We start from the raw sequence: 52,723 nt of genomic DNA, 5'->3' as shown, positions 1-52,723 counted from the left end.
GTCTGCATTGCCGGCATTTCCAATTCGAAAACGCCCCATGGCATCCGTCGGGTCGCGCTGCGGGGATTCCCCCTGCTATACGGCAGCGCAAAAGTCGCCTGACGCCACGAACAATAGACCAGGATGGCTGGGTGGTCCACGCGTGGTTGCCGGCCCGGGGATCTTCGATGACAGGGTCGGCGCTGGCACCAGCGCGTCGATTCTCGCGCAAAGGCGATATCGGTCAAGGGTTTCCGCCCACGCCGCCGGCAAGCGGACTGGCAGCCGCCCCGCTAGGGACGACGACGTGGCGGCGGCAACCGCATGCGTCAAGCCGGAACTGACGGTGGGCCGCTGCGCAGCGCGCGCCGCAGGTAGCGCGACAGCTCCATCGGCGCCAGGTTTTTCAGAAAAATCTGACCCGCCGCCGCACTCCAGGCACGCTAGAATCTCCAACGCCCCTTACCGACGAGAACTTCCATGCTGGATCTGGATGCCCTGCTGGCGCCGATTTCCGACCATCAGCCGGCCGGCGAAGATCTGTCTTTCTCCATCGAGTTCGATCGCATCCAGGAAGCCAGGCGCTCGGACGATCCGACACTGGACCAGGGCGCGTGGCAGACCGATATCAAGTATGCGGACTGGTCCAGCGTGGCCCGCCAGTGCGGCGATCTGCTGCAGACGCGCACCAAGGACCTACGCCTGGCCGGCTGGATGACCGAGGCGACCACCCAGATCGACGGTTTCTCCGGGCTGGCCCTGGGTTACCGGCTGATCGCCGGGTTGTGCGACCGGTACTGGGACGAGGTGCACCCGCTGGTCGTCGACGGCGACCACGAAGAGCGCATCGGCAACCTGAGTTGGCTGCTGACCAATTCGCTGCATTGGTTGCGCGCGGTGCCGATCGCCTCGGGGCCGCAGGGCCGTTTCGGTCTCAACGATTTCGAGGCCGCGCATACCCGCAGCGCCAATGCCGGATCCGGCGACGACGAAGGCCAGCCCAGCCTGGACCTGCTCGAGGCCGCACGGCGCGATACGCCTCACGATGTCTACCGGCAGTTGGTCGATGCGCTACTCGATTGCGCCGAAGCGCTGCAGTCGCTGCAGGCGGCGGTGGACGATCGCCTAGGCATCGACGGACCCAGCTTCAGCGCGGTGCGCGAGCAGGTGGAACACCTGCAGCGCACCGTGGCGCGGTTCGCCCGCGATGCCGGGCTGCTGCTGGATGGCGAGGCCGATGCCGGCCAGCACGACATGCCGGGCATCGGGTTCGTCGGCCCGGCCGCGGACAAGGACGCGCCGTCGGCACCTTCGGCGACCTCGGCGCCACCCGGGCCGGGCGGTGCACCGACCACCCGCAAGGAGGCGTTGGCGCAACTGCGTCAGGTCGCCGAATTCTTCCGGCGTACCGAACCGCACAGCCCCGTCGCCTACCTGGCCGAAAAAGCCGCGCGCTGGGGCGAGATGCCGCTGCACGTGTGGCTGAAGCGGGTGATCAAAGACGGCAGCGTCCTCAACCAGATGGAAGAGATGCTGGACGTCAACCAGAGTCTGGAGCAGTAGGTGACGAACCCGCGCCGTCCCCGCGCGTCGCGGGGGACGGCCGCACAGGCGCCTACTGGATCTTGAACTGGATACGCCGGTTGCGCGCACGCCCGTCCGGGCTGGCGTTATCGGCCACCGGTTGGTCGGGACCCTTGCCCTGCACGTTCATGCGCGCACCGTCGATGCCCTTCTGCACCATGTAGTCCTTCACCGCCTGCGCGCGCTCCTGGCTCAGCGCGAGGTTGCTCTCGCGTTGGCCGACATTGTCGGTGTGGCCGACGATCAGGAAGCGCGCGTCGTTCATCTGCGACATCTTTTCCACCATGTCGTCGAGGACGCTCATGCCCAGCGGCGTCAGCCGCGCGCTGCCGCTCTGGAACTCGATGATGCGGTTGCCCAGCGTCTGGTCCAGCACGCCCTGTTCCGAGCCGCCGAGCTTGAGGCTGTTGGTCACCGTGTAGGAGGTGTTGCTGGCCAGGCTCAGGTCGCTGGCGACCTGTTGCCGCTGCGCTTCGTTGACCACCTGCCCGCTGATCCGCACCGCCTGGCCGTTGACTTCGAGCTTGCCGGCGGACACGCGCTTGAGTCCTGGCGACACCATCTTGGCGACGTACTCGCCCCAGTTCGGCGGCGAGGGAATCGACTCGACCTGCACCCGATCGACGATGCGGGCACTGCCGTAGGTGTCCTGCAGGTTCTTCAGGATGCGGGCCTTGGTGGCCTGATCCGGCACCACGCCCTCCACGATCACCGGACGTTCGCCGACACCGCCCGTGGCAGGCGCGGCGACCTGGGCGGAGGCGGCGAACGCGGTCATCAGGCCACTCAGGGCGAGGGTTTTGGCACTCAGGTGTCGCATGTTCATGTCCCCAGGAAAGTCTCGCCGAACAACTTGCGGGCCGTCTTCAATGCCAGGTCGTCCCGATCCAGGTAGCTGGCTAGCTTGTTGAGGTTGTAATCGCTGTGCAGGTAGTCATCGACCCAATCGGCGTCCTGCACGCGGATCAGGAAATCGCCGGCCTCGCGTGGGTCCAGCGCTGCGCGCAGCGCCTGGTGGTCGGCACCGTTGAAGCCGATCAGCATGCGCGGTGCGGCATCGTTGCGAATCAGCACCGCCAGTTCGAAATCGCCACGCGCAATGAAGCAGGCGACGATGTCCAGCCAGAACGCGGCCAGCAGCGGCCGGTACAGCGCGTCCTGCACCAGCGGAAGCTCCAGCGCCTTGTCCACCGACACGTTGCCGCCGGCGAGGATCGGCTGCAGCAGCAGGCCCAGTGCCGGCAGCAGTTTCTTCAACGACACGTCGGGATGGCCGGCCGCGCGCAGCAGGGCCTCGATCGAGCCGACCGTCTGGATATCGAGGAAGTCGTTGAAGGTGGCGTTGTACGCCGACGCGTCGGTGCTCAGCGTGTAGCGGGTGTCGGCGAGCGCGGCGAGCGCCGGGCCGGCCTCGTCGGCGACCACCGCCTGCTTGGCCATGCGCGACAGCCCGGACCAGACCTTGGACATCGCCAGCGGACTGCGGGCGATGAACGACAGCGGCTCGCTGGCCTCAAGACGGACCGCCGACAGCAACGGGAAGCGGCGCTGCGACGCATCGCGACTGGGCTGGAAATGCCCGCACAGCACCATCTTGCTGCGCGAGCCGAGGAACGCGTAGTGGATGTCGGGCGCTTCGTCGTAGAGCCGCTTCCAGTCCGGGTTCTGGCTCAGCAGATCCACGCTCAGGCCCGCCCAGCGGTCGAGCCAGCCGAGCAGTTGATGGTTGTCGGCCGCGCGCACGAAATCGCCGCGGGAAGGTACCTTGCCGAAATAGGAGACGCCTACACTGACTTCGCGACTCATTGGCCACCTTCTTGTGCGGGCGCACCCGCCGGAACCGAACCGCTAGGCGCAGCGGCACCCGCAGTGGTCGGGCTACCGGCCACCGTCGCCGGAAGTTGCAGGCCACGCTGCCAGTCGCCGCCGCCGGTCGCCTTGCCGGCGCGCTGCACGACGCGCATCTGCACGCTGATCGACACGCCCTGGTCGCTCCAGGTGAGGCGACTGTTGACATCGTCCACACGCTCCTTGGCGGCAACTTGAAGCAAGCGGCTGAGGCCATTGGCGCCAGGCGCATGGAACACCTCGACGTTGCGCCCGTCGCTGGTGACCGCGGTGATCTTGGCACCGGGCGCGGCACCGCTGTTGGGCCACTGCATGGTCATCCACTGCGGCGGAGTATTGCGGTAGCGCAGCGTCTGGCCATCGATTTCGACGGTGTATTCGATCGCGCCCACCGCCGGCGTCGGCAGGAGTTCGAAGATGGTGACGTCCTTGGCCACCGCGCCGGACTGGCCGCTGACCCAGTTGCCGTAGTTGGCCACCAGTTCGCTGGACAAGGTGATGCCGATGCCTGCCCAACGCCGCGATTCGAGCAGGTTGCCGCGCTGGATCACCAAGGTGCCGAGCGCGTCCTTGTTGAACGCGGCGATCGCGCCGCTGGCGCCGAAGATCGCGGCCACGTCGCCGGGGGCGGCATCCACGTCCGTGTTGACATTGAACGGATAGCGCTGGCCGATGCCGTTACGGAACGGTTCGTAGACCTGCGCCGCCCATACCCGGTTGATCTCGTTCTCGGTCGGCGGCACCAGCGCGGCGAAGGTCTGGGTCAACGGACGCAGCAACAGCGGACGCATCGCGTCGCGCTGGGTTTCGTCCAGCCCGGTCAGCATCTGCTCGTCCACCAGGGTCAGCGCGGCGCTGAGTTCGGAGCCTTCGTTGCTGAAGGTGTCCTGCATCAGCTTGCGCGCGCCGACGCCGATCTGGCCCTGGTTCTTGATCGCGTTCATCCGTGTGCGCAACTTGGCCAACTTGTCGAAGTAGGCATCGATGACCGCCGGCTCGTCCTTGCGCTTGGTCATCAGCCGCGCCAGGCCCTCGAAGGTCTTGCCGATCGGGCCGACCGGCTGCTGCTCGGCCTTGCCGGCGTCGGCCGGATCGCGGCGCAGGATCACCCGCTGGAACCAGGCGACGACCCCGCCGGATGCCTTCTTGGACAAGGCGTCGGCCATCGGGTTGTCCCAGATGGTCTGCTCGTTGATCTTTTCCAGCAGCTTGCGCAACGGCGAGTTGGCCGGATCGCCGATGCGGTTCATCCGCGACAGCGCCTGGTCGAAGCCCTGGAAGGGCGCCACGCTGACGCCCTGGATGAACTTGCGCCACTCCTTCGCGTATTCCTGCTTGTACGCCGTCACCAGCTCGCGCGCGATGTGCTCCGGGCTGCCGGCCAGCGACAGGTCGCTCTGCTCAGTCGTGTCCAGGACCCAGTCGGTGGTGCTGAGCTGCGTGTTGGCCGCTTCCTTGATTGCGTCCTTGACGTATTCTTCCCATGCCTCGCGCGAGAACGCGCCGGAAATGGCGTAGCTGCCGGTGATCGCGCCGCTGTTGGCTTCCTCGCCGATCAGCGCGTTGACCGTCACCGTGGGGAAGCGCGCCGCCGCACGCGCCTTGATCTGCGCGAACACACGCTGCATCGCCGGCTGGCCCTTCATCACCCGGGTCAGCGCCTCGCGGCTGTCGTTGACCAGAGTGACCTTGGTCTGCACCTGCGGCCACTGCGCATCTTCGGCTTGGGCAACGTAGAACGTCATCAGCTTCTCGGCCGCGCGGGTCATCTCCTCGCGAGTCATCTGGCCGCGATTGGCATCCAGCCAGCCGCGCCAGAACAGGGTCAGCTGCTGCGTCAGGTGCGCGCTCTCCACGTGCTTGCGATTGCCCAGCATCAGGTAGGTCTTCAGCGCGTTGTAGGCATCGTTGGTATCGGTCGGCGACGCATCCTGATACAGCACGCCGTCCTGCTTCGCGGCCTGCTGCGGGCCGGCCGACTTGCCTAGCTTGTCGCGCTCGCTGACCACTTGCCCCAGGAACGACTCCAGATTGGCGGTGGTCGGCTCGAGCATCACCTGGCGCATGCCGTTGTAGTACTCGGCCAGCAACTTCTTGCGGATGTTGTCGCCCTGGTACAGGCCCAGCCCGGAGGTGATGCCGCCCTTTTGCTTGTAGCGGTCCAGCTGCTCGAGCCGATCCTGCAACAGCAGCAGCGCGTCGATGCGCGATTGCAAGTCGACCCGGTTGGCCTGCACGCGCACGGCCTGGTCCAGATCCTTGGTGGCGTTGTTCACCAGTTGCACGTTGGTGGTGTACGACCAGGTCCACAGACCCAGCGCCAACGCCAGCACGGCGACGCCACCGAGGAAGACACCATAGCGCAGGCGGTTCTGGTGCGGGCTGGAGTACTGCCGGACAAGCTGTTTGTCGGCGAAGATGACCTTGCGGAACAGGTCTTTCAGGAAGTAGGCGGTCTGTCCCGACGGCACCGCTTCGCCCGGCTGCGCACGCGCCTGCAGCGCGAACTGGCGGCTCACCCGCTCGGAGGCGTGGTGCACGGAATGGCCTTCCTGCAGCGCGCTGCTGAAGTAGAAACCGCGGAACACCGGCTTGAACTGATAGGGGTTTTCTTCGAACAGCGTGGCGATGAAGGTGCGCAGCGCCGGCTTGATGCCGACGAACTCCAGCGGCAGTGTCAGCAGCCCGGGCGACACCTGACGCCCACGCTGCATCGCCATGTGCGCCAGGCTCATTTCCTTGAGGCCTTCGGCCAGTTCGTCGAAATGGGTGTCGAACGCGGCCAGCGCATCGGTCTTGGCGGTCGGATCGTAGGGCAGGGTCGCACCCCACACGTTCTCGCGCTCGGACGGATCCAGATTATGGAAGAACTCGGAGAAGCCGGCGATCAGGTCGGCCTTGGTGAACACCACGTACACCGGCGCGAACACTTCCAGGCGCTCGGTGATTTCCTGCACGCGCTGGCGCAGGTTCTTGGCCAGCTCGATCGCGAACTCGGGCTTGCTACCGGACAGTTCGGCGATGCTGGCGGCGATGATGACGCCGTTGATCGGCGCGCGCGGCCGGTGCTTTTTCAGCAGCGCGAGAAAGGTGAGCCATTCCAGGCGGTCTTCGACGCTGACCGAATACCGACCGGCGGTATCGAGCACGATGCCGGTCGTGGTGAAGTACCAATCGCAATTGCGCGTGCCGCCGATGCCCTGGATCACATTGCCGCGATTGTCCTCGAACGGGAACTGCAACCCGGAATTGAGGATCGCGGTGCTCTTGCCGGCCGCCGGATTGCCAATGATCACGTACCACGGCAGTTCGTACAGCGCCGCCTTGCCTTTGAGCACGCCCAGGCGCGAGGACTTGATCGCCTTGACCGCCTCCAACATGCGCGAGCGCAGCGCTTCGGTGTCGGCGCGGGTGGCCGGCTGCGCGGCGGCGACCGCGCGATCGGCTTCGCCTTGCACCATCGCATCCAGGCTGCGCGCGGCGCGGCGCGCCATGATCCGGCGCACGATCCACACCAGCAGCCATATCAGCAGACAGACCGCCAGTACCGCGGCCACCCACAGGCCGATTTCGCGCAAGCCCTCGGCGCCGAAGTAGGCGACTGCGGCAGCGAAAAGCAAGCCGAGAACCATCCAGAGGCGGTAATCGCGAAGGTAATACCTGAGATTGCTAAACATCGAGCGCTGTTCCGGTTAGGCGGCGGACGCCGGCACGGCGCCGACGTCGGTATCTGGCTGGGGGAAAACACGGGGACTGACGAGTGTGGCGATGCGCAGGCCTGCCTGATCCACGCCCAGCATCAGTGCCGCATGTTGCCCGGCGGCGACATGGGCATGGGCAAGCGCGAGCATCGCCAGCGGTTGCACCGCGGCCAGATCGCCGGTGGCGATGGCCAGCGGCAGGCACTGCACGGCGGTATCCAGATCGGGGCAGGCCAGCGCGGCAGCGGCCGCGACCTCGGCCGCCAGGCCGGCGCGGTGGTCGGCGTCGCTGAGCACCAGATCCACTTGGGTGGGCGCGAGCGCGGCGCGCTGCAGGGTCTGCGCCGCCAGTTCGCCGCTCAGCCGCGCACTGGCCTTGGCGCTGCTGTCCAGCGGCACCCGGGCGCGCTGCAGCGGATGCAGCACCACATCGCTGGAAGCGCCGGGCCCGCTGGCCAGCAAGACCCCGCTGGCGCCCTCGCCAGGTACGCGTCCGTCGGGCGAACGGCGCGTCATCAGCCACCCGCTTTCGAGCATCTGCTCCACCTGTGTCTGGTCGATCGCCGAATGGCAGGCCATGACCAGCTGCCAGCCGTCCACCGGCGACTCCGCGCCGCGCGCCAGTTGTTGCAGCCGCGACCATGCATCGTCGGCACCCGCCATCGGGATCACCTCCACGCCGAAACGGCGTGGATCCAGGCCGTGTTCGCTGGCGGACGCCAGCACCCAGTCGCCCAACGCCGCGTGCAGCGACGCGGGCCAGTCCGCGGGCAGCCACAGCTCGATGCGCAGCACGTTCTGCACCTGCGCCTCGACCCGGTGGCGCAGCCCGGCCACCACACGATCCTGGGCCTCGGGCAGCGGCGGCAGCGCCTGCGCAGCCTCCAGCAACAGCGCCTCGGCGACCGGTTCGAGCAGTGCGATGGCACGCTTGTGATGCTCCAACGGGCGCTCGTTGGCGTCGGCGCCCGCTGCGGCCGAGGCGAGCATGGCCTCGGCCGCAGCGGGCGCATCCAGTTCCGGCACCTGCACGACGAAGACCGGCAGCCCGTCACGGTCGCGGAACTGCTTGTGCAGCCCAGGCCGCGGCAGATTGCCGCGCAGCGCGAGAATGGCCTGCGGTTGCTGGCCCAAGGCCAGGTTCAGCGCACCGGCAAGCAATGCCGGCGCGGCGCAGGCGGTCGGCGCCAGCGCCTCCGGCGCCGAAGATGAACTTGCCACGGCCGCCTTGGAATCGTTGCGTTCGGTGGCCTTGGCCGCAGCGCTGTCGGCGGCGTCGGTGGCGCGCGCAAAGGCGCGCCGCCCAAAATCGCGCAGCAGCCAGCTGCCGCCCAGCAGGCCGGCGGGCAGGATGCCCAGATACGTCAGCATCTCCATGCCGTTAGGCGTGGTGCCGCTGCTGCGCCAATAGAAGATCGAACCGCCCCACGCCACACCGAAAAACGCGGCGGCCGACAACACGTTCCGAAGAATTCCGGACATTAGCATCCTCGCTCCATGAGTGGATTAGGCATCGACGGGAGCCGAACTACCTTGACTCGTCATCCGATGCCAGTCGTTCCCTGAGAAGAGATAAGTGTACCTCCACAGGCGGCCTTGTCCCCATGCCGGGCCACCGGCTTGCCATCAATCATCACCGTGGCGTCACCGCTGGCGATCTCGGTCTGACCATGCACCCTGCACACCACCTTGTCGCCGATACGCGCCACCGGCTTGCCGTCCACATCGGTTTCGGCCGAACCTGTGACCACGCTGCCGCCATGATCGAGCTGATCGCCAACAAGAATAAAAGGTCGTGACATCAATATTGCTCCCTGGTCGTTGCGCCGAGGCCGGTCCGTCGCCGCCATTCGCCCCCGTGGGGCGCGATCGCCGCCACGGGGGGAGAAGATAGCAGGAGTTCAGCCCCGGCTCACCCTCGGGCCAATTCGGCACGCTTGGCGGCGCGAGCGCTGCGGCAGAACTCCAGCTTCTCCACATGCACGTAGTCCTTGATGCTGCGCCAGCTGCCGCCCCACTCCAACCCGGCCTGCTGCGCCAGCTCGCCGTACAGGAAGTAGGCGCGTCTGGTCCACGGATCGCCCATGTCCCACTGCAGCTTGCCGTCGCGCAACGGCGCGCTATCCACCGCCAGGCCGTATTGGTGGCAGCTCTGCCAAGCGCTGGCACGGGTGGCGCGGCCGCCGCCCATCAACTCGGCCTGGCGCTCCGGGCTGCGATAGCCCTCCACCAGCACCATTTCGTAGCCGTACTGGCGACGCATGACCTCGTAGATCGCGAGCACGCGCTGTTGCAGGTCGGCGTCGATGCTTTCCCAACGCCGGTCCGCGGTGACGATCTCCGGGCGGGTGCGGCGGATCTCCTCGGTGGTGAATACCTCCGGAGGCGGCGTCGGCGGCGGCACCAAGCGTTCGCCACGCAGCAGCTGCGCCACCATGCTGCTGGATTCATTCATGTCCTCGGCACGGAAGTCCTCCAGCGCCACGTTCTGCCGGACCAGCAGGATCACGCTAGGCGGCACCAGCAACAGCAGGGTCGCGCACAGGATGACCCAGCGATGACGCCGAAAGAAATCCGTTACCCCGCCGATCCCGCCGCGCACCCCCTCGCCGACTCCGCCAGCGCTGCGGCCCACGCGCTGGCCGACCCGCCCGGCGCCTTGCCGAAGGCCGCGCAGGCGCTCGCCCAACCAGGCTTGCACCCCCTCCAGCGCCTCCGGAAACAACAGCAGCCAGCAGGCGATAGACACCAGCAGCAGGAAGATCACCACACCCGCAACGACGACTGCCACTACATCCCCCTGATGATGCTGTTGCTTGCTGTGCGGTTGACGGGCCGGCGCCAAGCACTAGAATTGAAGATAGACAAATCCCCGGCGCTCGCCGAACAAGGGTTGGATTGCAGTTGAATAATGGCGGATTAAATCGCCCGAGTCTTCTTTCGGGGCAAGGACAGACCCAGCCAGCCGGCTCCGGGCGCATTTTGGCCGATATGGAAGGCCGCGCAACCAGCGCGCCGTCCAGCGTCCGTGCCAAAGCGCCGCGGCGGCGCCCCACCCGCTTGGTGCTGATCGCCGTCCTCGGAGTCGCGCTGCTGGGCGCGGTGTTCATGGCGCTGCGCTGGAATGCCGGACGTGCCGAGGCCGACGCCGAGTTCGACGCATACACCACCGTGCCGGCGACCGACACCATCTCTCCGGCCAATCCCACACAGGCGCCGGGCGGCGCAATGATCGTAGACGACAACACCGTCAGCGATCCGCCTCCCGCCGTCGACCGCTTGCCCAGCGCCTCATCCGCCAGCACCGCGACTGCGCCGGCCAAGCCGGCTGCTGCCCCCTCGCCGCAGCGCAAACCACGCGCTGCGCTGGCCAACGGCAAGCACGTACAGGACGACAGCAACGACCTGCTGGCCACGCTGATGGGCATCATCAAGCGCGACGAAAAGCCGGCGGCAAAACAAGACTCGTTGGATTCGCTGATCGCCAAGATCCAGGCCGAGGACAGCAAGAACGCGACCGAGACCGACGCGGCATTCGATGCGATCGACTCGCACTCGGCGTCGACCAGCTCCAACGTGCAGACCCAATTGCGCAAATGTCCCGACGCCAACACGATGGCGGGCCTGGAGTGCCGCAAGCAGATCTGCGCAGCGCTCACCGGCAAAGATCCGGCCTGTCCGGCGCACTGAGACGGCGCATCGCAAGCGCTTCCTCCCCACTGAGGACAGGAGCACCACGTCGCTGCGCTATTTTGCCCCCGCCACGAGAATGAAATGTCCACTCCAGTTACTTGAAGAGGTGACTCTTGCCAAGGACAAAAACGTTGCTTCTTTGCCATCTTAATGGCTGAAGAAAATCGAAAACTGGCTGATGATCAGTTTCTTGATTACGATTCTCGCGATTCTATCGTTTTGCAGCTTGCTATCACTATGGGCCAGATGCGCCAGTCGTGAAGATGATCGGTGCAATGCAGGTTATCAATTGGGTTCTGCTCTTTAGAGCGGCTAACAAGACTACTGCGCAGCCGCCAGGCGGGCGCGGCCGGTGCTCGGAATCGGCATGTACTACCACTTGTGCACTGCGGTTCTGAGCGCGCCGTCCACACCCGCCTGACGACTGCTCGCTACGTTTTGGTAGCCGCTCTTAGAGTCCGGGCCTGATGATATCGGTGTTTGCCAGGTGTTGGGCATAAGCAGCCAGCGTCATGCCGCCAATTGCCTTCTTGGGTCGTTCCTCGTTGCATTCGCGTCGCCAGCATTCGATCTCTGCACGGGCATGCAGCAACGTCGGGAACCAGTGCTCGTTGCGGCTTCGTCGCGTAGCCGGCCGTTGAAGGATTAGACGTAGGCGTTTTGGTTCGGTTTGCCCGGCTGGATCAGCCGCAATTGCACGCCACGGGCATGCGCCCAGGCCACCATGGCCTGGGCGCAAAACTCCTTGCCGTTATCGGTGCGGATCACCTGCGGCAGGCCACGACTGTGCGCCAGTCGGTCCAGCACGCGGATCACACCGTGGCCCGAGATTGCGCGTTCCACGTCGATGGTGACCGCTTCGTGTGTCGCATCGTCCACGATCATCAGGCACTTGATCGCCCGGCCCTCGGCAGTGCGATCGAACACGAAGTCTAGCGACCACACCTGGTCGACCTGTCGCTGCCATCTGCCCGGGTGATCCGATCGTTGGAGCAGGTCATCGAGTGGCGCGGCAAGGCACACATCATTCGCTGCGATAACGGGCCCCAATACATCAGCGGAGCACTGCTGGCGTGGGCGGAACGCAACGGCATCGGCATCGAGCACATCCAGCCGGGCAAGCCACAACACAACGCCTACGTTGAACGTTACAACCGCACGGTCCGCCACGCCTGGCTGGCCCGCACCCTGTTCGACACCATCGAGCAGGTGCAGGCCAAGGCCACCCGCTGGCTATGGACGTACAACCATGAGCGCCCCAACATGGCGCTAGGCGGCATCATGCCAGCGATGAAACTGGCGATGGCTGCATAACTCCACTTCTGGAGTCCGCTAAAAGCGGGGGGATTACCGCGCCTCCAGTGCCCGATCTCGCCACCAGCGGTCCGCAGGCGCCTCCGGATGCGCCTGCCGGGCCGCGTGGCTGTAGTACGTCGACGCAGCGATCTCCAGCACTCGGCAGATCGGCTCGACTCCGTGGGCATCGCGATGCTCTGCAACGAACCCGGTCATGGCTTGAAGCGGCGGTCTAGCTCCGCCTGGGCGAAATACGCCGACGCCTTGCGCAGGATCTCGTTGGCCTGCCGCAGCTCGCGCACCTCACGCTCCAGCGCCTTCATCCGCACCCGCTCGTCCGTCGTCAAGCCCGGACGCAGCCCCTGGTCACGCTCGGCACGACCTACCCAGTTGCGCAGCGTCTCGGCTGTGCACCCGATCTTCCAGGCAATCGACTCGATCGCCGCCCACTGCGAACTGTGCCTGTCCTGGTGCTCCAGCACCATCCGCACCGCGCGCTCCCGGACTTCCGGGGAATACTTCACTGGCTTGCTCATCACTCCATCCTCTCAAGAGTTGGAGCCTCCAGGAATCCCGGGGCGGTTCAGCGTACGCTGCCGGCCGGTTTTCGGACTCAATGCCTTGAAATCCCGCCACGACTGGAACACCACTTGGAAGGCATGTGTCGCGGCTGCCCGCGCCTTCTCTTCAGCCTGGCGAAGATAGACCCGCGGATCGACACCATTGGCAAGCTGCGCCCGGAGTTCATCACGGCGGGCTCTCGCCTCCTTGAGGCTGATCTCTTGGTACGGGCCGATGGCGATGCGAGGCTGCTGGCCCAGCCATGAGAAACGGAAGTGCCACTTCTTCTTGCCTTTGGCACTCCCGAAGAGCAGCAAGCCCTGCGCGTCGTTAAGGGTGTAGTCCTTGCCAGTTGTCTTGGCCTGCCGCACGGCGGTATCTGTCAAAGCCATCGACCTCTCCTTCAGGATGAGGAGAGGTGTACCGAGGTCGATGGAAGCAGCACAGCCGAAAACCATACAACCCAACACCCGGATTTCCAGTACTAATTTATGCACTAAAAATGCGTGGCTGGGAGTGGATTTCAGCAGACTTCGCTGGATGCTCCACAGACGAAAACCACTGTTGGATCAAGACCCTATGGACTTCAGTGGAAGTTCACAGCATAAGACTTGGAGCGGGAAACGAGACTCGAACTCGCGACCTCAACCTTGGCAAGGTTGCGCTCTACCAACTGAGCTATTCCCGCTTGGGAGGCGAGATTCTACAGCGAACAGGATAGCTGTCAACTGTTGCTTTCGATTTTTTTCGACTTGTTGTTGATCGCTGCTTTTTCGTCGGCGCGCAGGCTTGGCCAGGCGGCCTGCAGATACTGGAAACCCGACCACAATGTCAGCAATGCAGCAATGGCCAGCGTCCAGTAGCCGGCGCGGAAAATCAGGTTGCCCAGCCAGATTTCATGGGTCGGCATCTGTCCTGGGGTTACCGAATACAGCAGAAAAAGCAGTGCGACCATTTGTGCGGTGGTCTTGATCTTGCCAATCGCCGCAACGCGCACCTTGGCACGCTGACCGATCTCGGCCATCCATTCGCGCAATGCGGAGACGGCAATTTCGCGCCCCACGATGACGGCAGCCCAGAACGCCATCCACGGCGTGGGGTGGCCCTGCACGATCAGGAACAGTGCCACTGCGACCATCAACTTGTCGGCGACCGGGTCCAGGAATGCCCCGAATGCGGAATACTGGTGATAACGCCGCGCAACCCAGCCATCCAGCCAGTCGGTGATGGCGGCAAGCGCGAACACGCCGGCGGACGCGAAATTTGTCCACGTGTACGGCAGGTAGAACACCACGACCAACACCGGGATCATCAAGATCCTCAGCAGTGTCAGCCACGTGGGGATGGTCAACTTCATTACGGACTCGACTCGCCTGCCGCATCGGGAAGCGCCAGCCCGTGCAGGTTAGCGTAGATTCGCGCGGCAAGTGCGGCATTGACCCCTTCCACGCGGGCAATCTCGGCCTCGCCGGCGGCCTTGAGGCCGACCAGCCCGCCGAAATGCTTGAGCAGGCTGGCCCTGCGCCGTGGCCCGATACCGGGAATATCCTCGAGTTTGCTGGTCATGCGCGCCTTCTGGCGGCGCCCACGGTGGCCGGTGATCGCAAAGCGGTGCGCTTCGTCACGCACTTGCTGGATGAATTGCAGCGCTGGAGATGCGGCGCCTGGCCTCAGCTCGCGGCCGTCGGCCATGATCAGCGCCTCGTGCCCTGCCCGGCGTTCTTCGCCCTTGGCCACGCCGGCCAGCAAGACGTTCTCGACCCCGAGGTCGGCCAGCGCGGCCTGTGCCTGCGCCAGCTGGCCGGCGCCACCGTCGATCAGCAGCACGTCGGGAAGCACGCCGTTCTCTTCCACGGCACGCCGGAAGCGGCGCTCGATCGCCTGTCGCATCGCTGCGTAGTCATCGCCCGGAGTGATGCCGGAAATATTGAAGCGCCGGTACTGGCCCCGCACCGGGCCGCTGGCATCGAATACCACGCACGAAGCGACCGTCGCCTCGCCCATGGTGTGGCTGATGTCGAAACACTCCACGCGTTTGACCGGCTCGGCCAGCCCGAGCATCTCGCGCAAGGCGTCGCTGCGTGCGTGCTGCGCGCTCTGACTGGTGAGTTCGGTGACCAGGGTCAGTTGCGCGTTGCGCGTGGCCAGCAACAGATAACCGGCACGCTCGCCACGCACGTTCCACTTCAGCGACACCTTGTGCTCGGCAGCCGTGCTGAGCGCGGCTTCGATCAGTTCGGCTTCCGGGATTTCGCGGTCGAGCAGGATCTCGCGCGGCGGCGAATGCTCGGCGTAGTACTGCGAGACGAACGCGCCCAGAATTTCGTCTGCGCTATCTTCGCCATTGGTCTTGGGAAAGAACGAACGCGTACCGAGATTGCGACCATCGCGAAAGCTCAGCAGCAACACGCAGGCCTGGCTGGATTGCGTGGCGCATGCGAGCACATCCAGATCGGCTGCGCGGCCGTCGACGTATTGGCGGTTCTGCATGCTGCGCAACGACGACAGCAAATCGCGCAGGCGTGCGGCACGCTCGAATTCAAGCGCTTCGCTGGCCTGCTGCATCGACTGCATGATTTCTTCGCCGAGCTGGTCGCTCTTGCCTTCGAGAAACATCGTCGCGCGGCGCACCGATTCTGCGTAATCGGGGGCCGCCACCAGGTCCACGCACGGGCCGCTGCAACGTCCGATCTGATACTGCAAACACGGCCGCGAACGGTTGCGGAACACGCTGTCTTCGCAGCTGCGCAGCTTGAACAACTTGTGCATCAGGCTCAGCGTTTCGCGTACCCCGGTCACCCCGGTGTAGGGGCCGAAATAGCGTCCCTGCACCGCACGTGGACCGCGGTGCAAGGCGATGCGCGGCCAGTCTTCGCGCGTCAGCAGCACATACGGATAGCTTTTGTCGTCGCGCAACGAAACGTTGTAGCGCGGCGACAACGACTTGATCAGCTGGTTTTCCAGCAGGAGCGCTTCGGCTTCGCTGCGGGTGACGGTGACGTCCATGCGCGCAACCTGCGACAACATCGAGGTCAGCCGGGCATTTTTCGGCGTGCCGTTGAAATAGCTGCCCACGCGTTTGCGCAGCGCGCCCGCCTTGCCGACATACAGCAAGGTGTCGTCGCCCGCATACATGCGGTAGACGCCAGGCGCGGTGCTCAGTTGCGCAGCAAACGCTTTTCCATCGAAATCGCTTTGTGGCCTTGCGCTCATTCGTCTATCGACACATCACTCAGTGCGCCGCTTGCAAGGTCGTAGCGCAAGATGGCGTGTGCATCGGTTTCTGCGATCCAGACCGCACCGGCGGCAACCGCGAGACCGGCCGGGCCGTGCAGACGACGCGGCAGCTCCACGGTGGTCAATTCACCGCCCCCCAGACGCAGGCAGCGCAGGCGGCCGTTGCCGGTATCGGCGATCCACAGCAGCGGCGAGTCGGCAGCCAGTGCAATGGCCTGCGGGAACTGCAGACGCGCAGTGCTGCGTGGGCCGTCCTGCTCTCCGAACTGCCAGGCGCCCTGCCCGCCGACCAAGGTCTGCACCAGATCGCCGCGCAATTGCATGGTGCGGATCGACGAGCCTAGCCCGTCGCAGACATAGGCCACTTGTTGCACCGAGGCCAGGCCTGCCGGCTGCGCGAATGCCGCCAGATGGCCGCTGCCGTCGCGCGTTTCGAGCGCACCGGTGCCTGCGCGCGCAGTCAGCGCGGCTCGGCCCAGGTGATAACTCCAGATGCGGTTATCGCCGGCCATGGCGATCAATACCTGGTTGTCGGCGATGGCCAGCCCTTGCGGATAGTTCAGCGCAGATGCGCTGGCCGATGCCAGCGGGCCTTCGACCGGCTCCCCGGAACGCCCAGTGCCGCATAACGTGTCCACGTGTCCGCTGCGCAGGTTGATGCGGCGCAACGCGTGGTTACCGGTGTCGGCCACGTACAACTGATCGCGTTCCAGTGCCAACCCCTGTGGACGCCGGAACGCCGCTTCACCGACGCCCCCGTCGATGAGGTCGGCGTTGCCGTGCCCGAACTGGCGCAGTACGCGTCCGCTGTGCGTGCATTCGAGTACGCGGTGATGGCCGGTATCGGCGACATACAGCCGGTCTTCGGTCGCGGCCAAGCCGGTTGGAAAGCGCAATGCCAGACGTGGCTCGGGCTCGCGTTCGGGCACGCCCTGCAGATCGGCATCCGATGGCGGCGGCTGGCCTTCGCACAGTGCGGCCAACGCCTTGTCGAGATCGCCGGTGGCGCCCACCAATCTCTGCCGCTCGCGGCCGTAGGCATCCAATAGCACCAGCGTGGGCCAGGATTCGATGCCGAAACGGCGCCAGGTTTCCCAGTCCTTGTCGAGCAGGATCGGCGCACTCACGCCGTGTCCGCGCAGTTGTTTAAGCGCGCGGTGCGGAAGGCGTTCGCTGTCGAAACGCGGCACCTGCACCACGATCACCTGCAGCCGGCCGGGACTGCGCGCCTGCCAATGCGTCAGCTCGGCCAGGCGCTCGGCGCACCACACCGAACTGGCGTTGACGAACGCCAGCACGAGCGCGCGGCCGCGATGCTCCTGCAAGGTCGATGGCCTGGCATTGAGCCAGGTGGGAAATTCCGGCAGTTCCTGGGTGAGCTGGGCGTTCATTCGATGATTATGCCCAAGCGCGATTAGCCGCGGGTGAGTCTGGCCACGGTCCGGCGCGCGGCAGTATCGACAAGCTCCCAAACCTGCTCGAAGTCCTCCATGTTGCCGGTATACGGGTCGGGGATTTCATCGCGCTCGTCGATGCCCGCCCAGGGCAGCCACAAGGCGACTTTTTCGCGTTGCGCCGCCGGGGCCAGCCGCTGCAGATCGCGCAGATTGTTGCCGTCTGCGCACAACAGCCAATCGAAATGCTCGAAATCCGAGCGCACCACCTGACGTGCGCGAAGACCCGAGATATCCACACCATGGCCGCACGCGCAACGGATCGCGCGCGGGTCCGGCGGCTCGCCGGCATGCCAGTCGCCGGTGCCGGCCGAATCGACCTGGATGCGCCGCGACAGCCGCGCCTGGTCCAGTTGCGCATGCAAAGCACCCTCGCCCATCGGTGAGCGGCAGATATTGCCCAGGCAGACGATCAGTACCTTCATGCCGATGCCACCTGCATCTGCGCGCGGGCGAGATCCTCCGGGGTGTCGATACCCGGCGGAAACGGCTCGGGCGTCACCGCCACCGCGATGCGATAACCGGCTTCCATCACGCGCAGTTGTTCCAACGACTCAACGCGCTCCAGCATGCCAGGTGGCATCGCCGCAACGCGCTGCAGGAAACCTGCGCAATAGGCGTAGATCCCGATGTGGCGCAGCCACTGACCTGCTGCAGGCACGCTGTCGCGCTGGCTGGCAAAACTGTCGCGATGCCAGGGAATCGGTGCGCGGCTGAAATACAGTGCATCGCCGCGGGCCGTCCGCACCAGCTTCACCACGTTGGGATCGAACAGGTCGTGCGCGCTCTCCACCGGCGCAGCCAGCGTGGCCATCTCGGCACCGGAGCGCTGCAGCAGATCGGCGACCGCGCGGATGCCGGCGGCCGGCGCGAACGGTTCGTCGCCTTGCAGATTGACCACGCAGGTCTGCTCGTCCCAGCCGGCAATGCGCGCACATTCGGCAAGACGGTCGGTCCCGGAGAGATGCGTTGTGCCGGTCATCGCCACATGCACGCCGGGCAGATGATTGATCGCCTCGGCGATACGCGCATCGTCGGTGGCCACCCAGACCTCGCGCGCACCCGCCATCAACGCACGTTCGGCCACGTGCTGGATCATCGGGCGATCGCCGATCCGTTGCAGCGGTTTGCCGGGCAGCCGCGTGGAGGCGTAACGGGCAGGAATGGCGACGACGAAATCGGCAGGCGGTGTGGGAGTCATACGTGCGCGCTCTGGAATGCAGTCAGGAGTGAAGAACGAGATAACCGAATCGCATGATGTTTCTGTGTGATTGAGCGACGTCGCGGTATTCAGTTGAAGCAGCGATGGGCTACATCGGCACCCAAACGCTGCTCCATGCATGCACTGTTCGCCAACATGCACACGAAAACCCGACTGGTCCTTGCCAGCACACCATCACGTGGGCGCCTACATCGACGTCTTTGCGGCATGTCCCAGGACGGTGAGCGGGAAAAGCCGTGCAAAACCAACCTTGCAGGCGCCGCAGTCACATGCCCTGCCGGCTTGCCAGCGTGTTCAATCGGTCCAGCAGGCTCACCCAGAACGCGGCCGGCAGCTCCGCCTTGAGCGGCACGCTATACAGCCACTCGTCGGCGAACGGACGACATTTCACTGCGTCCTTTTCGGTCATCAGAACCGGTAGGCGGCTTCCGAAGCTGAAATCTGCGGCGCGATAGACGTGATGATCCGGAAAGGCGTGCGGCACCACGCCGATGCCACGCGCGCGCAGCATGGCGAAGAAGCGTTCAGGATGCGCGATACCTGCCACGGCATGCACGCGCTGCCCGACAAGCATGCTCAAAGGCTGGGCACGCTTGCCATCCATCGGCTGCACGCTGTCGATGCTCAAGCGCATCTGCCATTCGCCAAAACCGGCATCGTCCGGGGCCTGCGGTGCTGCGGTCGCACTGGCCTGGCCGAGATTGACCACGCGGAAATCGCAATCGCGCGCGCGCGCGGCCGGCTCGCGCAACGGCCCGGCAGGTAACAGACGTCCATTACCGTAGCGGCGCTGGCCATCGATCACTTCGATTTCGACATCGCGTGCCAGGCGGTAATGCTGCAGGCCGTCATCGCAGACGACGATGTCGCAGCCAGCGTCGACCAGGGCGCGTGCAGCGGCAAGCCGGTCGCTATCGACGCGCACGCGCGCACCGGTTTTCCAGGCGATCAACACCGGCTCGTCGCCACCGAGTGCGACCGGCGTGTCCGCCTCGACCCACCGCGCGGTGCCGGAGTCATCGCGGCCGTAGCCACGGCTGGCCACCCCGGGTGTCCAGCCAGCTTCCTGCAGCCTGGAAACCAGCGCGATGGTCAGCGGTGTCTTGCCGGTGCCGCCGGCAGTGACATTGCCGACCACGATCACAGGGACCGGCACGCCGTGGCGCTTGCGCCAACCGCGGCGATACAGCGCCCGTCGCAATGCGATCGCAGCGCCATACACCGGCGCCAGGATGCGTGCCGGCAAGGGAATCGGCGTGTTGTCGTACCAGTAGCCCGGCGTGCGGGTGCCGCGCTTGCTCATGCCTGGCGTTCGCGGAACTGCATGCCGTGCAGGTGCGAATACAAGCCGCCCTGCGCCAGCAATTGGTGATGCGTACCGCGCTCCACGATCCGGCCCTGGTCCATCACCAGCACCTGATCGGCATGCTCGATGGTGGACAGGCGATGCGCGATCACCAGCGTGGTGCGGTCGGGCATCAGCTTGTGCAAGGCGTCCTGCACCAGCCGTTCGGATTCGTTGTCCAGCGCTGCGGTGGCTTCGTCCAGGATCAGGATCGGTGCGTCCTTGAGCATTGCCCGTGCGATCGCCAGGCGCTGGCGCTGGCCACCGGACAGGCGCCCACCCTTGGTGCCGACATGCGACTGCAAACCGTCGGGCAGTTGCGCGACAAATTCCATCGCATTGGCGCCCAGAATCGCGCGCTCCAGCTGGCCGGCATCGGCGTTGCGCATTTCGCCGAACGCCACGTTATCGGCGATGCTGCCGTCGAACAACATGACCTGCTGGCCGACCAGCGCAATCTGCCGGCGCAGATCCGCCAACGCATACGCCTGCACCGGGTGACCGTCGAGCAGGATTTGCCCGGCCTCGGCTTCGTAAAACCGTGGAATCAACTTGATCAGGCTGGATTTGCCGCTGCCGGAGCGCCCGACGATCGCGGTGACCGTGCCAGGCTGGGCGACGAAGCTGACATCGGCCAGGGCCGGGTTCCCCTGGCCCGGATAGCGCGCGGTCACGCCGCGAAATTCGATCAAGCCCTTGGCGCGAGCCAGCGGCACCGCGCCTTGATCCGGCTCGTCCGGGCTATCGAGCACCGAGAACAAGCGCTCCGCCGACGCCAGACCACGCTGCACCATGTTCTGCACGTTGGTGAGTTGCTTGAGGCCGGGGATGATTGTCAGCATCGAGGTCATCAGCACCACGAAATCGCCAGCGGTCAGGCGCCCGGCCAGTGCCTGTGCACCGGCCACGAACAGCAATGCCGACAGGCCGATCGCACCGATCATCTGCACGGTGGCGGTGGAAATGCCGCGCGTGGATTCGACCTTCATTGCCAGGCGCAAATTTCGGTCGGCCAGCGCACCGTAGCGTTCCATTTCGGTCTGCTGGGCTCCGTAGATCTTGACCTCCTGATGGCTGGACAAGGTCTGATCGGCCGCCTGCAACAAGTGCGCGCCACTCTCCTGGATGCTGTGGCTGATGCGCCGATAGCGCCGCGCCACCTTGTCCATCACCCAGGCCAGCACCGGGGCGAGCACCAGAATGGTCAATGTCACCTGCCAGCTATGCCATAGCATCAGCGCCAGCGCGCCGATCACCTGCAGCGATTGCTGGATCATCACCTTGACCGCATCCACCGCGGCCTGCGCGACCTGATCCGAATCCGAGCCCAGGCGGATCAGCATCGACGGCACCGGCTCCGAATCGAAACGCGACCCGGGCAGGCGCAGATACTTGGCCATTACCTTGACGCGCAGATCGCGCGCAATGCTGCGCGCGGATTTGCCCATCGCCATATCGGTGATGTAGCCGGCGACGCCACGCACCACGAACAGCAGGATGATCTGTACCGGCAGCCAGCGACTGACTTCGGCGTTCTTGTAGATGAAGGTCTCATCGGTGATCGGCTTCATCAACGCCAGAAAGCCGGTGGTACCGGCCGCTTCGATCAATGCCGCGATCAGTGCGGCGACTAGCAGCAAACGATAGGGCTTGGCGAACGCCAACAGGCGACGGTACGTGTGCCAGGACGAGACTGGCGCCGGGCGGTCGGTGGAGATGGTCACTGGCGGGTTCCGTTGCTGCTTGGCTTGCCGGTCGTGCTCGCGGTGCCGGCCGGGGGCGCGGTGGCGATGGCGATACGCCGAAAGCCCAGCTGGCCCAACGCATCTTGCGCAGTGACCACGGCCTGATACGGGGTCCGCGCATCGGCGCGCATCAGCACCGTCTGTTCGCGATCTTCGCCGGCAATCTGGGCGATGGTCTGCTTGAGCGAATCCACGTCCGAGCGCAGCACTTCCTGGTCGTTGATGAAATAACGGCCATCGGCGTTGACCAGCACGCTCAATGAACGCGGCGGTGCGCTGGCGGGTTGGTCGCTGGCGGTCGGCAACTGCAATTGCAGCGTAGAGCGTGCGTCGAAGGTCGTGGTCACCACGAAAAAGATGATGAGGACGAGGATGACGTCAATCAATGGCACCAGGTCGATATGCGGCTCATCCTGGCTTCGGTCCCTGCCGATGCGCATCCCTCAACCCTTTACCGTGACGGGCGTGGCGCCTGCGGCAGCCGGCGCGACGGCTGCCGGCACCTGGCGGCCATCCATGGTGTCCAGCAACAAGGTGGCTTCCTGTTCCATCTCGATGACGTAACCGGCGATGCGCCCCTTGAAGAAGCGATGCGCCATCAAGGCCGGCACGGCGATGATCATGCCGGTGGCGGTGCACACCAACGCCTTGCCGATGCCGCCGGCGAGCTGATTCACATCGCCCACGCCATGATCCAGAATGCCCAAAAACATCTGGATCATGCCGACCACAGTGCCGAGCAGACCCAACAACGGCCCGGCCGATGCGATCGTGCCCAACGCGTTCAGATAACGCTCCATTCGATGCACGATATGCCGGCCGGTGTCTTCGAGACGTTCGCGGATCAATTCACGTGGGCGGCCACGCACGTCCAGCGCGGCGGCCAGCAAGGCGCCCAACGGCGAATTGCGGCGCAACGACTCGATATGGGTGGGATCCAGCTTGCCGCGCGCGGCCCAATTACGGACTTCTTCGCCAAGACCTGGCGGCGTCACTTCATTGCGGCGCAAGCTCCACAAACGCTCCAGCATGATCGCCACGGCCACCACGCCCAGCAACAGCAACGGCACCATCGGCCAACCGCCTGCCTCGACCAGCTCCAACACGATTCGATTCCTCCGGCAACGCGGCCGCCTATTCGCTGGCCGATAGGATAGCAGCCGACCGTCGCCGTTCCGCAGCATCCCATAGCCGTGGCTGCCAGCGCCGTCGCTCACGTAGCCGCAGGCCATCAGCGCCCAGCCAGACCCTGATCGCGCCGGCCTGCGCAGTGTCCAGCACTTCCGCCCCGCCCGCCTGCCAGCGCTGCACCACCTCGGCGCGCGGATGCCCGAATCGGTTGCCGTAGCCGGACGACACCAGCGCCAGGCGTGCGCCGGTCGCCGCGATGAAGCCGGGATGCGAGCCATCGGCGCTGCCATGGTGCGGGACGATCACCAGATCGGCACGCACGTCCGCGGCGTGTCCGCGGAGCAGGCGGCGTTCGACGAGCTCGCCGATGTCACCCGGCAACAGCGCGCTCGCATGTTGCGTTTCGACCCGCAGCACGCAGCTGGATTGATTGCGCAGATACGGAAAGCCGTCGCTGGGATGCAGGAAGCGGAAGCGCACACCGTCCCACTCCCACTGCTGCCCGGCGCGGCAGCGTGTGTTGACGTCCAGCGGCGCATCCGGTGGTGCAGCGGTGAATGCGACCGGCAGCCCCGCGCGCACCGCGGTATAGCCACCGGCATGATCGGCGTCGGCATGGCTGAGTACGATGGCGTCCAGTCGGCGCACGCCGAGCGCACGCAACGCCGGCAGCACCACGCGCTCGCCGGCGTCGAAGCCATCGCGCACCGCGGGGCCGGTATCGAACAACAGCACATGCCGGTACGTGCGCACCAGCACCGCCAAGCCCTGTCCCACATCCAAGACCTGCACGTCAGCCTCACCCGCGGCAGGCAGCTCGCGGTCCGGCCAGAGCAGCGGCAACCACAGCAGCGCCGCCAACCATTTACCCGGCGTGCCGCGCGGCAGCAACAGCCAGAACGCACCGAGCAAGGCCGCGATCAGCGCAACCGCGTCGGACTCGGGCACCCACCACAATGCCACCGTGGTCTGCCCGAGCCAGACGAACACCGGCCAGGTCAGCTCAAAGCACCAGCCCGCAAGTTGCCATGCCCATACGCCGGCGCCTGGGCAGATCGATTCGAGTGCGGTCCCCAACAGGCACAGCGGCACCACCACGCAGGTCCACCACGGAATGGCGACCAGATTGGCGAACGGCCCCACCAGTGATGCCTGCCCGAACAGACTGACCGTCAAGGGCAGCAGGCCGACGGTGGCCACGGTCTGCGCAGACAGGAAGCCGCGCACGATGGCGCGATCGTCCGACGGCAGGCACCACACCAGCCACGCCACGCCGGCGAAGCTGAGCCAGAAGCCAGCGACCAGCACGCTGAGCGGATCCCACAGCAGGACCGCCAACAAGGCGAGCGCGAGGATGTGCGCGGTTGAGGCGCGTCGCCGCAATACTCTGACCAGGGCGACCACGGCAATCATCAACACGGTGCGTACCGTCGGCAGCGCCAGGCCTGCCAATACCGCGTAGGCGGCAGCGCCAAGTAAGGCAGCAATGGATGCCGCGTGCAGACGCGGCATCACTGTGCCAAGTCGCGGCTGCCAACGCCACACGCCGGCGACCAATAATGCGAAGAACGCCGCAACCAGCCCGACGTGAAATCCCGAGATGGCGATCAAATGACTAAGTCCGGTCGCACGCAATGTGGCCCATGCCGCATCGTCGAGCCCGCGCGTATCACCCAGTGCGAGCGCACGCAGGTACGGCGCAGACGGGCCGCTGATGCGCTCGGCGATGCGTTGCGACATTCCTTCACGCCAGGCATCGACGCCTTGCGGTGGTGCAGTCTGGCGTGCGGCGTCAGGCACGCGCACATAGCCGGTTGCGGCGATGCGTTGCGCCAGCGCCTGACGCTCCGCATCGAAGCCACCGGGATTGCGCAAACCGCGTGGCGCGCGCAGCTTGAGCCGCAGCTGCCAGCTTGAACCAGCCTGCAGCGCTGCGCGTGGACCGATGCGCTCGGCGCCGGAATCGTCGTACCAGGCCAGTTGTAGGGGCTTGCCACGCAGTGCTGTGGGCTGCACCGGAGCTTCGTCGACGCGCAACTGAAAGCGGGTACGGCGTTGCTCGGCGATCGGTAACCCGACAATCCGACCGCGCACTGTCACTTCGCGCACCTCGTCCTGCGGCAGTAGTTGCGCTTGCAGGGCGCCGACCACCTGCCATCCCATCATGCCGAATCCGAGCAATGCGGCGGCCAGCAAGACCAGCGCTGCGCTCCAGCGTGGACGCCGCCACAGCGTTATGCCGATGCCTAGCAGCGCCACGCAGACGCAGCTCGCATACAACAGTCGCGGCAGCAGTGCCGGCGACCAGGCGCATGCCGCTACGCCAAGCAACAATGCCGCAGCTATGGCAACGGCCGATACCATCTGCGGTGGGGCTCGCTGCGCTGCCACCTCCATGCTGCCGCTCGCCATCCTGGCCCCTATTACTCGACGCCTTCAGCTTAGGTCGCAACGCGTTCCACACACAGCGGAGGTCTGCCTGAGCACGGGTAGGAAGACCGCTATCCCTGCGGTCGCTGATTGCGACCACACAACAACCGCGTCGCAGCACGCAGTAATCACTCAACGCGATGCATAGAACAGTGCGTGGATGGAGTGCGTGTCCCGCGGCAAATCGACCTATCTGCGATGTTAGTACCCCTTCGCTCGCATTCGCTTCGATTTCATGGTGTCGCCGCTATGGTCACCGTTGTTTTCCAGGAGCCTCCCCCATGCGTAAAGGCATTGCATTGATCGTCGGTGTGACCGGCATTTCCGGTTACAACCTTGCCAACGTGCTACTTGCCGACGGCTGGACCGTGTACGGCCTCGCACGTCGACCACTGCCCCACGACGGCGTCATCCCGGTCGCGGCAGATCTACTTGACGCCGAAAGTACCAGTAATGCACTGAGGGGTTTGCCGATCACGCATGTGTTCTTCTGCACCTGGACGCGTCGCGATACCGAACGCGAGAACGTCGAGGCCAACGGCGCAATGATGCGGCACCTGTGCGATGCGCTCAGCGATGCACCGCTGCAGCACATGGCATTGGTCACGGGAACAAAGCACTATCTGGGCGCGTTCGAAAATTACGGAAGCGGCAAGGCAGAGACGCCGTTTCGCGAGAGTGAGCCACGCCAGCCCGGCGAAAACTTCTACTACACGCTGGAAGACCTGCTGTTCGCCCATGCGCAGCAGCATGGTTTCGGCTGGAGCGTACATCGCTCGCACACCATGATCGGCATGGCCAACGGCAGCAATGCCATGAACATGGGCGTGACGCTGGCCGTCTACGCCTCGCTGTGCAAACACACCGGGCAGCCTTTCGTGTTTCCGGGCTCGCAGGCGCAGTGGAACAGCCTCACCGACCTCACCGATGCCGGCCTGCTTGGCCGCCAACTGGCGTGGGCCGGCCTGAGCCCTGCGGCGCGCAATCAAGCGTTCAATACCGTCAACGGCGATGTGTTCCGCTGGCGCTGGATGTGGGGGGAGATTGCGAAGTTCTTCCAGCTCGATGCCGTCCCCTGCCCCGACACGCCGCAGCCATTGGAAGCGCGCTTGACCGAGACCGCACCGGCGTTGTGGGCCGAGCTGGCCGCGCAGCACAATCTGGTCGAGTCGGACGTCAACCGTCTGGCCTCGTGGTGGCACACCGACGCCGACCTTGGGCGTGAGATCGAATGCGTCAACGACATGACCAAGAGCCGCGAGTTGGGCTTCTTGGACTTCTACGACAGCCGCGCCTCGTTCTTCGAGTTGTTCACCCGCTTGCGGGCACGACGCATCATTCCCTGATCGATGCCACGGCATCGCTGCAGGTCGCAATGGCCTGCAGCGATGTGGATGAACATGGAATCCAGGGCTTTATGTCAGCTCATAAACCCGCAGAGTTCACCACCAGGTGGGCGCGGCCTCTCGGTGCGACATGTACCACCGTGCACACCGGGTCAGAGCGCGCGACGTCAACACCCACCTGAAAACTGCTCTCCACGCGTTGTTAGCTGCTCTTGGAGCTACGCTCTGGGAATTGCATCAAGCGAGCGACGCAGCAAACGACCACGCTGCGGATCCGGCACGCAACGACCTGTCGCGATAGATACGTCCGCTGTATTGCGCGACGCGGCCGGCAACCCGATCGCGTCGCCGGCACTCACACTGCTGAAGGCGCCAATTCGCGCAACTTGCCCTGATGCAGTTCGAGCACACGGTCCAGGCGGCGCGCAAGGCTACGGTCGTGCGTGACCAGCACCAGGCTGGTGCGCTGTGCGCGGTTGAGTTCCAGCATTAGCTCGAAGACAGTGCCCGCGGTCTTGTCGTCGAGATTGCCGGTGGGCTCGTCGCCCAGCACGCAGCCCGGCTTGTTGACCAACGCACGGGCCACCGCACAGCGCTGACGCTCGCCGCCGGACAGTTCGCTGGGCTTGTGTTCGATACGATGCCCAAGGCCGACCGATTCCAGTAGCTGCAATGCCTGCGCTCTGGCAAACGACACGTCCTTGCCGGACAACAACACAGGCATCATCACGTTCTCGAGCGCGGTGAACTCCGGCAGCAGGTGATGAAACTGATAGACGAAGCCGAGCGCCTGGTTGCGCAACTTGCCGCGCTGCCCATCCGAAAGCGCCGACATCCGCTCACCGGCCACATACACCTCGCCCGCAGTCGGAACATCCAGGCCGCCCAGCAGATGCAACAACGTGCTTTTGCCAGCGCCGGATGCGCCGACGATCGCCACGGTTTCGCCGGTCGCCACCGACAGGTCGAGACCATCGAACACCGGTGTGCGCATCTTGCCTTCGGCGTAGGTCTTGCCCAGACCCTCGGCCCGAATCACTGCCTCTGCTTGGTTTGGCTTCTGCACAACCGATTCCCGATTCCCGTTTCCCGATTCCTTGATCTCATTCATAACGCAGCGCCTCCGCCGGCTGGGTACGCGAAGCGCGCCACGCCGGGTACAGGGTCGCCAGGAAACTCATCACCAACGCCACCACGGTGATCACCACCACGTCCTGGGTCTGCATGTCGGTCGGCAGGCCGGTGATGTAGTACACGTCTTCGGGCAACAACTTGACGCTGAAAATCGCTTCGATCACGCCGAGGATGCGCTCCAGGTTGAGCGTCAGCACGATGCCGCCGATCACCCCCATGATCGTGCCCATGAAACCGATCAACGAGCCCTGCACCATGAACACCTGCATCACTCCGCCAGGCGACAAGCCCAGCGTGCGCAGGATGGCGATGTCGGCCTGCTTGTCGGTGACCAGCATCACCTGCGAGGACACCAGATTAAACGCGCCCATCGCCACGATCAGCGACAGCAGGATGCCCATCACGGTCTTTTCCATCTTCAACGAGTGATAGAGATTGGCGTTTTCCTGGGTCCAGTCGCTGACCCGATACGGGCCATGCAACTTCACCGCAAGATCGCGCGCTACCGGCCAGGCCTGATCCATGTCGTGCAGGCGCAGGCGCACGCCGGTGACGCCATCCATGCGCAAGATCCGCCCAAGATCCTGCATATTGACCACGGCAAGCCCACGGTCGATTTCGTTGTAACCGGCCTCAAAAATCCCACTGACGGTGAAGCGCTTGAGCCGTGGCATCGCGCCCAACGGCGTGGCCTGGGTATCGCTGAGCAATACGACGACGCTGTCGCCTACATCCACGCCCAGCCAGAGCGCCAGCTCCTTGCCGATGACGATGTTGTAGGAGCCGGGCGTCAGGCTGTCGACCGAGCCCTGCTGCATCTTTTTGGCCAGTACCGACACCTTGTTCTCTTCGGCCGGAACGATGCCACGCACGATGGCCGGCTGCTTGCGCGGGCCCTGCAGCAGCGATTCGGTTTCGATATACGGTGCGGCGCCGGCAACACGCGGGTCGGCCATGGCGACCTCGACCGCATGCTGCCAGTCGCGCATCGGCGCACCTTCGGCGCTGACGGTGGCGTGTGCGGCCATCTGCAACAGACGGTCGCGAATTTCCTTCTGAAAACCGCTCATGACCGCCAGCGTGGTGATCAGCACGGTGACGCCCAGGGCGATGCCCAGGATCGATGCCATCGAGATAAACGAGATGAAGCCATTGCGCCGCTTGGCACGCAGGTAGCGTAAGCCGATGGCAACCGGGATAGGTTTGAACATGCGGTTCAACCAGGAAAGGGACGCTATGGTGCCACTTGCGGACGCCCGGACGAAATCGCGTGTGCCTGAGCGGCCAGACGCAGTTCACGTCGTTGCGCTGCAGGCAGGGTATCCGGCCAGAAATGCAGGCGTTCGCGACGCGCATCCAGCCCCGTCCATGACACCACCGCAATCGGCCCGCGCCAGGCAACCTGAAGGTTTTGCACCTGGGCGCCGTCAATGCTGGCGGGGCTCTCGCCCCAGGGCACAAGCAGTTGCCGCGGTGGCGAACGCAACAACAGCCAGAGCACTCTTCCGACCGAGGCCGGCACAACGACGGACAGCATCACAGCCAACCAAGCCGGTACGCCGCTGCGCCAGATGGCGCACAGTGCCAGCACCGCGAGAAGGCTCAGTGCGCAAACAAGTCCGCGCGAAGGCCGCCACTCAAGCCGGCAAGGCGCGGATATCGGCGATGAGTGCAGCGTTGGCGACATCCGGGCAAGCCTCGTAACCCATGAACCAGCGCCACAACTTATCGTCTTCGCAATCCAGCAGCTGTAGGAAAACCGCGCGCTCGGCCTCGGAAGCGTGCGTCCAGCGTTGGTCCAGGTAGCGCCCGAACAGCTGATCCAGTTCGCGCATGCCGCGCCGGCAACGCCAGCGCAGCTTTTTCAACAAGGTTTCTTCGTCCATCCCTCTCTCCACCCCGCCCTGCGGCGGGAGCGAAAACGACAGCGGCACCTGACCATCGGGCCGGTGCCGCTGCGAACAACATCCCGCCAATGCGAAACCTCGGTGCCTTGCGATCAGGCGCGACGCGCCATCATCAACTTCTTGATCTCGGCGATCGCCAGCGCCGGATTCAGGCCCTTCGGGCAGGTCCGTGCGCAGTTCATGATGGTGTGGCAGCGATACAGCTTGAACGGGTCTTCCAGATCGTCCAGGCGCGCGCCGGTGTCCTCATCGCGCGAGTCGATGATCCAGCGGTAGGCCTGCAGCAGGATGGCCGGACCCAGATAACGCTCGCCATTCCACCAGTAGCTCGGGCAGCTGGTCGAGCAGCACGCGCACAGGATGCATTCGTACAACCCATCGAGCTTGCGGCGGTCTTCCGGCGACTGCAGGCGTTCGCGATCCGGCGGCGGCGGCGTCTGGGTGCGGATCCACGGCTTGATCGACGCGTACTGCGCATAGAAGTGGGTCAGATCGGGGACCAGATCCTTGATCACATCCATATGCGGCAACGGATAGATCGGGACCTCGGCCTTTCCGCAGGCATCGATGGCCTTGGTGCAGGCCAGCGTGTTGGTGCCGTCGATGTTCATCGCGCACGAGCCGCAGATGCCCTCGCGGCACGAACGGCGGAACGCCAACGTCGGGTCGATCTCGTTCTTGATCTTGATCAGCGCGTCCAACACCATCGGGCCGCACTTGTCGAGATCGATCTCGTAGCTGTCGGTGCGCGGGTTGGCGTCGCCATCCGGATCCCAGCGGTAGACCTTGAAGGTACGCGTGTTCTTGGCGCCCTGCGCAGGGTAATGCTTACCCTTGCCGATCTTTGAATTCTTGGGGAGGGTGAACTCTGCCATAGCTGCTCTCGTTGGCTCAGGCGATGCGCGGTGCGAACGACAGCCGCACCGTGCGCATGAAGGTAAAGACGATGGATCCCGCCACCGAAGCGGCGGTACAGCAACCAGCGTGGTGCCGGCGCTGCCCCTGCGAGATGAAACGCCCGAACCGCTGCAAGCGATTGCCGCCACGCCGGGGCAACCCGGCGACTGGCTTCAATGCAGCGAGGGAGCGTTGCATGCGCATCGATCAGTACACGCGCGGCTTCGGCGGGACGACGTCCACGTCCTTGCTCAGCGTGTACATATGCACCGGACGATATTCGAACGCGCACTTGCCCTTGTCGTCGACGGTGACCAGCGTGTGCTTCTGCCAGTTGACGTCGTCGCGGTCCGGGAAGTCTTCGTGCGAATGCGCGCCACGGCTTTCCTTGCGCTGCTCGGCCGAATTGATCGTCGCCACCGCGTTGAGCAGCAGGTTGTTCAACTCGTAGGTCTCGATCAGATCCGAGTTCCAGACCAGCGAGCGGTCGGACACCTTGACGTCTTCGAAGGTGGCGAAGATCTCGGCCATCTTGTCCACGCCTTCCTTGAGCGTCTTGCTGGTGCGGAACACCGCAGCGTCGGACTGCATGGTGCGCTGCATGTTGTCGCGGATCACCGAGGTCGGCGTGGAGCCGTTGGCGTAGCGCAACTTGTCCAGCAGACCGAGCGCCTTGTCGCAGGCATCGGACGGCAACGTCTTGTGCGGCTGGTTGGGCTTGACCGTCTCGGCGCAGCGGTTTGCCACCGCACGGCCGAACACCACCAGGTCCAGCAACGAGTTGGAACCCAGACGGTTGGCACCGTGCACGGACACGCAGGCGGCTTCGCCGATTGCATACAGACCGGGCACCACCGCATCCGGATCGTCGCCCTGCTTGCGCACGACTTCGCCGTAGAAGTTGGTCGGAATGCCGCCCATGTTGTAGTGCACGGTCGGCAGCACCGGGATCGGCTGCTTGGACACGTCCACACCGGCAAAGATGTGGGCGCTTTCGGCGATACCGGGGAGCTTTTCGTTGATGACTTCCGGGCCGAGGTGGGTCAGGTCGAGCAGGATGTGATCCTTGTGCTCGCCGACGCCGCGGCCTTCGCGGATTTCCACGGTCATCGAACGCGAGACCACGTCGCGCGAGGCCAGATCCTTGTAATGCGGTGCGTAGCGCTCCATGAAACGCTCGCCGTTGCTGTTGCGCAGAATGCCGCCTTCGCCGCGCACGCCTTCGGTGATCAGGCAGCCCGCACCGTAGATACCGGTGGGATGGAACTGCACGAACTCCATGTCCTGCACTGGCAGGCCGGCACGCATCACCAGGCCGCCGCCGTCACCGGTACAGGTGTGCGCGGAGGTGGCGCTAAAGTAAGCACGGCCGTAACCGCCGGTGGCCAGCACCACGCCGTGGGCGCGGAACAGATGCAACGAGCCTTCGGCCATGTCCAGCGCAAGCACGCCACGGCAGACACCTTCTTCGTCGAAGATCAGGTCGAGCGCGAAGTACTCGATCATGAAGCGCGCGTTATGCGCCAGCGACTGCTGATACAGCGTATGCAGCATGGCGTGGCCGGTACGGTCGGCTGCCGCGCAGGTGCGCTGCGCCGACGGGCCTTCGCCGTACTTGGTGGTCATGCCACCGAAGGGGCGCTGGTAGATCTTGCCCTCTTCGGTACGCGAGAACGGCACGCCGTAATGTTCCAGCTCGATGATGGCCGGAATCGCTTCGCGACACATGTACTCGATCGCGTCCTGGTCGCCCAGCCAATCCGAGCCCTTGATGGTGTCGTAGAAGTGGTAGCGCCAATCGTCTTCGCCCATGTTGCCGAGCGCGGCGGAAATACCGCCCTGCGCCGCCACGGTGTGCGAGCGGGTCGGGAAGACCTTTGTCAGGCAAACCGTCTGCAGGCCTTTCTGGGCCAAGCCGAACGTGGCACGCAGGCCGGCGCCGCCGGCACCCACCACGACCATGTCGTACTTGTGTTCAGTGATCTTGTAAGCGGACATCTAATCTGGATTCCTGTTCTGTGTGCCCGATGACTCAGGCACCGCCCAGCGCGATGCGCGCCACTGCGAAAATGCTGACGATCGCGCCAAGCACGGCGATGAACTTCACCGACGTCTGCAACACCAGCGCCAGCAACGAGTTGTGGATGTAGTCCTCGAGCACGACCTGCAGGCCAAGCTGCGCATGCCAGAACATCGCCACCAGGAAACCGACCAGCAACACGGCATTCCACGGCTTGGACACCGCAGTAACCGCAGCGGTGTAGTCGGAACCGAGCAGGCTCAGCACGAACGCCACGAACCAGATCGCCAGCACGGCCAACGCTGCCGCGGTCAGACGCTGCATTACGAAATGTTCGGTCCCGGTCTTGGCCGCGCCCAGACCACGCACATTTTTCAACGGGGTGCGATAGCGGCTCATGCGGAAGCTCCAGTCAGGACATACACCCAGATCGCAGCGGTCAGCACCAGGCTGGCAATCACCGATGTCCAGCTGCTGCGGATAAAGGCCGGAATGCTGAAACCGCGGCCGAAGTCCTGGACGATGTGGCGGATGCCATTGGACAGGTGATAGGTAAAGGCCCATGACCAAGCAAACAGGAACAGCTGGCCGTACCAGGCGCCCAGATGCTGGGTGAGGCACGACCAGTGATCCGGCCCGAGCATCAGCAACAGCAGCGAGACGGCGATGACCAGCGCGCCTCCGGAAAGAATGACGCCGGTGGCTCGATGCAAGATCGAGGTCGCCATCTGAATCTGCCAGCGGTAGACCTGCAGATGTGGAGAAGTGGGACGTTCGCGGATCGCCATTCGCTGGGCTCGTTTTCTCGGCTGGGCGGCACTAGGCCGCTGTGGCTAAAGGCTGCTCAAAAATCGATGCAGCGTCCATTTTTTTCCCAGTCGCCGTAGCGCGTTGGCTCAGGGCCGTCGCGCCCACCAATCTCCTTCGGCAGTGGCTTTTTCTCGGGAATCTGTTCCTGAGAAAAAGGCTGCGTCTCGGAATCCTGCGCTGGGGTGGGGGTTGGATGGCCTATCATAGTGCTCTCACAACTTGGCGATTTTAGTCCTCCCCTTCCGTGGCTGACAACCTGAATCTTATTCCGCAGGGTTTTGGCTCCCTGCACGACATGCAATACGTCCGATTGGTCGGCGCGGATGCAGTGCCGTTCGCGCATGCCCAATTTGCCAATGACGTCCAGGCGCTGGCGATTGGGCAGTGGCAGTGGAATGCGTGGCTGACGGCGAAGGGGCGCGTGATTGCCATCTTCGCACTCCTGCGTGAGGACGACGCGCACTTGCTGATGGTGTTACCCGACGGCAACGCGGCAGAGATCGCCGCGCAACTCGGCCGCTTCGTGTTCCGCCGCAAGCTGAAAATCAACACTACCGCGCTATGTGCCTACGGTGGCCTTGTCGCGCCGGAGCACGCGCACGCCGCGCATGCCGATATCAGAACGCAGCGTATCGAGCTGGATCTGGGCAGCGCCGCGTTGCCGCGAACGCTGCTGTTGTACGCCGAGGATGCATTGGCACAGCCTATCGAACTGTCGAGTGCGCAGGCGCAATGGCGGCGTTCGGACCTCCAGTTGGGGCTCGCCCGCCTGGTCGAGGGCCAGCGCGAACAGTGGACCCCACAGCAGTTGGCACTCGACCGCCTGCAGGCGTACAGCGTCAAAAAAGGCTGCTACCCAGGCCAGGAGATCGTGGCGCGCACGCACTTCCTGGGCAAGGCCAAGCGCGCTTTGCAGTTGCTGGAAACCGATGCTGCGGTCGATGCAGGCGATGCCGTCGCAATCGACGGCACCACGATCGGGACGGTGGTGAGCGTGGCGGGCGAGCTTGCGCTGGCGGTGCTGCCGTTGGAGCTGACGCTGGACGCCGACACCGCTTTGCAAGCCGGCACGCAAGGCGCACGTCCGCTCGCAATCGTGCCGGGGCTGGAACGTTAGGCTGCGTCCAATCGCTGCCCAGTGGCCGGGTCGAAGAAGTGCAAGGAGCCGCTGCGCAGCGCCAGACGCAGTGACTGGCCCACCGCCGGGAGGCCTTGGGGCGGGACGCGGATCACCAGCGGCTGACCGCCACGATCGAGATTGAGGAAGATCTCGTTGCCGACCGGTTCGATCACATCGACCCGCGCATCGAACCCCAGCACCGCATCGTCGGAGGGCTGCAGGTGTTCCGGGCGCACGCCGACGATCACGTCCTGGCCGAACCAACTCGCATCCACTCGCGCCGCGCCCAGCGGCACACGCCAGCCATCGGCCATGAGCAGGTGCAGGCCGTCCTGGGCGTCCAGGCGGCCCTGCAATACGTTCATCGCCGGGCTGCCCAAGAAGCCGGCCACGAAGAGGTTGGCCGGGCGGTCATACAGCGCCATCGGGCTGTCGATCTGCTGGATCACGCCATCTTTGAGGACCACGATGCGCTGGCCGAGCGTCATCGCTTCCACCTGGTCATGGGTCACGTAGATCATGGTGGTGCCGAGCTTGCGATGCAGCTGGGCGATCTCGGTGCGCACGCTATGGCGCAGCTTGGCATCCAGGTTGGACAGCGGCTCGTCGAGCAAGAACACCGACGATTCGCGCACCATCGCCCGACCCAATGCCACACGCTGGCGCTGGCCGCCGGACATCGCCTTGGGCAGCTTGTCCAGCATCGGGGTCAGGCCGAGCAACTCGGCGGCGTTGTTGACGCGCTCGGCAATGACCTGCTTCGGATGGCCGCGCAGCTTGAGCCCGAACGCCAAATTCTCGGCCACGGTCATGTGCGGGTAGAGCGCATAGCTCTGGAACACCATGGCGATGTCCCGGTCCTTCGGCGCCACGTCGTTGACCACGCGCTCACCGATCTTGAGCGTGCCCGCGCTGATGTCCTCGAGCCCGGCGATCATGCGGAGCAAGGTCGATTTACCGCAGCCGGACGGCCCCACCAGCACCATCAACTCGCCGTCAGCCACCTCGAAACTCGCGCCCTGCACTGCCACCTGGCCGTTTTCGTAGACCTTGCGGACACCTTCCAACTGCACTTTCGCCATCGTTCGGCCTCAACGTAAGTTGTGCGCCCTGCCCTCGGCCCTCCCGATGGCGGTGACGCCGCATGCATTTGCGAGGAACTACCTGCAAACGAATGCATTGGTTTATTCTGACATGTAATCGTTTTCACATGGCAACATCGATCTCTGGAGGACCATGCCGCCACGCAAGTTCCAGTGCCTTCCCTGCGGTGCAGCTCGCCGCACACGAGCAGGCCATGCCCTCACCCAGGTGCAGTTATTCCGCCTCGGCGCTAACCGCTGATCGCCAGTTGCTGCAACAATCGGGGATTGGGCGTCAGCGTCCACTCCCCGCTGCGCGCACGCAAGTGTCGCTCAGGAACAGACGTACCGACCGCCGGCCGTCCGGCGCCTTTACCGACAAGCTGCTGATAACGATGTCTCCAGAATCTGAAACGCGGTCCATGCATAACACCCTGATCCTGTTTGGCGCCACCGGCGATCTTGCCCAGCGCTATCTCTTTCCTTCCCTGCTGCGTCTATTCATCGACGGTCTGCTGCCGGAGGACTTCCGCATCCGTGCGCTGGCGCTGTCGCCGCACGACACCGATGCGTTCCGCGAGGTGCTGCGCCCCCGCCTGACCGAAGCGCTGCCGATCGCCGCGCCCGAGCAGATCCAGGCGCTGCTGCAGCGGGTCGACTACCGTTCGGTCGATCTGCGCGACGCCGAATCGGTGGCCAATGCAGTCCGCGAGCTGTCCAGCCGCCGGTGCGTGAGCTATCTGGCGATCCCGCCGGGCCTGTACATCAGCACCTGCCAGGGCCTGGCCCTGGGTGGCGCGCTGGCGGCACCGCATCGTTTGATGCTGGAAAAGCCGATCGGCCACGACTCGGACAGCGCCCGCGAAATCCTGCAGTCGATCGGCGCGCTGATCGACGAAGACCGCGTGTTCCGCCTGGACCACTACCTGGGCAAGGCGGCAGTGCAGAACCTGATCGCGCTGCGCTTCGGCAATACGCTGCTGGAGGCGGTCTGGAACCGGACCTATATCGAGTCGGTGCAGATCCTGGTTGCCGAAAGCGAAGGGGTGGATGGGCGCGATGCCTACTACGCCCGCTCCGGCGCGCTGCGCGATATGGTGCAGAGCCATATCCTGCAGCTGTTGTGCCTGGTGGCGATGGAACCGCCGGCCTCGCTGGAAGCCGACCGCATCCGCGACGAGAAGGTCAAGGTGTTACGTGCGCTGCGTCCGATGACCGCCGACCATGCCGCCCACGACAGTGTGCGCGGCCGCTACACCGCCGGCAGCATCAACGGCCAGCCGGCGCAGGCCTACCACCCGCCGGAAGGCAGCGACGTGGAAACCTTCGTCGCGGTGACCGCGCATATCGACAACTGGCGCTGGGCCGGGGTGCCGTTCCACCTGTGCACCGGCAAGCGCCTGGCCGAGCGCTCCACCCGCATCGTGGTGACGCTCAAGCCGGTGACGCATTGGCTGTTCGAACGTCCGGACCGGCAGAACGCGGAGCCTAACCGCCTGACCTTCCAGTTGCAGCCGCAGGAAAACATCGAACTGGGCCTGATGAGCAGTCTCGCCGGCCCGGAATGGGGCGCGATCGAACTGCAGCCGCTGGAACTGGAATTGTCGGTCCCCACTGGCCTGCACCGTCGCATCGCCTATGAGCGCCTGTTCGCGGACGCCTTCAACGGCAACCCGGCGCTGTTCGTGCGCGATGACGAGGTCAAGGCGGCGTGGTCGTGGATCGACAGCGTCAGCGACGCCTGGAAAGACGCTGCGCTGCCACTGCAGCCCTACCCGGCCGGCAGTTGGGGTCCCGAATCGGCCACCCACTTCCTGCCCCCGGCCACCGACGCACAGGGACACACCGCATGACCGCTCCTTCCAAGCCGGTGCTGGTTGCCGATATCGGCGGAACCAATGCGCGCTTTGCACTGGCCGATGTCGACGCTTCGGTGCCATTGCTGGATGACACCTCGCGCGAATTCGCAGTGGTGGACTTCGGTTCGCTCGGCGAAGCCGCACGCTATTACCTCGACCAGATCGGCGTGCAGGCCACCCAGGGCGTGTTCGCCGTGGCCGGCCGTGTGGATGGCGACGAGGCGCGCATCACCAACCACCCGTGGGTGATCTCGCGTTCGCGCACCGCCAGCATGCTGGGTTTCAGCACCCTGCATCTGATCAACGATTTTGCCGCGCAGGCCATGGCGATCAGCCTGCTGCGTCCGCAGGACGTGGTGCAGGTGGGCGGTGCCAGCTGGCGCCCGGCACCGATCGATCAACCGCGCAACTACGGTGTGATCGGCCCCGGCACCGGCCTGGGCGTGGGTGGCCTGATCATCCGCAACGGGCGCTGCTTTCCGCTGGAAACCGAAGGCGGCCACGTCAGCTTTCCGCCCGGCACGCCGGAAGAAATCCGCATCCTGGAAATCCTCTCCGAACAGTTCGGCCGGGTCTCCAATGAGCGCCTGATATGTGGGCCGGGCCTGGTCAATATCCATCGCGCGCTCAGCGAAATCGCTGGCGTCGATCCGGGGCCGCTGCAACCCAAGGACATCACCGCACGCGCGGCCGCGGGCGATCCGCGCTCATCGCGCACCATCGACCTGTTCTGCGCCATCTTCGGTGCGATCGCCGGCGACATGGTGCTGATGCAGGGCGCCTGGGACGGCGTGTTCCTCACCGGTGGGCTGGTGCCCAAGGTGCTCGATTCGCTGCAGCACTCCGGATTTCGCCAGCGCTTCGAACACAAGGGCCGTTTCTCCGCGATCATGTCGCGCGTGCCATCGCTGGCGGTCATGCACCCGCATGCCGGCCTGCTCGGCGCCGCCGCATATGCGGTGGATGCGCAGCGTCAGCATCCGGGAGAGCAGCGATGAACCTGCAGGACAACCCGCGCATCACCCTGGTGCGCTACGACGACCCGGCCGAGTGGACCGAGGCGGTGGCCAGCGAAATGACCGACCTGCTGGAACAGGAAATCTCGCGTCGCGGCCAGGCACGCATGCTGTTGTCCGGCGGTACCACGCCAGCGCCGGTATACGAGTCCCTCGCCCACCGGCCGTTGGACTGGTCGCGTGTGGAAGTGGGCCTGGTCGATGAGCGCTGGCTGTCGCCGCAAGATCAGGACAGCAATGCCTGGCTGGTGAATCACAGCTTCCTGACCCACGCGCCGGCTGCCACCTTCATTCCGTTGGTGCGTCCTGGCAAGCAACTGCCCGAATGCGTGCACACCGCCAATCTGCAGGCCAAGCATGCCGAACCGGCCTGTCTTGCAGTGCTGGGCATGGGCGGCGACGGGCATACCGCTTCGTTGTTCCCGGGTGCCACCGACCTGCCCAAGGCGCTCACCAGCCCGCAGCCGTATGCGTCGCTGGACGCGACCGGCTGCCCCGGTTCGAATCAATGGCCGCTACGCATCACGCTGACCCCCGTAGGGCTAGCCAGCATCCCGACGCGTTTGCTGCTATTGCGTGGCAAGCAGAAGCTGGAAGTGCTGCAGGCCGCGCTGGCCGGCGACAACATCAACGAATATCCCATCCGCGTCGCGCTGCAGCCGCCTGGGCCGCGACTGCGGGTGCATTGGTGTCCCTGAGTGCGAGTCCCTCGCAAAAGCCCGCACATCCATGTGCAGGGATTTAAAAAAAAGCGCTTTCCCCCCCCGTTTCTCATAGCCGGTAGCCAATGAGCCTGCATCCGAACATCCAAGCTGTCACCGACCGTATTCGCAAGCGCAGCGCCCCCTCGCGCGCGGCGTATCTGGCCGGTCTCGATGCCGCCCTGCGTGAAGGGCCGTTCCGTAGTCGTCTGAGCTGCGGCAATCTTGCGCACGGCTTCGCGGCCTCCGAGCCAACCGACAAAACGCGTCTGCGCGGTGCGGCCACGCCGAACCTGGGCATCATCACCTCCTACAACGACATGCTGTCGGCGCATCAGCCGTTCGAGCATTACCCGCAGCTGATCCGCGACACTGCGCGCACGCTCGGCGCCACTGCGCAGGTGGCAGGTGGCGTGCCGGCGATGTGCGACGGCGTGACCCAGGGCCGTGCCGGCATGGAGCTGTCGCTGTTCTCGCGCGACAACATTGCCCAGGCCGCCGCCATTGGTCTGAGCCACGACATGTTCGACAGCGTGGTGTACCTGGGCGTGTGCGACAAGATCGTGCCGGGCCTGCTGATCGGCGCGCTGGCGTTCGGTCATCTGCCGGCGATCTTCATGCCGGCCGGCCCGATGACGCCCGGCATTCCGAACAAGCAAAAAGCAGAAGTACGCGAACGCTACGCCGCTGGCGAAGCCACGCGCGCCGAGCTGCTGGAAGCCGAAGCGTCGTCCTACCATTCGCCGGGCACCTGCACCTTCTACGGCACGGCGAACTCCAACCAGGTGTTGCTCGAAGCGATGGGCGTGCAGCTGCCGGGCGCCTCGTTCGTCAATCCGGAGCTACCGTTGCGCGATGCACTGACTCGCGAAGGCACTGCGCGTGCATTGGCGATCTCCGCGCTGGGCGATGATTTCCGCCCGTTCGGTCGTCTGATCGACGAGCGTGCCATCGTCAATGCGGTGGTTGCACTGATGGCCACCGGCGGCTCGACCAACCACACCATTCACTGGATCGCCGTGGCGCGTGCGGCTGGCATCGTGCTGACCTGGGACGACATGGATCTGATCTCGCAGACCGTGCCGCTGCTGACGCGCATCTACCCGAATGGCGAGGCCGACGTGAACCGCTTCCAGGCTGCGGGCGGCACCGCATTCGTGTTCCGCGAGTTGATGGATGCCGGTTATATGCACGAGGACCTGCCCACCGTCGTCGAAGGCGGCATGCGTGCCTATGTCAATGAGCCGCGCCTGCAGGACGGCAAGGTAACCTACGTGCCCGGCACTGCGAGCACCGCCGACGACAGCGTCGCGCGTCCGGTCAGCGACGCCTTCGAATCGCAGGGCGGACTGCGTCTGCTGCGCGGCAACCTTGGCCGCTCGCTGATCAAGCTGTCGGCGGTCAAACCGCAGCACCGCAAGATCGAGGCGCCTGCGGTGGTGATCGACACCCCGCAGGTGCTCAACAAGCTGCATGCCGCCGGCGTACTGCCGCACGATTTCGTGGTGGTGCTGCGCTACCAGGGCCCGCGCGCCAACGGCATGCCGGAGCTGCATTCGATGGCGCCGCTGCTCGGCCTGCTGCAGAACCAGGGCCGGCGCGTGGCGCTGGTCACCGACGGCCGGCTGTCCGGTGCCTCGGGCAAGTTCCCCGCCGCGATCCACATGACGCCGGAAGCCGCACGCGGCGGCCCGATCGGGCGCGTCCGCGAAGGCGACATCGTGCGCCTGGACGGCGAAGCCGGCACCCTGGAAGTGCTGGTCTCGGCCGAAGAATGGGCCTCGCGCGAGGTGGCGCCGAACACTGCGCTGGCCGGCAATGATCTGGGCCGCAACCTGTTCGCCATCAATCGCCAAGTGGTCGGCCCGGCCGACCAGGGTGCGATTTCGATTTCCTGCGGTCCGACCCATCAGGACGGTGCGCTGTGGAGCTACGACGCCGAGTACGAACTCGGTGCCGATGCGGCCGCTGCCGCTGCGCCGCACGAGTCCAAGGACGCCTGATTCCCCTTCCCTCTCTGCGACCGCTCCGGCGGCCGCCGCCACCCGGAGTTGCAATGACGATTGCCCAGACCCAGAACACTGCCGAACACTTGCTGCGCGACGCCGGCATCCTGCCGGTGGTGACCGTGGACACGCTGGACCAGGCGCGCCGCGTCGCCGATGCGCTGCTCGAAGGCGGCCTGCCCGCGATCGAGCTGACCCTGCGTACGCCGGTGGCGATCGAGGCGCTGGCGATGCTCAAGCGCGAACTGCCCAACATCGTGATCGGCGCCGGCACCGTGCTGAGCGAACTGCAGCTGCGCCAGTCGGTGGATGCCGGTGCGGATTTCCTGGTCACTCCAGGCACGCCCGCGCCGCTGGCACGCCTGTTGGCCGACGCCCCGATTCCCGCCGTACCTGGCGCAGCAACCCCAACCGAACTGCTGACCCTGATGGGCCTGGGCTTCCGCGTGTGCAAGCTGTTCCCGGCCACCGCCGTGGGTGGCCTGCAAATGCTCAAAGGGCTCGCCGGCCCGCTGTCCGAGCTCAAGCTCTGCCCCACCGGCGGCATCAGCGAAGCCAACGCGGCCGAGTTCCTGTCGCAGCCGAATGTGGTCTGCATCGGCGGTTCGTGGATGGTGCCCAAGGATTGGCTGACCCAAGGCCATTGGGACAAGGTCAAGGAAAGCTCGGCCAAGGCGGCGGCGATCGTGCGGCAGGTGCGGGCGGGTTGATTCTCCGGCCGGCGTATCCAGCGGCTTGGAAGCCAGGTTGCTGGGAAAGCTGGAGAGCTGAGGAAATCTGATCAGCTGGCACTTTGGTTTTGAATGAGGAACGCCGGGTTTGCTGGCGCTTTGCTTTTGGTCGAGGAAAGATTGCTGGCGGGCGCCTTTGTTTCATGCGTGGGAGCGGGCCGCGGGCGCCGGGGCAGGACACGCCGTGAACCCATCCATGGGGGCTCTTACACGCGCCTTGTCGTGTAAGGTCCTGCCCCGGCGCCCGCGGACCACTCTTCGAATGTTCCTGTGTTGGCGGAACGGAGAGCAGCGATTGCCGCAGGGCATGCTCGACCTGGATTTTGATCGTTGCCTCGGCTGTTGAGGCAGGAGCCTCTTCGCGTCCCTCTTGAAGGCGGCGGATTAGGAGCGGCTGAAAAAACCGCGCGCTTCTAAGTAGTTGGCTTCAGGCCGGTTTGTCTGAGAGCTACGAAGTCGAAGGTCCAGAAGACGTGCAGCGAACTTGGCGGATGATTGGCACGTACCAAAGTCGAACACTGAATCAACTGCTGTTTTTTCTCACTCAACGTCGCGATAACGACTCGCCGAGGCGGCAGCGTGGCCGGGGATTGGCGGAGAGCGGCACATGGATGTGCCGCGCCGAAGAGCCGATGCCCGGCCGCGCCGCCGCCTGCCGTCGAAGTCAGCACCCCAAAGCGCTGGTCCCTTTGGCGGGTGGTGTTCCGGTTCTCACGCCATCCGATGAAATCGCACCCTCACCCCAACCCATCTTCCGACGGGAGAGGGGCTTGATGCGCCCTACGTTGTCTACGGCACTACACAGTGCGTTGCTCAGGACTCCAACGCAGCGTTCGTAGGCAGTGCCTTCGGCACACCGCGCGCGCGTCGCACCAGTGCCGCTGCGCCGTTGCTCATGTCATCGAGAATCGCGTAGATCGTCGGCAGGAACAGCAGGCTCACCACCGTCGAAAACGCCAGGCCACCCGCGATGGCGCGCGCCATCGGGAAGTACGGCGGGCCGTCGCTGAACATCGTGGTGCTGGTCAGCGAGATCGGCACCATCGCCAGGATCGCGGTGCCCATCGTCATCATGATGGGCCGCAAACGCTCGCGGGAGCCTTCCACCAGCGCCTGGGTCCGGCCCATGCCGCGGCGACGCAAATTGTTGATGTGCTCGATCATCACGATGCCGTTGTTCACCACTACGCCCATCAGCACCAGGATGCCGATGAAGGACATGATGCCGAACGAGGTGCCGGTGATCCAGAACAGCCAGAACACCCCGAAGATCGAAAACAGCACCCCGCTCATGATCGCTGCCGGGAACAGCAACGATTCGAATACCGCCGCCATCACCACGTAGATCATCACCAACGCGATCACCAGGTTGAACACCATCTGGCCCATCGCTTCGCCATCGTTCTGGTAGTCGCCGCCATCGAAGGTATAGCTGTAACCGGCCGGGAAGCTCATGGCCTTGAGCGGCGTTTCCATCGCCGCGCGCGCTTCCGGTACGGTGACTTTTTCGGCCAGATTGGCCTTGATGGTCAGCGTGGTCTGGCGGTTGGTACGCCCGATCTGGGTGGCGGCTGGACGGATCTGCACGTCCACCAGACTCAGCAACGGCACGCTGCGGCCATCCTTGGTGCGCACGGTGAAGCTGGCCAGGTCTTCGGGCTTGCTTTGCTCGGCGCCGGCAAACCGCACCCACACCGGCACCTCGTTGTCGCCGCGGCGGAACTCGCGCAGCGGCGTACCGCGCAATGCCAGGCCCACGAAACTTGCCACCTGCTCCGCACTGAAACCGAAGGCAGCTGCGCGCTCGCGGTCCACGCGGATCGCCAACTCGCTGGTGCGATCGCCGGTATCCACGTGCACGTCGCGCAATTCCTTGCGTTGCGCCAGCAGCGGAATTACGTCATCGGCCAGCGACTTGAGTGCCTCGGTCGAGTCGCCGACCAACTGCACCTGCACGCCTTGGTTGCCCTTCCCGCCATCGCCCTGATTGCCGATGCTGTAATCGGCACGCGCAGAGCGCGGCAGCTCCATGCGGATTTTTTCCAGCAACGGCGGCAGATCCTTGACTTTGCTGGCATCGAAGGTCACCACCGTACTGCTGCCTTCCGCCTCACTGAACCACGAATAGATCTGCGCGATGTGATACTTGGCGCGATTGGCTTGGAGATAGTTTTCGACGCGGCCGATCTCTTCGCCCAACTGCTCGCGGGTGTAGGAACCTTTCCATTGATACTGGATAAAGGCCTCGTTGCCACCGTCGCCACCGAACATGTCGACCTTGGTCAGCTTCATCGGCACCAGGCTGATCGCGCTGACCAGAATGATCCCGGTCACGCTCCAGCCGCGATGGGCAAGCGTCCACGCCAGCACCGTGGCGTAACGGCGCTGCAGCCGTGCGATCACACCGCGCTCGGAGGTCACCATCGGCGGCGTCTTCATGCGCGCGGACAACATCGGGATCAGGCTGATCGCCACCAGCCATGAAGCCAGCAAGGACACCCAAATGGTGATCGCAATCTGCGCCATGAAAATGCTGATGTTGTTGGTTTCGCCAAACAAATTCGGCACGAAGACGATGCAGTGACACAGCGTGCCGGCGCTGAGCGCGATCGCCACGCTGCGGGTGCCCAGCAAGGCCGCCAGTTGTGGCCGATCCGGCATGCGCTCACGTTCCTGGTAGATGCTTTCCACCACCACCACCGCGTTGTCCACCAGCATGCCGACCGCAAGCAGCAAGCCCATCATCGTCAGGATATTGAGTGTGACGCCGACGAAATACATGAAGCCCAGCGTGATCGCAAAGCAGATCGGAATCGCCAGCGTCACCATCAACGTCGATGGCCAATGTCGCAGGAAGAAGAACAACACCGTGATCGACAGCAACAGACCCACCGCGCCGGCCTCGGCCAGTTCGGCCAGCGACGAAGTCACCGCCTTGCCCTGGTTGTCGATCACCTTGACCTGCACATCGCGCATCGACGGTTGGGCGCGGATGTCTTCGACCTCTTTCAATGCCGCCTTCGACACTTCCACCAGGTTGGCGCTGCGCTCCTTGTAGACATCCAGACCGATCGCCGGGCGCCCATCCAGGCGCCTCCCGTAATTCATGCGCGTCGGCTTGAGCCGCACCTCGGCGATATCGCCCAGCCGCACGCCTTTGGGATTGAGCACCAACTCGCGCAATTCCTGCAGGTCGCGCAGTTCGCCGATCGGCTGCACGCGGATGCGCTGACCGTTGTCGTCGATCTGGCCCGCAGACACCGAGAAATTGAGCTTACCCAGGCGTTCGCTCAAGTCGTTGAGGCTGAGGTCGTGCGCGGTCAGTCGATCGGGCGCGATGGCGATCTCGACTTCGTTCGGCGGTGCACCGGAAATCTCCACCTTGGCCACGCCGGGGATGCGCTCGATGCGCCGCTTGAACTCGCGATCGAGCATGTCGTAGGCGCCGGTCAGGTCGGTCTGACTCGCCAGGCGCACCTTGAGCACCGGCTCGTCGCTGCTGGACCATTTAAAAACATGAAAGCGCTGCAGATCCTCGGGGAAATCGTCGCGTACCGCATCCAGCCGCTCGCGCGCATCGGATGCGGCGATGGCGATATCGCGATCCCAGTCGGAGAATTCGATAAAGATGTTCGCGCCGTCGGCGGTGGCGGTCGAGCGCATGCGCTTGATCCCGGTCATCGTCGCCAGCGCTTCCTCGGCTGGACGCACCAGGTTGCGCTCCACCTCGTCCGGCGTGGAGCCGGTGTACGGCAATTGCACAAACAGAAACGGTGCAGAGATGTCCGGCAATGCCTCCAATGGCAGCCGGAACGCCGCGATCAGGCCTACCACCACCAGCGATACGAAGCACATGATGGTGGTCACCGGGCGACGGATGCTGAAAGCGGCAACGCTCATAGCGCCTCCAGCCCGTCGGTGTTCTCGCGCACCTGTGTCTGCTGCCGCGCCATGCGCCGGCCGCGCTCAAAGTAGTACGCGTCCGCACGGCGATCCAGCAAGTCGTACACCACCGGAATCACCAGCAGCGTCAGCAGCGTGGACACCAGCAAGCCGCCGATCACGGTGATCGCCATCGGTGCGCGCACCTCCGCGCCCTCGCCCATCGCCACCGCCAGCGGCAGGAAGCCGAACAAGGTGCACAGTGTGGTCATGATGATCGGCCGCAGGCGCGAGCGTGCGCCCTCGATCAGTGCATCGCGCTTGGGTACGCCCTCTTCGCGCAGCTGGTTGACCTTGTCGATCAGGATGATCGCGTTCTTGGTCACCAGGCCTACCAACAGGATCAAGCCGATGAACACCACCACCGACACCGGCTTGCCGGTCATCAACAGCGCCAGCACCGCACCCACCATCGCCAGCGGAATGGTGAACAAAATAACGAACGGATGCAGCAGCGATTCGAACTGCGAGGCCATCACCAGATAGACCAGAAAGATCGCCAGCCCGAATGCGAACAGCAGCGACTTCACCGATTGCGCCAACTCCTCGCCCTGCCCGCCGATATGCATGCCCACGCCCGCAGCGAGCGGATCCTTACGCACCATCGTCTCCACTTCGCGCACCGCAGCGCCCAGGTCGATGTCCTTGAGGCTGGCCGACACGATCGCCACGCGGGTCTGATCGGCGCGGTGGATCTCGCTCGGACCGGTCGTCGCAAGCACCTCGGCTACCGCAGCTAGCCGCACGGGACGATTGCTACCCGGATTGACGATCAGTTGACGAATTGCCTCCACGCTGGCGCGATCGCTCTGCTGCGCACGCACCAGCACATCGATCTTGCGATCGCGGAAGCTGTAGCGCGTGGCCACATCGCCACGCACCTTTTTGACGATCACATCGGCAATCTGACGTGTGGTCATGCCAAGCGCACCGGCGCGCTCCTGGTCGAAACGAATCTGGATTTCCGGAAAGCCTTCTTCCACCGTCGATTTGACGTCGGCGTAGTGGCCATTGGCACGCAGCATCGCCGCCAACTTCTGCCCGGCACGTTCCAGTTCGCCCAGATCCTGGCCACGCAGTTCCACTTCCAGCGGCGTCGAAAAGCTGAACAACGCCGGCCGAGCGAAATCCACCTGCGCGCCCGGATGCACGGCCATGCTGCTGCGCAGCCGTTCGGTCGCCGCCGCCTCCACTTCCGGGCTGCCACCGCCGGCCATCACCACGGTGAGCTTGCCGATGTTCTCGCCGCTTTCGGTGGGGTTGGCATCCAGCCGCGTGCCGCTGCCGCTGACGCCATACAGCGAGGCCACACCCGAGTCCCTGTCGTGCGCCAGCTGCAACTCGCGCACCAGCGCATCGGTCTGCGCCAGCGGCGTGCCCGAAGGCAGCTTCACCGTCATTTCGAAGCGGTCCTGCGCCAGCTGCGGAATCAGATCCGCGCCCAGCATCGGCACCAGAACGACGGTGCAGATGAACGCTGCCGCCGCCAATCCCAGCACCAGCCCCGGACGCCGCAATGCCGCCGGCAGCATCGCCAGATAGCCACGCTCGGCGCGGCCATAGGGCGCCATCGCCAGGTCGCTCGCCTTGCGCATCACCGGCCCCACCACCTTGCTCATCCCGCGCCACAGCTTCACCACCGCCCACGCCGCAGCGAAGAACGCATAGCGCGCGCTCGCACCCGCACCGCGCCGCCCGGCAGCCACTGGCTTGAGCCAGCGCTGCTCGGGCTGCCAATCCGGATGGCGGCTGGGCTCATCCGGGAACGCCATCGGCGGCGCGCCCTTGAGCGAGCTCAGCATCGGAATCAGCGTCATCGACACCACCAGCGAGATCGCGATCGCAATCGCCACCGTCAATGCCTGGTCGCGGAACAACTGCCCGGCGATGCCCTCGACGAACACCAACGGCAGGAAGACCGCAATCGTGGTCAGCGTGGACGCCATTACCGCCATGCTCACCTCGCGGGTGCCGGCAATCGCCGCATCCAGCACGCTCAAGTCGCGCTCGCGCGCCTTGGCGATGCTCTCCAGCACCACGATGGAATCGTCCACCACCAGGCCGGTGGCCAACGCCAGCCCGCCCAGCGACATCACGTTGAGGCTCAGTCCCAGCTGGCCCATGAAGAAGAACGTGGTAATGATCGACACCGGCAACGACAGGCTGATCACGAACGTGCTCCAGCCATCGCGCAGGAACAAGAAGATGATCAAGATCGCCAGCACGCCGCCGATCACCGCATCCTTCTTGACGTCGCTGATCGCGTGCTCGATGAAGTGCGATTGATCCTCGATGGTGGTGATCGCCACATCGCCCGGCACCGTCGCCTTCAGTTGCTCCAGGCGCTTGCGCAGCGCCGCGGCGGTGGACACGGTATTGGCATCGCCTTCCTTGTAGATCGCCAGCTCCACCGCTTCCTTGCCGCCCAACCGGATGATGGCCTCGCGGTCCTTGTAGCCCTGCCGCACCTGCGCCACGTCCTTCAGCCGCACCGGCATGCCACCGGCGATGCTGCTGCTGGACGACGACGAGGTACTCTGCACTTCGGCCGCCGCCGCCAGCGCCGCCTGCGAACCGGTGGACGCGGCAATCGCATACATCTGCTGCATCGCTGCATCGGCAGCGCTGCTACTGCTGCTCTGGGTGGTGACCAGCATGTTGCGGATCTCGTCCAGATCCACGAACTGGTTGACCGTGCGCACCAGATACCGCTGCGAGCCTTCTTCCAGCCGCCCGCCGGAAATATTGACGTTCTCTTCCTTGAGCCGGGTGATCACGTTATCGATGGGCAGATTGAGCTGCGCCAGTTTCTGCTGATCGATATCGACCTGGATTTCGTCTTCCAGACCGCCGCCTACCTTGACCGCGGCCACACCGGCCACCGGTTCGAGCTTCTTTTTCAGGTCTTCGTCGGCATAGCGGCGCAGGCCGGTGAGCTGGCGGATCGCGTCGGTATCCGAGGCCGGCGCCTGCTTGGGCGACAACGCAAGCCGCATGATCGGCTCGGTGGACGGGTTGAAACGCAGCAGCACCGGCGGCTTGGTTTCCAGCGGCAGCGACAGCGCTTCCATCTTGTCGCGCACCTCCAGGCTGGCCTGGTCCATGTTGGTGCCCCAGGCAAATTCCAGCACCACATCGCTCTGCCCGGTACGCGAGATCGACTTGAGCTTGCGCAGGTTCTTGACCACGCCCACGGCTTCTTCCACCGGCTCGGTGACCAGCGTCTCGATTTCCGCCGGCGCCGCACCGGTGTATTCGGTGCGCACGGTGAGCGTGGGATAGCTCAGATCAGGGAGCAGATTGACCTTGAGACTGCGCAGTGCGATCAGGCCGAACAGCAGCATGGTCACGGTGATCATGGCGATGGTCACCCGTCGACGCGTGGCGAAGGCCACCAGCCCGCCGCCAGGCGATGGTGCATGCGGGTCGTGCACGGGGCCGTGCGGGTTGCCGTGGTCACTCATGCGTGCGTCTCATCGCGTGCAGCAGCCGGAACAGCGGCGACCGGCTTGCGATCCGGCTGGCCGATCACCTGCACCGTAGTGCCGTCGCGCAACGCCACCTTGCCTGCTGTCACCACCTGATCGCCTTCCTTCAGGCCCTGCCGCACTTCCAGCCAAGGGCCTTCCGCATAGCCCAGCTTCACCGGCACGCGGCTGGCCTTGCCATTGCGCACCACGAACACGGCCGGTTCGCCATCGTCCAGCAACGCCAGGCGCGGAATCACCAGGGCGTCCTTGCGCTGGTCGTAATCGATGCGGATGCGCCCGAACATGCCCGGCTGCAGCGACTCGGCGCCCTTGCCGAAGGCACACACCACGCGGAACGTTCCGCTTCCCGAATCCACTACCGGCGCAATCCGGTCCACCTTGCCCACGAACTGCTGGCCCGGCAGCGCATCGGCCAGCAAGGTCACCGGCTGGCCGGATTTGAGCGTGGCCAGTTCGCGCTCGGGCACGTTGAGCGTGGCCTCCAGCTGCGAGTCGTCGACGATGCGAAAGATCGGCGTATTGATCTGCACGAAGTTGCCGGTCTTGATCGAACGCGAGGCGATCACGCCGGAAATCGGTGCCTGCACCGTGGTGTAGGACAGTTCCAGCGATGCCAGCCGATGCTGCGCACGGCTGTTTTCTACGTCGAACTTGAGCTGGTCTACATCGGCTGCGCTCACCAGCTGCTGGCCCACCAGTGGGGTGGCGCGGCGATAGCTGTTTTCCAGCTTGCGCAACTGCGCTTCGCTCTGCGCCACGGCCAGATGTGCACGGTCCGGGTCCAGCCGCACCAGCGCCTGGCCGGCCGACACCTTCTGGCCTTCTTCCACCATCACCGCCAGTGCCACGCCGGACGTCTTGGCCACTACCTGCGCTTCGGCACGCGGCTCCAGCGCTGCGGTGCCGGTGTAACTGGCGGCCACCGCACGGCGCGCGGCCTTGGCAATTTCCACCGGCACGGCATCGGCAGCCTTCTTGTCCTCGGCAGCCTTCGCTTCGCCCTCTCCTGCCTTGCAACCGCCCAACAGCAGGCACGTGGTGATCAACAGCGCCGCGGCGCGCGTTCCGCTGCAGCGGTGCAAGGATGAGAGTGGCGACATCGTCGTGTCCTAGTGGATGCGTTAACAGGTGTTGTAGGCAAGTAAATCACCAGGATGCGCATGTCGCCAATGCGCCAAAGGTCATGGTCTGTTCAACTTCGCGTATTCACCCCGTTTGCGCCGCGCCAAATCGCAGGCATACTCGGTCGGGTTCCGTGACGCCCCCACGTGCGGACGCTCAATCAGTCTTCCGGATACGAAACCATGCGCCCGCAGCCGCTCGCCGCTTGTCTCGCTCTGGTCGTCTTCCTGCCGTTTGGGGGCGCATCAGCGACACCGTCAGTCACACCGGCCACGCCGACACCTGCCACCACGGCAGCACCGGCCACCGCCGCAGCGGCGCCAGCCACCCCGACCGGCAATCCAGCCAATGGCCGTCTGCTCGCCTACACCTGCCAGGGCTGTCACGGCGTCACCGGCTACAAGAACGCCTACCCCAGCTATCGCGTGCCCAAGATCGGCGGCCAGACCAGTCAGTACCTGACCCAGGCGTTGACCGAATACCGCCAGGGCAAGCGCAAACATCCGACCATGCAGGCGCAGGCACAGAGCTTCTCCGAGCAGGACATCGCCGACATCTCCGCCTTCCTGTCCACCCTCAAGTAAGCGCCCACATGCCGAACGCCCTGCACGCTCCGCGTCTAGCCATCGCCCTGGTCGTTGCCTTGACGATGGCGGCCTGTTCCCAATCCCAGGTGGAATCTACCGACCACTCCGCCGGCGATGCCGGCCACGCCAGCGGCGAGCACGGCTCCGGTTCGTCGGCAGGCCTGCCCACCGGGCGCGCCGACTCCGGCGACAAACTTGCGCATGCCAAGGGCAAGACCACCGGCCAGAGTTGCGTGGACTGCCATGGTGCAGACGGCAATGCGCCGATCGATCCCAGCTATCCCAAACTCGGCGGCCAATACGGCGACTACCTGGCGCATGCGCTGCAGGCGTACCGCAGCGGCGATCGTCAGCATCCATTGATGACTGCGCAGGCAACCGCATTGAGCGATCAGGACATCGCCGACCTGGCTGCGTATTTCGGCGCACGTCAGACGCAGTTGCGCGATCTGCATGGCGTCAACTGACGACAATGCGATTGCTGCGCGAGTCTCATTCGGAATGAAAAAGCGCTTGCGCGAACATTAACAGGTCGCTATCATTTCGTTCTCAGTTTCGTGGGGCCATAGCTCAGCTGGGAGAGCGCCTGCATGGCATGCAGGAGGTCGGCGGTTCGATCCCGCCTGGCTCCACCATCTCAGACATTAGGCCGTCTGAAATGACAACTCAGGTTTTGATCTGCGTCCCCATCGTCTAGAGGCCTAGGACACCACCCTTTCACGGTGGACACCGGGGTTCGAATCCCCGTGGGGACGCCAATCATCCAAAAGCCCCGGCTCTGCCGGGGCTTTTTTTCGCCTGTTTTCTAGGCGGAACTGGATGCAATGCCCATGATCCGTGTTCGGTTCATGGGCATGATGCGGCGGATGGAGAGCCGAACCCTTCCTCGGGCAGCGCAGCGTCTGGTGCGGGCATCGACGCATGCCCATGTCTGCGCGCATCGTCACTACACTAAAGATCGCAAGCTCCATTCAAGACGCGCGACTTTGCAGCATCATTCAAACGCATGAACGCTCGCACGCCAGCACTTTTTCGCTTCCGTCGATGTGTTCCTGCCTAGCGTCGCAACTGCCACGCTACCAGCCACGTCGCAAACGATTGCCCCGCTGGGAACACAACCTGCGCAATGGCTATGCTGCGCGAATGCTCTCGATGACAGCGAGTGCACAACGCGAGGTCCATTGCCTCGTGCAAACAAGATGGAGGGATGCAACGCACTGACCGGCGGACCGGTCGCGGCGCTCAACATCAAGAACTGTCGAAGATAAGCAGACACTGCCGTTGAAGCATCGAATGCGCCGATAGCACCGACACCTGGGTTCACTGCGCAACGAACACTGAGAAACTTAGGAGTGCTTGACGCACGCCAGGCGCACGCTTCTGTGGAAAGATTGACGCACTCTGCGCATGGGCCTTGGCAGCCCTCTCAGTACAACTTTTTGCGAAGAACACTTCCCATGGGGTGGAGATACCGCTATGATTTCCGGCTAGCAACAACGCGGGGCCATAGCTCAGCTGGGAGAGCGCCTGCATGGCATGCAGGAGGTCGGCGGTTCGATCCCGCCTGGCTCCACCACTTCAGGCATTAGGCCGTCTGAAATGGACAACGAGGTTTTGATACGCGTCCCCATCGTCTAGAGGCCTAGGACACCACCCTTTCACGGTGGACACCGGGGTTCGAATCCCCGTGGGGACGCCAATCATCCAAAAGCCCTGGCACTGCCAG

The 52,723-nt window shown here is 64.7% G+C and carries 41 protein-coding genes, 5 tRNA genes, 1 other RNA gene, 4 pseudogenes and 1 other annotated feature; of the genes and pseudogenes, 17 read left to right on the top strand and 34 right to left on the bottom strand.

Annotated features, from left to right (window positions below; genetic code table 11):
- Positions 1–459: 459 nt before the first annotated feature.
- Positions 460–1,542 carry a type VI secretion system protein TssA gene (tssA, locus tag XBLMG947_RS17445; protein ID WP_065469870.1) on the top strand — a complete coding sequence of 361 codons (1,083 nt, stop codon included), beginning with the start codon at positions 460–462 and terminating at the stop codon, positions 1,540–1,542.
- A 52-nt stretch (positions 1,543–1,594) separates the two neighbouring features.
- On the opposite strand, the gene XBLMG947_RS17440 is transcribed toward tssA, so the two are convergent.
- The 6 genes from XBLMG947_RS17440 to XBLMG947_RS17415 all read right to left on the bottom strand — a co-directional run bounded on the left by XBLMG947_RS17440 (position 1,595) and on the right by XBLMG947_RS17415 (position 9,903).
- A complete protein-coding gene (locus XBLMG947_RS17440; protein WP_065469869.1) occupies positions 1,595–2,389 on the bottom strand; it encodes an OmpA family protein in 795 nt (264 codons plus the stop codon).
- Positions 2,386–3,369, bottom strand: a complete 984-nt coding sequence (gene tagF / locus XBLMG947_RS17435) for a type VI secretion system-associated protein TagF (protein ID WP_065469868.1) — start codon at positions 3,367–3,369, stop codon at positions 2,386–2,388. The genes XBLMG947_RS17440 and tagF overlap by 4 nt, the downstream gene beginning before the upstream one ends.
- Positions 3,366–7,031, bottom strand: coding sequence for a type VI secretion system membrane subunit TssM (tssM, locus tag XBLMG947_RS17430; RefSeq protein ID WP_245228245.1), 3,666 nt, complete (start codon positions 7,029–7,031; stop codon positions 3,366–3,368). Before tssM ends, tagF begins: the two co-directional genes overlap by 4 nt.
- 72 nt (positions 7,032–7,103) lie before the next feature.
- Positions 7,104–8,594 (bottom strand): hypothetical protein, encoded by a 1,491-nt coding sequence (locus XBLMG947_RS17425; RefSeq protein WP_065469866.1) that lies wholly within the window; start codon positions 8,592–8,594, stop codon positions 7,104–7,106.
- Between the two features lie 59 nt (positions 8,595–8,653).
- Positions 8,654–8,914: a PAAR domain-containing protein gene (locus XBLMG947_RS17420; protein ID WP_003471049.1), complete on the bottom strand. Its 261-nt coding sequence runs from the start codon at positions 8,912–8,914 to the stop codon at positions 8,654–8,656.
- 110 nt (positions 8,915–9,024) lie between these two features.
- Positions 9,025–9,903, bottom strand: a complete 879-nt coding sequence (locus XBLMG947_RS17415) for a M15 family metallopeptidase (RefSeq protein WP_065469865.1) — start codon at positions 9,901–9,903, stop codon at positions 9,025–9,027.
- Between the two features lie 200 nt (positions 9,904–10,103).
- Here XBLMG947_RS17415 and XBLMG947_RS17410 point away from each other — a divergent pair, with 200 nt between their 5' ends.
- The gene (locus tag XBLMG947_RS17410; protein WP_065469864.1) at positions 10,104–10,802 is read left to right on the top strand and encodes a hypothetical protein; all 699 of its coding nucleotides are present in this window, start codon (positions 10,104–10,106) and stop codon (positions 10,800–10,802) included.
- Between the two features lie 370 nt (positions 10,803–11,172).
- A non-coding RNA gene (locus XBLMG947_RS17405) (sX9 sRNA) lies at positions 11,173–11,252 on the top strand.
- Between the two features lie 4 nt (positions 11,253–11,256).
- Here the strand turns inward: XBLMG947_RS17405 and XBLMG947_RS21865 are convergent.
- A pseudogene (locus XBLMG947_RS21865) lies at positions 11,257–11,762 on the bottom strand (integrase core domain-containing protein); the annotation flags it as partial.
- Between XBLMG947_RS21865 and XBLMG947_RS17390 the strand changes: the two are divergent.
- Positions 11,754–12,119, top strand: a pseudogene (locus tag XBLMG947_RS17390) (integrase core domain-containing protein); the annotation flags it as partial. The pseudogenes XBLMG947_RS21865 and XBLMG947_RS17390 sit on opposite strands and share 9 nt — an antisense overlap.
- A gap of 45 nt (positions 12,120–12,164) precedes the next feature.
- Here XBLMG947_RS17390 and XBLMG947_RS17385 read toward each other — a convergent pair.
- The 13 genes and pseudogenes from XBLMG947_RS17385 to XBLMG947_RS17325 form a co-directional block, all read right to left on the bottom strand.
- Positions 12,165–12,637, bottom strand: a pseudogene (locus XBLMG947_RS17385) (transposase); the annotation flags it as partial.
- Positions 12,243–12,359: a sequence feature (AL1L pseudoknot), on the bottom strand. It overlaps the preceding pseudogene by 117 nt.
- A 12-nt stretch (positions 12,638–12,649) precedes the next feature.
- Entirely contained in the window at positions 12,650–13,054 is a 405-nt protein-coding gene (locus XBLMG947_RS21860) for an Arm DNA-binding domain-containing protein (protein ID WP_083993217.1), read from the bottom strand.
- Between the two features lie 220 nt (positions 13,055–13,274).
- Positions 13,275–13,350: transfer RNA gene (locus XBLMG947_RS17375), tRNA-Gly, on the bottom strand.
- A 36-nt stretch (positions 13,351–13,386) separates the two neighbouring features.
- Positions 13,387–14,019: a CDP-diacylglycerol--glycerol-3-phosphate 3-phosphatidyltransferase gene (gene pgsA / locus XBLMG947_RS17370; protein ID WP_065469860.1), complete on the bottom strand. Its 633-nt coding sequence runs from the start codon at positions 14,017–14,019 to the stop codon at positions 13,387–13,389.
- Positions 14,019–15,875, bottom strand: a complete 1,857-nt coding sequence (gene uvrC / locus XBLMG947_RS17365) for an excinuclease ABC subunit UvrC (protein WP_065469859.1) — start codon at positions 15,873–15,875, stop codon at positions 14,019–14,021. Before uvrC ends, pgsA begins: the two co-directional genes overlap by 1 nt.
- On the bottom strand, positions 15,872–17,290 hold the full coding sequence (locus XBLMG947_RS17360) for a hypothetical protein (protein ID WP_065469858.1): 1,419 nt from the start codon (positions 17,288–17,290) through the stop codon (positions 15,872–15,874). The genes uvrC and XBLMG947_RS17360 overlap by 4 nt, the downstream gene beginning before the upstream one ends.
- 23 nt (positions 17,291–17,313) lie before the next feature.
- Positions 17,314–17,778, bottom strand: coding sequence for a low molecular weight protein-tyrosine-phosphatase (locus XBLMG947_RS17355; protein WP_065469857.1), 465 nt, complete (start codon positions 17,776–17,778; stop codon positions 17,314–17,316).
- Positions 17,775–18,554 (bottom strand): 3-deoxy-manno-octulosonate cytidylyltransferase, encoded by a 780-nt coding sequence (gene kdsB, locus XBLMG947_RS17350; protein ID WP_065469856.1) that lies wholly within the window; start codon positions 18,552–18,554, stop codon positions 17,775–17,777. The genes XBLMG947_RS17355 and kdsB overlap by 4 nt, the downstream gene beginning before the upstream one ends.
- 286 nt (positions 18,555–18,840) lie before the next feature.
- Entirely contained in the window at positions 18,841–19,878 is a 1,038-nt protein-coding gene (gene lpxK, locus XBLMG947_RS17345; protein ID WP_065469855.1) for a tetraacyldisaccharide 4'-kinase, read from the bottom strand.
- Positions 19,875–21,644 (bottom strand): lipid A export permease/ATP-binding protein MsbA, encoded by a 1,770-nt coding sequence (gene msbA, locus XBLMG947_RS17340; RefSeq protein ID WP_065469854.1) that lies wholly within the window; start codon positions 21,642–21,644, stop codon positions 19,875–19,877. The genes lpxK and msbA overlap by 4 nt, the downstream gene beginning before the upstream one ends.
- Positions 21,641–22,105, bottom strand: coding sequence for an ExbD/TolR family protein (locus XBLMG947_RS17335; RefSeq protein ID WP_065469853.1), 465 nt, complete (start codon positions 22,103–22,105; stop codon positions 21,641–21,643). Before XBLMG947_RS17335 ends, msbA begins: the two co-directional genes overlap by 4 nt.
- Before the next feature lie 3 nt (positions 22,106–22,108).
- Positions 22,109–22,771, bottom strand: coding sequence for a MotA/TolQ/ExbB proton channel family protein (locus XBLMG947_RS17330; RefSeq protein WP_065469852.1), 663 nt, complete (start codon positions 22,769–22,771; stop codon positions 22,109–22,111).
- A pseudogene (locus tag XBLMG947_RS17325) lies at positions 22,662–25,208 on the bottom strand (DNA internalization-related competence protein ComEC/Rec2). The gene XBLMG947_RS17330 and the pseudogene XBLMG947_RS17325 overlap by 110 nt, the downstream one beginning before the upstream one ends.
- 299 nt (positions 25,209–25,507) lie before the next feature.
- On the opposite strand from XBLMG947_RS17325, the gene XBLMG947_RS17320 reads away from it, so the two are divergent.
- Positions 25,508–26,572, top strand: a complete 1,065-nt coding sequence (locus tag XBLMG947_RS17320) for an SDR family oxidoreductase (protein ID WP_065469850.1) — start codon at positions 25,508–25,510, stop codon at positions 26,570–26,572.
- 355 nt (positions 26,573–26,927) lie between these two features.
- On the opposite strand, the gene lolD is transcribed toward XBLMG947_RS17320, so the two are convergent.
- The 10 genes from lolD to XBLMG947_RS23795 all read right to left on the bottom strand — a co-directional run bounded on the left by lolD (position 26,928) and on the right by XBLMG947_RS23795 (position 33,545).
- Positions 26,928–27,683 (bottom strand): lipoprotein-releasing ABC transporter ATP-binding protein LolD, encoded by a 756-nt coding sequence (gene lolD / locus XBLMG947_RS17315; RefSeq protein ID WP_065469849.1) that lies wholly within the window; start codon positions 27,681–27,683, stop codon positions 26,928–26,930.
- Positions 27,676–28,917 carry a lipoprotein-releasing ABC transporter permease subunit gene (locus XBLMG947_RS17310; protein WP_065469848.1) on the bottom strand — a complete coding sequence of 414 codons (1,242 nt, stop codon included), beginning with the start codon at positions 28,915–28,917 and terminating at the stop codon, positions 27,676–27,678. The genes lolD and XBLMG947_RS17310 overlap by 8 nt, the downstream gene beginning before the upstream one ends.
- Positions 28,918–28,940: 23 nt before the next feature.
- A complete protein-coding gene (locus tag XBLMG947_RS17305; RefSeq protein WP_065469847.1) occupies positions 28,941–29,393 on the bottom strand; it encodes a hypothetical protein in 453 nt (150 codons plus the stop codon).
- Positions 29,344–29,592: an FAD assembly factor SdhE gene (locus XBLMG947_RS17300; RefSeq protein WP_065469846.1), complete on the bottom strand. Its 249-nt coding sequence runs from the start codon at positions 29,590–29,592 to the stop codon at positions 29,344–29,346. The genes XBLMG947_RS17305 and XBLMG947_RS17300 overlap by 50 nt, the downstream gene beginning before the upstream one ends.
- A 113-nt stretch (positions 29,593–29,705) precedes the next feature.
- Positions 29,706–30,488 carry a succinate dehydrogenase iron-sulfur subunit gene (locus tag XBLMG947_RS17295; protein ID WP_046964080.1) on the bottom strand — a complete coding sequence of 261 codons (783 nt, stop codon included), beginning with the start codon at positions 30,486–30,488 and terminating at the stop codon, positions 29,706–29,708.
- A gap of 16 nt (positions 30,489–30,504) precedes the next feature.
- A complete protein-coding gene (locus tag XBLMG947_RS17290) occupies positions 30,505–30,708 on the bottom strand; it encodes a hypothetical protein (RefSeq protein WP_065469871.1) in 204 nt (67 codons plus the stop codon).
- A gap of 9 nt (positions 30,709–30,717) precedes the next feature.
- Positions 30,718–32,508, bottom strand: coding sequence for a succinate dehydrogenase flavoprotein subunit (sdhA, locus tag XBLMG947_RS17285; protein WP_065469845.1), 1,791 nt, complete (start codon positions 32,506–32,508; stop codon positions 30,718–30,720).
- 34 nt (positions 32,509–32,542) lie between these two features.
- Entirely contained in the window at positions 32,543–32,929 is a 387-nt protein-coding gene (gene sdhD, locus XBLMG947_RS17280; RefSeq protein ID WP_065469844.1) for a succinate dehydrogenase, hydrophobic membrane anchor protein, read from the bottom strand.
- Complete coding sequence (gene sdhC / locus XBLMG947_RS17275) at positions 32,926–33,318, bottom strand: succinate dehydrogenase, cytochrome b556 subunit (protein ID WP_065469843.1); 393 nt, start codon at positions 33,316–33,318, stop codon at positions 32,926–32,928. The genes sdhD and sdhC overlap by 4 nt, the downstream gene beginning before the upstream one ends.
- A gap of 56 nt (positions 33,319–33,374) precedes the next feature.
- A complete protein-coding gene (locus tag XBLMG947_RS23795) occupies positions 33,375–33,545 on the bottom strand; it encodes a DUF1674 domain-containing protein (RefSeq protein WP_167352040.1) in 171 nt (56 codons plus the stop codon).
- A gap of 39 nt (positions 33,546–33,584) precedes the next feature.
- On the opposite strand from XBLMG947_RS23795, the gene ygfZ reads away from it, so the two are divergent.
- Complete coding sequence (gene ygfZ / locus XBLMG947_RS17270) at positions 33,585–34,457, top strand: CAF17-like 4Fe-4S cluster assembly/insertion protein YgfZ (RefSeq protein WP_065469842.1); 873 nt, start codon at positions 33,585–33,587, stop codon at positions 34,455–34,457.
- Here the strand turns inward: ygfZ and XBLMG947_RS17265 are convergent.
- Positions 34,454–35,542, bottom strand: a complete 1,089-nt coding sequence (locus tag XBLMG947_RS17265; protein WP_065469841.1) for an ABC transporter ATP-binding protein — start codon at positions 35,540–35,542, stop codon at positions 34,454–34,456. The two genes, ygfZ and XBLMG947_RS17265, sit on opposite strands and share 4 nt — an antisense overlap.
- A 422-nt stretch (positions 35,543–35,964) precedes the next feature.
- Between XBLMG947_RS17265 and zwf the strand changes: the two genes are divergently transcribed.
- The 5 genes from zwf to XBLMG947_RS17240 all read left to right on the top strand — a co-directional run bounded on the left by zwf (position 35,965) and on the right by XBLMG947_RS17240 (position 41,834).
- Positions 35,965–37,395 carry a glucose-6-phosphate dehydrogenase gene (gene zwf, locus XBLMG947_RS17260; RefSeq protein WP_065469840.1) on the top strand — a complete coding sequence of 477 codons (1,431 nt, stop codon included), beginning with the start codon at positions 35,965–35,967 and terminating at the stop codon, positions 37,393–37,395.
- Complete coding sequence (gene glk / locus XBLMG947_RS17255) at positions 37,392–38,399, top strand: glucokinase (RefSeq protein ID WP_065469839.1); 1,008 nt, start codon at positions 37,392–37,394, stop codon at positions 38,397–38,399. The genes zwf and glk overlap by 4 nt, the downstream gene beginning before the upstream one ends.
- On the top strand, positions 38,396–39,115 hold the full coding sequence (gene pgl / locus XBLMG947_RS17250; RefSeq protein WP_065469838.1) for a 6-phosphogluconolactonase: 720 nt from the start codon (positions 38,396–38,398) through the stop codon (positions 39,113–39,115). The genes glk and pgl overlap by 4 nt, the downstream gene beginning before the upstream one ends.
- An 89-nt stretch (positions 39,116–39,204) precedes the next feature.
- Positions 39,205–41,121 (top strand): phosphogluconate dehydratase, encoded by a 1,917-nt coding sequence (gene edd, locus XBLMG947_RS17245; protein ID WP_065469837.1) that lies wholly within the window; start codon positions 39,205–39,207, stop codon positions 41,119–41,121.
- Between the two features lie 53 nt (positions 41,122–41,174).
- Complete coding sequence (locus XBLMG947_RS17240) at positions 41,175–41,834, top strand: bifunctional 4-hydroxy-2-oxoglutarate aldolase/2-dehydro-3-deoxy-phosphogluconate aldolase (protein ID WP_065469836.1); 660 nt, start codon at positions 41,175–41,177, stop codon at positions 41,832–41,834.
- Between the two features lie 834 nt (positions 41,835–42,668).
- Here XBLMG947_RS17240 and XBLMG947_RS17235 read toward each other — a convergent pair.
- The 3 genes from XBLMG947_RS17235 to XBLMG947_RS17225 are packed head-to-tail and all read right to left on the bottom strand — an operon-like array spanning position 42,669 to position 50,388.
- Positions 42,669–45,755 carry an efflux RND transporter permease subunit gene (locus tag XBLMG947_RS17235; protein WP_065469835.1) on the bottom strand — a complete coding sequence of 1,029 codons (3,087 nt, stop codon included), beginning with the start codon at positions 45,753–45,755 and terminating at the stop codon, positions 42,669–42,671.
- Complete coding sequence (locus tag XBLMG947_RS17230; protein WP_065469834.1) at positions 45,752–49,261, bottom strand: efflux RND transporter permease subunit; 3,510 nt, start codon at positions 49,259–49,261, stop codon at positions 45,752–45,754. The genes XBLMG947_RS17235 and XBLMG947_RS17230 overlap by 4 nt, the downstream gene beginning before the upstream one ends.
- Complete coding sequence (locus XBLMG947_RS17225; RefSeq protein WP_065469833.1) at positions 49,258–50,388, bottom strand: efflux RND transporter periplasmic adaptor subunit; 1,131 nt, start codon at positions 50,386–50,388, stop codon at positions 49,258–49,260. Before XBLMG947_RS17225 ends, XBLMG947_RS17230 begins: the two co-directional genes overlap by 4 nt.
- A 204-nt stretch (positions 50,389–50,592) precedes the next feature.
- Between XBLMG947_RS17225 and XBLMG947_RS17220 the strand changes: the two genes are divergently transcribed.
- The 6 genes from XBLMG947_RS17220 to XBLMG947_RS17195 all read left to right on the top strand — a co-directional run bounded on the left by XBLMG947_RS17220 (position 50,593) and on the right by XBLMG947_RS17195 (position 52,696).
- Entirely contained in the window at positions 50,593–50,994 is a 402-nt protein-coding gene (locus tag XBLMG947_RS17220; protein ID WP_065469832.1) for a c-type cytochrome, read from the top strand.
- Positions 50,995–51,002: 8 nt separating this feature from the next.
- Positions 51,003–51,464, top strand: a complete 462-nt coding sequence (locus XBLMG947_RS17215) for a c-type cytochrome (protein ID WP_065469831.1) — start codon at positions 51,003–51,005, stop codon at positions 51,462–51,464.
- Positions 51,465–51,556: 92 nt separating this feature from the next.
- Positions 51,557–51,632, top strand: a tRNA-Ala gene (locus XBLMG947_RS17210).
- A 47-nt stretch (positions 51,633–51,679) separates the two neighbouring features.
- Positions 51,680–51,755 (top strand) — tRNA-Glu (locus tag XBLMG947_RS17205).
- A gap of 742 nt (positions 51,756–52,497) precedes the next feature.
- Positions 52,498–52,573, top strand: a tRNA-Ala gene (locus XBLMG947_RS17200).
- A 47-nt stretch (positions 52,574–52,620) separates the two neighbouring features.
- Positions 52,621–52,696 (top strand) — tRNA-Glu (locus tag XBLMG947_RS17195).
- The last annotated feature ends 27 nt before the right edge of the window (positions 52,697–52,723 follow it).

The sequence above is a fragment of the Xanthomonas bromi genome (assembly GCF_900092025.1).
In the GTDB taxonomy this organism is placed as follows: domain Bacteria; phylum Pseudomonadota; class Gammaproteobacteria; order Xanthomonadales; family Xanthomonadaceae; genus Xanthomonas; species Xanthomonas bromi.
The sequence above is the reverse complement of the archived record's forward strand: the minus strand, read 5'-3'. Positions and strand labels throughout refer to the sequence as shown.

Bases quoted from the DNA above. Each gene is read 5' to 3' on its own strand.
- tssA (WP_065469870.1), top strand. From the start codon at position 460: ATGCTGGATCTGGATGCCCTGCTGGCGCCGATTTCCGACCATCAGCCG.
- XBLMG947_RS17440 (WP_065469869.1), bottom strand. From the start codon at position 2,389: ATGAACATGCGACACCTGAGTGCCAAAACCCTCGCCCTGAGTGGCCTG.
- tagF (WP_065469868.1), bottom strand. From the start codon at position 3,369: ATGAGTCGCGAAGTCAGTGTAGGCGTCTCCTATTTCGGCAAGGTACCT.
- XBLMG947_RS17425 (WP_065469866.1), bottom strand. From the start codon at position 8,594: ATGTCCGGAATTCTTCGGAACGTGTTGTCGGCCGCCGCGTTTTTCGGT.
- XBLMG947_RS17420 (WP_003471049.1), bottom strand. From the start codon at position 8,914: ATGTCACGACCTTTTATTCTTGTTGGCGATCAGCTCGATCATGGCGGC.
- XBLMG947_RS17410 (WP_065469864.1), top strand. From the start codon at position 10,104: ATGGAAGGCCGCGCAACCAGCGCGCCGTCCAGCGTCCGTGCCAAAGCG.
- XBLMG947_RS21860 (WP_083993217.1), bottom strand. From the start codon at position 13,054: ATGGCTTTGACAGATACCGCCGTGCGGCAGGCCAAGACAACTGGCAAG.
- pgsA (WP_065469860.1), bottom strand. From the start codon at position 14,019: ATGAAGTTGACCATCCCCACGTGGCTGACACTGCTGAGGATCTTGATG.
- uvrC (WP_065469859.1), bottom strand. From the start codon at position 15,875: ATGAGCGCAAGGCCACAAAGCGATTTCGATGGAAAAGCGTTTGCTGCG.
- XBLMG947_RS17360 (WP_065469858.1), bottom strand. From the start codon at position 17,290: ATGAACGCCCAGCTCACCCAGGAACTGCCGGAATTTCCCACCTGGCTC.
- XBLMG947_RS17355 (WP_065469857.1), bottom strand. From the start codon at position 17,778: ATGAAGGTACTGATCGTCTGCCTGGGCAATATCTGCCGCTCACCGATG.
- kdsB (WP_065469856.1), bottom strand. From the start codon at position 18,554: ATGACTCCCACACCGCCTGCCGATTTCGTCGTCGCCATTCCTGCCCGT.
- lpxK (WP_065469855.1), bottom strand. From the start codon at position 19,878: ATGAGCAAGCGCGGCACCCGCACGCCGGGCTACTGGTACGACAACACG.
- XBLMG947_RS17335 (WP_065469853.1), bottom strand. From the start codon at position 22,105: ATGCGCATCGGCAGGGACCGAAGCCAGGATGAGCCGCATATCGACCTG.
- XBLMG947_RS17320 (WP_065469850.1), top strand. From the start codon at position 25,508: ATGCGTAAAGGCATTGCATTGATCGTCGGTGTGACCGGCATTTCCGGT.
- lolD (WP_065469849.1), bottom strand. From the start codon at position 27,683: ATGAATGAGATCAAGGAATCGGGAAACGGGAATCGGGAATCGGTTGTG.
- XBLMG947_RS17310 (WP_065469848.1), bottom strand. From the start codon at position 28,917: ATGTTCAAACCTATCCCGGTTGCCATCGGCTTACGCTACCTGCGTGCC.
- XBLMG947_RS17305 (WP_065469847.1), bottom strand. From the start codon at position 29,393: ATGTCGCCAACGCTGCACTCATCGCCGATATCCGCGCCTTGCCGGCTT.
- XBLMG947_RS17300 (WP_065469846.1), bottom strand. From the start codon at position 29,592: ATGGACGAAGAAACCTTGTTGAAAAAGCTGCGCTGGCGTTGCCGGCGC.
- XBLMG947_RS17295 (WP_046964080.1), bottom strand. From the start codon at position 30,488: ATGGCAGAGTTCACCCTCCCCAAGAATTCAAAGATCGGCAAGGGTAAG.
- XBLMG947_RS17290 (WP_065469871.1), bottom strand. From the start codon at position 30,708: ATGCAACGCTCCCTCGCTGCATTGAAGCCAGTCGCCGGGTTGCCCCGG.
- sdhA (WP_065469845.1), bottom strand. From the start codon at position 32,508: ATGTCCGCTTACAAGATCACTGAACACAAGTACGACATGGTCGTGGTG.
- sdhD (WP_065469844.1), bottom strand. From the start codon at position 32,929: ATGAGCCGCTATCGCACCCCGTTGAAAAATGTGCGTGGTCTGGGCGCG.
- sdhC (WP_065469843.1), bottom strand. From the start codon at position 33,318: ATGGCGATCCGCGAACGTCCCACTTCTCCACATCTGCAGGTCTACCGC.
- XBLMG947_RS23795 (WP_167352040.1), bottom strand. From the start codon at position 33,545: ATGATAGGCCATCCAACCCCCACCCCAGCGCAGGATTCCGAGACGCAG.
- XBLMG947_RS17265 (WP_065469841.1), bottom strand. From the start codon at position 35,542: ATGGCGAAAGTGCAGTTGGAAGGTGTCCGCAAGGTCTACGAAAACGGC.
- zwf (WP_065469840.1), top strand. From the start codon at position 35,965: ATGCATAACACCCTGATCCTGTTTGGCGCCACCGGCGATCTTGCCCAG.
- glk (WP_065469839.1), top strand. From the start codon at position 37,392: ATGACCGCTCCTTCCAAGCCGGTGCTGGTTGCCGATATCGGCGGAACC.
- pgl (WP_065469838.1), top strand. From the start codon at position 38,396: ATGAACCTGCAGGACAACCCGCGCATCACCCTGGTGCGCTACGACGAC.
- edd (WP_065469837.1), top strand. From the start codon at position 39,205: ATGAGCCTGCATCCGAACATCCAAGCTGTCACCGACCGTATTCGCAAG.
- XBLMG947_RS17240 (WP_065469836.1), top strand. From the start codon at position 41,175: ATGACGATTGCCCAGACCCAGAACACTGCCGAACACTTGCTGCGCGAC.
- XBLMG947_RS17235 (WP_065469835.1), bottom strand. From the start codon at position 45,755: ATGAGCGTTGCCGCTTTCAGCATCCGTCGCCCGGTGACCACCATCATG.
- XBLMG947_RS17230 (WP_065469834.1), bottom strand. From the start codon at position 49,261: ATGAGTGACCACGGCAACCCGCACGGCCCCGTGCACGACCCGCATGCA.
- XBLMG947_RS17225 (WP_065469833.1), bottom strand. From the start codon at position 50,388: ATGTCGCCACTCTCATCCTTGCACCGCTGCAGCGGAACGCGCGCCGCG.
- XBLMG947_RS17220 (WP_065469832.1), top strand. From the start codon at position 50,593: ATGCGCCCGCAGCCGCTCGCCGCTTGTCTCGCTCTGGTCGTCTTCCTG.
- XBLMG947_RS17215 (WP_065469831.1), top strand. From the start codon at position 51,003: ATGCCGAACGCCCTGCACGCTCCGCGTCTAGCCATCGCCCTGGTCGTT.